A 54,233-nucleotide genomic window follows, 5' to 3' on the forward strand; every position below is an offset into this window, starting at 1 on the left:
AGTTGGGGGCTTCCCCCTGTGAGAGTAGGACGTCGCTAGGCAAATGAAACAGTCAGCTGTGTGCTGACTGTTTTTTTATATTAATGAAAAGAGTAATTACAGTCATTGTAATTACTCTTTAAAATGTCTATAAAATAATAAGTTCTCTAGGAGAGTGGGTAATGACTTCAACGCCTTCTTTTGTAACGATAATATCATCCTCGATACGAACACCACCTACATTCGGTATATAAATACCCGGTTCTACTGTTAGTACCATATTCTCTTCTAAAATGTCTTTACATATGGTAGACATAAATATATTTTCATGGATATCTAAGCCTATGCCATGTCCTGTACCATGTCCGTAATTTTGTCCATATCCCTTTGCAGTAATGTAGTCTCGTGTATAACGATCTGCCTCTTGTCCAGTAATACCAGGTTTGATATTGGAAAGGGCATGTTGTAAGGCATAATGGACTATTTGATATACTTCTTTTAATTGCTCTAATGGTTCTCCAACAGCAATCGTTCTTGTCATATCAGAACGATAGCCTTGATAGTAAGCACCAAAATCCATTGTCAGCATATCACCTTGCTCCACTATTTTAGACGATGCTACGCCATGTGGGAGTGCTGAGCGATGGCCAGAAGCAATAATCATATCGAAGGCTGCACCCGTTGCACCATTTTTGCGCATATGAGACTCTAATTCATAGGCTATCTCAAGTTCTGAAATACCAGGTTTGATGAATGTCAGAATATGATTAAATGCCTCATCAGAAATCCATGCTGCTTTTTTAATTATTTCAATTTCTTCTGGCGTTTTAATCATCCGTAAATCTTCTACAATAGTAGGCATTGGTTTTAATATGGCTGTCAATTTGCTTTTCATTAATTGATAGCTGTAATAAGTAACATGATGTTGCTCAAAACCAACTGTTTGAATTGATTCCTGTTCAAAAATTTCCTGAATGGTTTCATATAAACGGTTGCGATCAATCTCTAGTACTTCAAAGGTGTCACATTGATTTGTTGCTTGCTGTGTATAGCGGAAGTCTACTAATAAAAGTGCGCGCGTCTTCGTTACGATAACTGTACCTGCACTACCTGTAAAACCGGTTAGATAGCGACGATTTTGAGCATTTGTAATAATAATTGCATCGGTTTCGTGTAGCTGTAAGGCTGCTTGTAATTGCTCTAATTTTGGCATGTTATGTTTCCCCCTTTAAAGTTAAATATACTGCAAAATATGCATTATGTTTAGAGCTTATATAAAATTAAGAAGTTGATTGTATAGAAAATTCATTACAAGATAAGGTCTATTTTCTAGTTAAGAGAGTATTGGAAAATATATTAAGGGAAAATATAAAAATAGATATTGCATATCTATGTTTTCTATGATATATTTATAAATGTCTTAAAGAGGTCCCGTGGTGTAGCGGTTAACATGCCTGCCTGTCACGCAGGAGATCGCCGGTTCGATCCCGGTCGGGACCGCCATTTAAATTGATATTACAGTCCTTATGATTTTACATCATAAGGACTTTTTATATTTTATCGGAGTATGGATCCAATTCATCATTCAGGAGCTTATTAGGAAACCTAAGTAGAAATTTTATGACAAATGAATAACTCCTAAAGGATCAACCTCGCCTAGTAGAAACAAAGGGGCTAAAAGTATAACAATCTGTGAAGTATTTGAGACCAACCTCCCTTTATTATTTCATAAACAACATCTATTTCCCCAAAAGCATCTCAATCGTGTCTAAAAAACGGCTTAATCTTCGTGAAATAATTGATATTATTTACATAAATATAATTATTTGTATTTATTTAACATTATCTAAAAATAGTAAAAATTACCGATAAATGATAGCGTTTCTATAAGGTAAAATTAGATGTGTTTCTAATATAAAGATTAGGGGTAAAAAGTAGAAGTAATCGGATTGGCTACGGAGGTGTTTATATGAGCAAAGATTATTCTTTTAAAAGTATTTATTTACCTTTGCTTATTGGTTCCATGATAATGATGGTAGGCTGTGGAGATCCTATTATAGAGATTGAAGAATCAAATGCGTATCACTGGCAAAAAAATATGAACGAAGTAGAATTTGAGAAATTAAAAAATGATATGTCATATATTGAGGTAGTAAAAGCAGCAGGCGGCGCAGGTAAAAAGATCAAAAATAATGAATATCGTTGGAATGATGAAATCTTGATGACACAGGCCTATATAGTGAAATTTAAGGATGATAAACTAGTTGACAAAGAAATCATAGCAGTGAAAGGTCATTCAAAAAGATAAATCGTTGTCACGTCTTCGTAAATGAAGACGTGTTTTTTCATTTAAATAAGCAACCTATGTATTGAATTAGGCTTTTTAACGACGACATTCTAAGTAGGATATAAATGATATTGGATGCTTTGAACATTTTCGCTAGTTTAGGTAAACTAGAGGTAATGTAGTGATGAGAGGAAAAATGAGAATGTATGAAATAATCATGAATTCAGTTGATGATACAGAACGTTTTGCTATGGCACTTGCCAATTTACTAGAAGCTCAAGATACGATTACATTAGAAGGAGATTTGGGCGCAGGCAAGACAACGTTTACGAAGGCCTTAGCAAAGGGGCTTGGTGTGAAGAGAACAGTCAACAGTCCAACATTTACGATTGTTAAACAGTATGAAGGACGTTTACCCTTCAATCATTTAGATGTATATCGTCTGGCTGAAAGTGACGAGGACCTTGGTTGGGATGAATTATTTTATGGAGATGCAGTATCAGTGGTAGAGTGGGCGCATTTAATTGAACAGGATTTGCCACAGAATCGATTAGCGATAGAGATTTACCGAATCGGAGATAATGAACGACGTTTTGTGTTAATACCTACTGGGGAACGCTATAAGGCGCTATGTGAGGAGCTAATGAAATGATTTGGTTAGGAATAGAAACAGCGAATACACCACTTTCCGTTGCTATTGTGAGGGATGGAAAAGTGGTAGCCGAGATGGTGCAAAATATAAAATTAACGCATTCTGCTGGCGCAATGCCCGCTATCGAAGAAATATTAGCAAGAGCAGGCTTAAAGGCAGGCGACTTGGATGTGATTGCGGTGTCTGAAGGTCCAGGTTCGTATACAGGTGTCCGCATAGGTGTGACATTAGCGAAAACCCTAGCTTGGACATTACAGATACCTTTAGTTGGCGTCTCTAGCTTAAAAGCATTAGCTGCAAATGCTACCCTTTATAATGGATTCATTTGTCCAATTTTTGATGCAAGAAGAGACAATGTTTATACAGCTGTTTATCAAGGAATGACACTAGAGGCTCTTGTGGAAGATCATCATGCACATATCGCTGATTTATTAGAACGTTTAAGGGCATTAGATGCACCTATTTTATTTGTAGGAACAGATGTGGGCATTTTTTGGGATAACATCGTAGAAGAGCTTGGTGATAACGCTTTGCGTGCACCTTTTAGTCTTGACTTGCCACGTGCAACGGAAGTTATTCGTGTAGGAACTAAAGTGGAGTTACCGAGTGTTGAAGCTACTCATCACTTTGTACCACAATATAAACGAATTGCAGAGGCTGAAGCAAATTGGCTGAAAGAACAGAAGGAGAAAGAACATGAGTAGTGATGTAACTTATCGTAAAATGGTTTCTGATGATGTACCAGCAGTTTATGAAATTGAAGTAGCTTCATTTCCTGTACCTTGGACGTTGGATTCCTTTTACTATGAAGTGCATGAAAATCAGTATGCTCATTATGTGCTGGCTGTGGATGCAAATGGAAGTATTATTGGTTTTTGTGGGATGTGGATGGTTATAGATGCAGCCCAAATTACGAATGTAGCTGTTATTGAGGGTGCTCGTGGTCGAGGTATAGGCGAGGGATTAATGCGTGAGGCGATGCAAATAGCTCGTTTACATGGAATGGAGGTTATGACATTGGAGGTACGTGTAACGAACACCGTTGCACAAAATCTTTATCGCAAGCTTCAATTCCAAGATGGTGGTATACGGAAAGGCTATTATACTGATAACGGGGAGGATGCCCTTGTCATGTGGGTGAATTTACAATGAATAATGGAATGATATTAGCAATAGAATCAAGCTGTGATGAAACAGCTGCAGCGATTATTCGAAATGGTCATGAAATCGTGTCGAATGTTGTTGCTTCTCAAATAGAGAGTCATAAGCGTTTTGGTGGAGTTGTCCCAGAAATTGCATCACGCCATCATGTTGAACAAATTACGATGGTAATTGAAGAAGCTTTAGCTCAAGCAAATCTAAAGCCGTCAGATTTGGATGCGGTTGCTGTTACAGAGGGTCCAGGTCTTGTAGGGGCATTGTTGATTGGCATTAATGCGGCGAAGGCTTTTGCCTTTGCGAACAGCTTACCCATTGTGGGTGTACATCATATTGCAGGTCATATTTATGCCAATGCGCTTGTTCAGCCAATGGAGTTCCCTTTATTAGCACTAGTAGTTTCAGGCGGTCATACAGAGCTTGTCTATATGAAGGAGCATGGTTCTTTTGAGGTCATTGGTGAAACACGAGATGATGCAGCTGGTGAAGCATATGATAAAGTGGCACGTGTTTTAAATTTACCTTATCCTGGTGGGCCACATATTGATCGTCTTGCTCATGAGGAAGGAGAGGCTGTGCCTTTTCCAAGAGTATGGTTGGAAGAGGATTCGTATGATTTTAGCTTTAGCGGTTTAAAATCAGCTGTCATCAATTATAAACATAATATGGATCAACGAGGTGAAGCCATTTCACCAGCAGCTGTTGCCAAGGGCTTTCAGGAAAGTGTTGTTGAAGTACTGACAGCTAAAACATTGCGTGCTGCTCGTGAGTATCAGGTGAAACAGGTTATTGCAGCTGGAGGTGTAGCCGCAAATAAAGGTTTGCGAACTTCTTTGGAGGCTGTATTTGAAGAGGAAGGTATCCCGTTTTTTGTACCACCGCTTAAATTATGTACTGATAATGCGGCAATGATTGGCGCAGCTGCTATGCCGATGTATGAGGCTGGTATTCGAGGAAACTTAATGATGAATGGACGTCCAGGAATGGAGTTAAAATCCTGGATATAGTATGGAAAAGAGGTATCTATATTTTTAGATATCTCTTTTTAATTGTCGAATAATTGTTGATAAAAAGGAACGGTGCTAAGGGAATAATAAGTAAAAACAACTAAATTGACAAATTTTTCAGAAAATTATCCACAGGTAAAAGAGCGAAATAAATAGCGAACACGCGTACTTATACACAAATTGTTGATAACTTGTGTATAACTTGTGATTATTCAATATATAGTAGCTTGTTTTATACGTTACAATGTGGATAAAATAATTTTTTATTGTGGACAGTGTGGAAAACTCTGTTGATATGTTGGTATTACTAGATTTATAGTGTGTATAAAACTGTGGGCATTTTTTGTCGAAAAATAGCACTTGACCAATATATATGAAAAATGAAGACAAGTAAAGAAAATGCCATGTGAAAGGTCACATGGCTTACATCTTTACATATTAATATTTTCGAGTTCTTCATTTAACTCAAGCCATTCTAATACTAATAGCTCATGCTGTTCTTTAGCAGTTGCTAATTCGTCTTGAAGCATTGAAATTTTTTCATGGTCAGTGAAAATGGCAGAGTCACATAGAGCCTCTTCTAGGCTTGCAACAATAGCAGATGTTTCTTGCATCTTGCTTTCTAAATCTTCGATCGTACGTCTAATTTGACGTTCACGTTTTTTTGCCTCTTTATCTATTTTTGATGTAGACGTTTTATCAGGCAGATCTTGCTGTACTTGGGGTTGAGAGGCAGCATTCATTTGTGCTAGTTCCAATAGTTCCTGCTTTTTCTCTATATAATAATCGTAGTCACCTAAATATTCAAAAGAACCCGTTCCAGACAACTCCACCACTTTCGTCGCAATACGATTAATGAAGTAACGGTCATGTGAGACAAATAGAAGCGTACCAGGGTAATCAATTAAAGCATTTTCTAAAACCTCTTTGCTATCTAAGTCTAAATGGTTGGTAGGCTCATCGAGAATTAAGAAATTAGCCTTTTGCATCATTAGCTTTGCGAGCGCAAGGCGTGCTTTCTCGCCACCCGATAAAGAGGATACTGCTTTATCCACATCTTCACCACTAAAAAGAAAACGGCCTAATACAGTACGAATATCTTTTTCGTTCATGAGTGGCCATTCATCCCATAATTCTTTCAGGACACTCTTATTACTCGAGAGCTTTGCTTGCTCTTGATCATAATAGCCAATTTGTACATTCGTCCCATAACGAATACTGCCTGCAAGAGGGGCTAAATCCTTTACAATTGTTTTTAATAATGTCGATTTACCAACTCCATTTGGACCAACAAGGGCAATCCGATCCTCGCGAAAAGTGCGAAGGTTTATCCCACTAGAAATGGTACGATCATTATAACCAATCGTTAATTCGTCAACAGATAAAACATCATTTCCACTTTGACGTTCAATCGAGAAACCGAAACTAGCGGATTTCTCATCACCGTCCGGGGATTCCATCCACTCTGTACGTTCAAGCATTTTACGTCGACTTTGTGCCATTTTTGTTGTAGAAGCACGTGCAATATTTTTTTGGATAAAATCCTCTAGCTTGGCCTTTTCATCTTGCTGACGTTCATAGAGTTTGACATCACGTTCATAATTTTTAGCTTTTTCATCTAAATAAGCACTATAATTACCAGGATATTTGGTAACACGATGACGGGATACTTCGTAGACAATAGAAACGACTTGGTCTAAGAAGTAGCGGTCATGGGAAACAATTAATATTGCGCCTTCATAGCCCTTTAAATAGGATTCCAACCAAGATAATGTTTCGATATCTAAATGGTTAGTAGGCTCATCGAGAATTAAAAGATCTGGTTTACTAAGTAAGAGCTTAGCAAGTGCTAAACGTGTGCGTTGTCCACCAGATAAGGAACTGATGGGTTTGTCATAGTCTTCGGAATAAAATTGCATACCATGAAGGACTGATCGTATGTCTGATTCATATTGATAACCACCTGCATCCTTGAACGTATGCTGTAATTGATCGTATTCCGACATAACTTTCGCATACATAGTAGGATTTTCATAAACAGTAGGATCAGCCATTTGTTGTTCAAGTGAGCGTAGGAGCTGTTCTTGTGCTAAAAGTGATTCGAAAATAGTCATCATTTCATTCCAAATCGTTAGCGTAGAGTTTAATCCTGCATGTTGCTCTAAATAGCCTATTTGAATACCCTTTGGGATAATGATATCGCCTGAATCATAGGACATTTGACCAGCAATTATTTTTAATAAAGTAGATTTACCTGCACCGTTTCGTCCTACTAAGGCAACACGGTCACGGTGTTGAACTTCTAATTTAACACCACTTAAAATTTCATCTGCAAGAAAGGATTTAGTTAGTTGATTGACCTGTAAAACAATCATTCTTGACACCTCAATTCTACCTTAGTGTAATGGATGAACGATTTGCATGCAATGTCCGTGCTTTACTTATTCCTAGCAGTCATGTAAGATTGAAACGATTTCTTTTTAGTTAGCTGCGTATAAGGCGCCATTAACTAAAGAGAAATACAGCAGGGGATTGCAAAAATGTTGTATATTGTTAAGGATGAATGTATTAAAATTAGTAGTTAAAGACAGTAAAATTGATGGAGGTACATCATAAGGAGGAAAAAGTTTGAAACAAGAATTAAAAATTCCACAAGCCACTACAAAAAGACTTCCTCTTTACTATCGATTTATTCAAAACTTTGCACAAGAAGGTATGGAACGTATTTCGTCGAAGGAATTGAGTGAAGCGATGAAAATAGATTCTGCAACTATTCGCCGTGATTTTTCTTATTTTGGTGCACTTGGGAAAAAGGGTTATGGCTACGATGTGCAGCATCTATTACAATTTTTTAGCCAGACGCTTGATCAACATGAAACGACAAAAGTAGCGTTAATTGGTGTGGGGAATTTAGGCAGTGCATTATTAAAATATAATTTTCAAAAAAATCATAATACACATATTGTGGTAGCATTCGATTCAAAAGCACCGAAGGATGGCAAAATGATCAGTAACATTCCTGTTTTTCATCCAGATTTATTGGAAGAAAAATATGCAGAATACGGTGCAGAGCTTGCTATTTTAACCGTTTCACCACGCTCCGCTCAAAAAATGGCGGATCGCTTAGCAGCCATGAATGCAAAGGGAATTTTAAACTTTACGCCAGAGCGATTAACAGTACCTGAAAGAATGCAGCTTTTAACCATCGATTTATCGGTAGAGTTGCAAGCGCTTATTTATTTAATTCGTAATCAGGAAGAGTGAAAACCATACATATTTTTAAGTGTAATTCACCGTTTCTGTCAAGATAGATAATTTAAATAAAATGGGGTCAAATCAGTGAGAGTGACGAAAAACTTTCACATATAATTAGTTAGCAAAATGGCGAAATATGCGTTAAAATGATGGATATAAAGAGGAGGTGGCTGTAATGGGTGGTATTGGTCCTATGAGCCTCATTATTATCGGAGTTGTCGCGTTACTAATTTTTGGTCCTAAAAAGTTACCAGAGCTTGGTAAGGCATTTGGTTCAACACTACGTGAATTCAAAAATGCTACTAAAGGTTTAGCCGACGAAGATGATGATGATAAGAAAAAGAAAGAACTAGATAAGTAAGTTAGGATGTTGAGGAATGAATCCAAAAGATCTAACTGTCATTGAGCATATAGAAGAATTAAGAAAACGGCTGTTCATTGTTGCCGTTTTCTTTGTTCTAGCTATGGCCGGCGCCTTTTTTGTCGCAAAGCCAATTGTTAAATATCTTCAAATTACTGGAGAATCCTATAATATAGAACTCCATGCATTTGATGTAGTAACACCGCTTTCAATTTATATTCAAGTTATATTTTTAATCTCTTTTATTGTTTCTTCGCCAATTTTAATGTATCAATTGTGGGCATTTATAAGTCCAGGACTAAGGGACATAGAACGAAAAGCAACCTTAAAGTATATTCCGTATTCGTTTTTATTATTTTTAGCAGGGCTGTCCTTTTCTTTCTTTTACTTATTTCCTTATGTCATAAAATTTATGATGGGTTTATCGAATGAATTAGACATACAGCCAACAATTGGCATAAAAGAGTATTTTTCATTTTTATTTAGACTTACAATTCCATTTGGTTTCCTTTTCCAATTGCCGATTGTAGTACTATTCTTTTCACGTATTGGAATGTTAACTCCTGAAATACTAGTGCGTTTTCGAAAGTATTCCTATTTTGGTCTGTTTGTGTGTGCAGCTATAATTGCACCCCCGGAGTTGGCTTCGCATTTAATGGTATCAATACCATTGTTTATGCTATATGAAATAAGCATTATGATTTCACGTATTGGCTATAAAAAATACTTGCAATCAGAAGAAATGAGATTAAAAGAAGAGCAGGAAGCTGAACAAAAGCGCCAGATTGAAGAGGCACTTGAGTTACAACGGAAACAAATTGAAGAATTAAAAAAACAATAATCAATTTTAAAATTGAAGTACACCCAAAAGTTAGCATGAAAATCTAACTTTTGGGTGTTTGCTATGTCAAAGTATAGCAGTAAATTATAAGTAAGGAGAAAATATATTCAAGAAGTTCTTTCTTATTGATAAATTAGCCAAGAAGTATATTATTCCTAGTAATTAGTTAGAAGTATACAAAATAAAGTTTATTATGTTACATGCAAGCTTGATGTAAAACACTTTATAATTCAAACAGGCTTTTTACAAGATAATGTGGTTAATTTTCAAAAACTAACTATTATAAGTTAAGTATTTTAGTACACCTAATTTGAATTATGATGTGTAATTTAGAAATGTTATATTGTTTATCGCATTTGACAGTAAATTTTCGATTATGTTCCCATCAATTATTAAGCAATTAGTTGTTTCTAGTTTTTCTTTTATTCTAAATTTATCCGTAAAAAACTACACCTCCAATTGAGGTGTAGTTCAAATACTAAATAGATTTTCTTTAAATTAGTACTTATTTTATAATACTAGAAAAGAGTAGAAATTCTCGATTAAAAATATGTGTACTTTTAAACTATCTTGGATATAGCCACCCCTCATAAACGCCCACCTTAATGCGTTTTCCTGTGAAAATATCGTATGAATCTTCAATAGCTACTAAATTAAGTACACCACTCCAATCGCCGTTTATATGAAATACTTGTTTTTCGACTGTTGAGAAAAGTGAGTAAGGTTTTCTAATTCCTGAAACCCATCTTTCGTGTACAGCATAAGGAGTTATTTCTCCAGAGTTTTGTGAAATTTCACTATTATTTTCAGTACTTACATTATTAGTTTCATTATTCTCTATTTCTTCTGCTGAAGAAATTAGTGCTCCTGATAGAGTTACGGATAATCCTAGTAACACACCACTAATTATTTTTTTTGCTTGCATATTTAATACCTCCTATAATTAATCATTTAAAGCGCTATTAAAAGTAAGCTACACTCGAGTTAAATCAAGTGTAACATTCGCATTATGGCTAATCAATCATAATTTACAGAAAATTTGTATTTATGTTAATATTTTCTTTTTTTATCTCTCTATAAACTATAGAGTATTATCGGACTTTTACAAATTTTGTTTCCGAAATAAAAAATAGCAACAGATAACGAATAGTTTTCTGTTGCTATTTTTAAATTGGGAAAGCTATTGTCTTTTTGTAATGGAGGCTATTTATACTGAAATCTAACATGATGTAATTAAATTACATTACATTAAATTGGTACCTATACAATTTTGTCTATATTTTGTATTACCTTTTGGGCTTTACAAAAATTTATTGCATTTTTTCTAGTTCTTGAAGAAACTTTTGCAATGGTTCCGCATAGAATTGTACAAGTGTCACAAATCCATTAAGCATGACGTGTGCAATAATAGACGTCCAAATGCGCTTTGTTTTGTGATATAAAAAGGCGAAGATTAAACCACAAATGGTATAAAGCAAGATATGTGAGAAGTCGAAGTGGATAATCGCAAAGAAAATGGCACTCACAATTGCTGCCACCCAGAAATTTGTTGTTTGGACAAGCGAGCCAAAGATCACTCTGCGAAAGACGAATTCTTCTAAAATGGGTCCAAATACAACAATTGCTAATATGGCAATGGGAGCCCCTTTAGCTATCGCAACTATATCAGCAGTATTTTGAGAGCCTCCTTCAATACCGAAAACAGCCATCTCAATAGCTGCACCAATCATTTGCCCAAAGAAGACTAGGAAGAAGCCGATGATTCCCCACACAATTGTAAGTGGTATTGTTTCTTTTTTTCCTTGATAAATGTTCCAGAAGGCCTTATCTCGAGATGTAAGGATTAAGCTTAAAATGAGCGCTACAGCAAAACTTAAGGCAATATACCAACCTTGAGTAATGGGAGCTGCTTGTTCAGAAGCTAAACCCGTTACCTTCATGATGAGCTTATGGAACGGTAAGAGCAACCATCTGCTAGAGATTTGCATCAAGATATAAATCAGCAAAACATACAGGGCTGTTTTTTTATGTTTCGTTACTTTTTGAGAATTAGTCACAGTCAAAATCCTTTCCATTCATATGCTTCTTTTCTATTGTAGAGGAATATGGAAAGAAAACAAAATTTTTCGAAGTTCTGACTTGCAAAAAAAAGAGTGATTGATTATCATAATAATTGTGTTAGCACTCATTGATATAGAGTGCTGATAAATATCAACAATTATTTAATTATTAGGAGGTTGTTTCACTTGTTAAGACCACTAGGAGATCGTATTGTAATTGAACTAATCGAGGTAGAAGAAAAATCTGCATTCGGTATTGTACTACCTGACTCTGCAAAAGAAAAACCACAAGAAGGTAAAGTAGTAGCAGTTGGGACAGGTCGTGTATTAGAGAACGGGCAACGTGTAGAGCTTGACGTTAAAGTTGACGACCGCATTATTTTCTCTAAATACGCTGGCACAGAAGTTAAATTTGAAGGTAATGAATACCTAATTTTACGCGAAAGCGATATACTTGCAATTATTGAATAAGAACATTAAACGCACCTTACGTAAGGTGGATGCTTATTGTCTGCAAAACAAATGTGACAATAAGGTGAAATTGATATAAATATATTGAAGAAGCTTAACGAATATTCCATTTCAGGAGGGTAAATTCTCATGGCAAAAGATATTAAATTCTCAGAAGACGCTCGTTCATTAATGTTACAAGGTGTAGATAAATTAGCGAATGCAGTAAAAGTAACATTAGGACCAAAAGGACGTAATGTTGTTTTAGAAAAAAAATTCGGTTCACCACTTATTACAAATGATGGTGTGACAATTGCAAAAGAAATCGAATTAGAAAACCCATACGAAAACATGGGAGCAAAATTAGTAGCAGAAGTTGCTTCTAAGACAAACGAAATTGCTGGTGATGGTACAACTACAGCAACAGTATTAGCTCAAGCAATTATTCGTGAAGGCTTGAAAAACGTTACAGCTGGCGCAAATCCTGTAGGTATCCGCAAAGGTATTGATAAAGCAGTGGCTGCAGCACTTACGGAATTACACGCTATTTCTCGCCCAGTAAGCAATAAGGAAGAAATTGCACAAGTTGCTGCTATTTCTGCTGCTGATGATGAAGTTGGACAACTAATCGCTGAAGCAATGGAGCGCGTTGGTAACGATGGTGTTATTACAATTGAAGAATCAAAAGGCTTCACAACAGAGCTAGATGTAGTAGAGGGTATGCAGTTTGATCGTGGCTATGCGTCTCATTACATGGTAACTGATACAGATAAAATGGAAGCGGTTCTTGATAACCCATACATTTTAATTACTGATAAAAAAATTACAAACATTCAAGAAGTATTACCATTATTAGAACAAGTGGTACAACAAGGTCGTCCACTTTTAATGATTGCTGAAGATGTAGAAGGTGAAGCACTAGCAACACTTGTTGTGAACAAGCTTCGTGGTACATTCAATGCTGTAGCAGTAAAAGCACCAGGCTTCGGTGATCGCCGCAAAGCAATGCTTGAAGATATTGCTATCCTGACAGGTGGACAAGTGATTACAGAAGAATTAGGCTTAGACCTAAAATCAGCTGACATTTCTGCACTTGGTCGTGCAGCAAAAGTAGTGGTAACAAAAGATAACACAACAATCGTTGAAGGTGTAGGCGGAGCAGACGCGATTGAATCACGCATTGGTCAAATCCGTGCACAACTTGCTGAAACTACTTCAGAATTTGATAAAGAAAAATTACAAGAACGTCTTGCTAAATTAGCAGGTGGTGTAGCAGTTATCAAAGTTGGTGCTGCAACAGAAACAGAGCTTAAAGAGCGTAAACTTCGTATTGAGGATGCTTTAAACTCAACTCGTGCGGCTGTTGAAGAAGGTATCGTATCAGGTGGTGGTACAGCTCTTCTTAACGTCTATGCAGCAGTGGAAAAAGCGGCTGAAGCAGTAGAAGGCGACGTAGCTACAGGTGTGAAAATCGTTCTACGTGCTTTAGAAGAACCAGTTCGCCAAATTGCTAATAACGCTGGTCTTGAAGGCTCAATTATCGTAGATCGCTTAAAACGTGAAGAAGTTGGCATTGGTTTCAATGCAGCAACTGGTGAATGGGTAAACATGATGGAAGCAGGCGTAGTAGACCCAGCAAAAGTAACTCGCTCAGCTTTACAAAACGCAGCATCAGTTGCAGCGCTATTCTTAACAACAGAAGCGGTTGTAGCAGATATCCCTGAAGCAGCACCAGCAATGCCAGATATGAGTGGCATGGGCGGTATGCCAGGAATGATGTAATTAATATCTCTAAAACATTGATATATCAACGGTTCAAGAGGTTAAAAACATCACTTAAAGCGAAAAACTAACGAAAAACAAACATTTTTTCTAAAAAAGATTAGAATTAATGTTATGGAGGATGTTTCCGAAAGTGCTTGTCATTTTCTCGGAGGCATCCTTTTTCATTTTGTTAGTAACATGTGTATAAATTTTTAATGTTGTCTGCATGTCATCATGTCCCACTCGCTCCATAATCGTATTCAAATCTACACCAGCTTCGGTTAGCATACTAATATGAGTGTGACGGAAAATATGTGGAGTTGCATCTTTTTTAATGTTAGTGTGTTCTAACAATCTAGCCATTCGATTAATAATCGTTTTTTGGATATATGGATACCCATTAATGCGACAAAAAACAAAGTTTCCATCGTGATATTCATTCAATTCTTCCTGACGATACCTAGATGTGACTTTCAATTGCCGTTTGCGATGTGATTTTAATAAATCCATTATGCTTTTCTCCACTTCAATAGTTCTTATTGATCCATCCGTTTTTGGTGGAGTTAACTCATACTTTCGCATATTATTATCTTCGTTATATAGAGTTTTTGTAATTCGAATTGTATTATTTCTAAAATCTATATCTGACCATTTCAAAGCACATAATTCCCCAGATCTCATACCAGTAAAAGCTAATAAATAAAAACGTTCTATGTCTAGGTCCAAACCGTGATTAGTGACAGCATTTAAAAAAGATTCCACTTCATCACTAGTTAAATAACCTTCTTCGATTGTTTCTGTCTCGATTTCTTCAACTGTCCTGCGTTTTTTCGGAACAATGGCACCAGTAGCTGGATTATCTTTAATCAATCTATCTTTGACAGCGTATTTAAAAATCATGCTGGCACAGACATGCACACCTGAAACCGTGTTACGTGCATATTCTTGAGATATTTTATTTAATAATTTTTGATATTTTGAGTGAGTAATATCTATGATTGGCATTTTAGCAATGTGCTTATTTAAAATTTTTATTTCCTTTTCTCTAATTCTAACAGTGCCTCTCTTAACACCAGTTAATTCATAAGTTTCAATCCATTCTTCGGCAAGTTTGTCGAAAGTCATACTTTGGCCAACACGTTGATCTATCCCATCTTTTTGTAATGAGTAGATAGCATCGTTAACTCGATTCATCGCCTCTTTTTTTGATTTGCCTCTACGAGATATTTGATTTCGCTTACCAGTTGCTGGGTCAGGTGGTCCATCAGCAACACAGACCCAACGTTTTTGACCAGATTTTAATTTTATTTCCTCGCAAAACATTTTCATTCCTCCCATATTCAGTATTGCAATAAGAATATATGTTCTATTTAAGGTTATAAAAAAAACCTCATTAAAAAGTGGTTAGGTAATAAGTATTAAATTGTTATTAACCGTATCTTCTATATTTTGTGTAGATAACCAACTCTTCCGCATCAGGCAGTTGTAATCTGAAATCAATCATTTCAATTGTAACATCAAAATATTCTGCAAGTACCCAATTGGTCCAATGTTTTTCTTGTAAAATTGCTATTCGCAAGTACTCTATAGGAATTAGAGTTTCAGTTGCCCACCTCATGGCTTTGTATTCTACTTTACCGACACTAAGTCGTTCATGATAATTCATTCGGGAATTAGCAATATTATTTCCTACAGTTGTAAAGTGATGACCTAGTTCTTCTGCTAAAATACATCTATACAAAGGAGAATCATATCTAATTCTATTTGCAATACCGATAGTAGGGGGGAGACCTGGTTCGAAGAAATAAACAGCATCTAATGGTTTGGGGAAATCCCAATGTTCAATTACTATACCCTCACCTAAAGCAATATCACATAATTTATATGTATCAACAATTGGCATTAAACATTCCCCACTTTACTCTTTGTTTCCATATTTCGATCTTATAAATTCTTTAAAAGTTTCAAGCTCTTTTACAGCTTCTTCTGGTAAATCTTCTAAAAAATTGTCAGACCTATGTGCTGCTAGTTCTCCTTGATTTTTAATGTTTGTTCTTCCTAAAAGATAATCTGAGGAAACCCCGAAAAAGTCAGCAATTATAATTACCGTATCAAGTGGTGGAATCTTTGTTCCATTTTCATAAGCTGTGTAAGTAGTTCTTGCAACTCCTATTTTGTTGGCAACAAAAGCTTGAGTGTAATTAGGATTCGTTTTTTTTAAATCTTCCCTGCATTTTTTTAACCGTTGAGCAAATACATCCATTAAAATATCTCCTTTCTATAAGATAATAAATACGTTTCCTCTAATAATATATGTTCCTGTGGGTAACTTCTATATATGTTCCTAATAGTGTAATTATTTTTAAAAAACTAGTTGACATGTTCCTTTAGGTAACTTATTATAAGTTTATAAGATGTTCCTTAAAGGAACGAAAGGAGGTTTCAAATGAGATATTGGCTAAAAGAAATACGTGTCTCTAAAAGGAAAACTCAATTTGAAATAGCTGATTCTTCTGGTATATCTCGAAGTTACTATACAAAAATTGAGTTAGGAATCAAGACTCCTACTGTCGATGTAGCAAAGAAGATAGCTGCTACTCTAGGGTTTGATTGGACAATTTTTTTTGAAGATAAATGTTCTTTAAAGGAACATAAAAAGGCTATTTAACTTTTAAATCTAGCAAATCAATTAATAGGCTTTTACTCTACCAAATCAAGGAGGTTCTATTATGAATCAATTAGTTTTCATTCAAGACAATCAAGTAATAACAGACAGCTTAACAATCGCTGGCATGTTCGGGAAAGGTCATGACAATGTTTTGAGAGACATTCGCAAACAAATCGAATTTGCAGGTGAAGAATTTTCACTCCTCAATTTTGAGGAATCAAATTACGAAAGTAGAGGCAAACAATATCCGAAGTTCAATTTAACAGAAGAAGCCTTTGCACTCGTAGTTTTCAGCTACAACACGAAAGAAGCTGTGCAAACAAAAATTAAATTCATCCAAGAATTTAAAAGGATGAAAGAATTTATTCAAAAACAAGAACAACAAGGACAAGATCCAGTAGAACTAGCACTACAAGCTTCACTCAAAAACTATCAAGAGATTAAAACAATCAAAGGCGAAGTCATTGAAGTGAAAGAGACTGTGCAAACACTGGTTGATACTATGCGAATCGATGGTAACCAAGAAGCTCAAATCAGAAAACGAGCAAATGAAGCTGTAATGGAAGCAGTAGGCGGGAAAGATGCTAATGCTTATAAACAACTAAGTAAACAAGTATTTTCAGCCTTTTGGCGTGACTTTAAAAACCATTTCCAAATACCTCGTTATGGTGATTTACCAAGATCGCGATTTGCAGAAGGTATTAAATTTATTTCAATGTGGCAGCCAAATACGTCATTACGAATGGATATCACAACATGTAACGGTCAAGGACAATTAAAACTAGTTCAATAAAGGAGGTTTTCCTATTGAGTATAAAAGAGCAAGTTCAAAACATTGAATCCGCTGAATTTGATTTATTTGAACAAAAGTTATCACTTGCTATTGAAAAAGCGTATTTGAGAGGCGTAGCTGATGGACAAACAAAATTCGCATTAAAGCCTCTATTAACAAGAAAACAATTTATGGAATTAGTAGATATCGGTGAAACAAAATGTGCCGAATTATTCAATCGTAGGGACTTCCCAGTTAATAGAGAATTTGGTCACCCAAGAGTACCTACAAAATTATTATTTGAATGGATTTATGCAAATACCGATTGGGTGCGGGCAAATGCACCCAAGGCAATGCAACTGGTTAAAGCAATTTAATAGGAGAGGCCAGGGCAAATGGCCTCAATCAAACTACCAATCTAGTAGAAATCATAAGAGGTTGGGGCAAACAACCTCTTATCACTATATTAAGTTAACTTGATAGAAATTGGTAATCCAATATGGACTATAGTCCATTATAGACTGATGGAAGGAATGAAATTATGAGCGCTTTGAGCTTTGATTTTAAGAAAATACTAAAGAAATTTCGTGAAAATGCCAAGATCACTCAAGAAGAGATGGCAGATGAACTTAATATAACGCAATCACATGTAAGCAAATATGAACGTGGTCGCAAGGTGATCGATTTAGAAACATTTATTAGGTGGGCTCAAGTAACGAATAGCGAGGTACAAGCTGCTGCTATCTTATTTGGAACAGATGTATGTGCTCAAGCAGCACAATTAATGACACTGGTGCCAGCTTTCACAGGAGGCTTATTCAATTGGATGCTTTAGAAAAACTGAATCAACAGATTAATAGAGAACTAACTTGTATCGAAGATCTAACAGATGTAATCAAACTACACGTAAAAGCAGGTCGTATCAACATAGCAAAACAACTAGAACGAGACCTACATAATTCGTTGAAACAACTAGAAAAACTACATGAGCGCAAACGGTTATGGGCAACTGTTGAACAGCTTAATAAGAATGGAGTACTAGCGAAGGTGGTGGATAAGGTTGTGGAAATGGCTTGATAACTATTTTTACTTACCAGAAGAAGATGTACCAGAATCACATAGAAAGTTTTGCATTAGTGCTGTTATTACGATGTTTATTATCGGAGTGCCAATCATCATCACATGTTGGCAATAAAAAAGCTGCTTAATCTTTGCGGGATTAAACAGCGAGACAACTTATACAAATCTATTATATCACAAATAAAACTAGATTGTTCAAATATATAAGTGCCAGAGGCACAAAGGGAGCCTAATTATGACATTAGAAAATGCAATCAAGAGTGTTTTGGAACAAAAATTAGCAGACGGTTCAGTGGAAAAAATAGTTGGAGAAAAGGTAGAGCAAGGGATTCAAGCTGCTTTAAACGATTTATTCGGATCGTACGGTGACATCACAAAAGTAATAGAAAAGAAATTAAAAGAGGTCATGGTGCCGCAAATTGAAAACCATGATTTTAGTAGATATTTAGTTAAATTGGATGCAGTTCTTACGGAGCTTTCCAATGTTACTGCTAAACAAAATAAAAAACTGCTAGATAACTTCACAATTTTAATGAATGAAACACCAGATAAAATCAAAGCTTCTGAGATTTTTGAAAGGTGGATGAAGTTTTCCGCTGATGATATTGAAATAGAAGGTTTAGAAGTGGATTACGATGACCGTCCTACCTATGAAAGTGTAGAAGTATCACTTTCTTTCGAACAAGTTGAGGGACGTTCGTGGTCGTCGTTTGAAAATGGACAACTGATTTTTGAATGTGAACATGATGAACAATTGAATTTCATTGTGCCATTACAACGTTGGAAAAAACTTGATGATTATTGGACAATCACCGACCTACAAAACGTTGATATAACATCCATTAAAAACATTAGTGAGTTTGAAGCATTTATTCGTTCATTAAAACAAAACTACACAAAAATCTATGTAGATACTGAATACGAAACGGATTATCTAGAACCTACAGCAGAACCAGAAGCTAGTTGGTCCTAACAATTCAGACGTTTGCGAGAGTTATCTCGCTCTCGTCAAGCAGCCAGCAATTTGCCGTCTCCCTACGGCTCGCTTTGTCAACATTGCTGGTTGCTTGATGGGACTAGCAATCTATTTATAAAACCTAGCACAGTACGCCATGACCATTTGCGAGCGACAGCTAATAAGCCCCAGTTGCGACGACAGTTTTGTAAGTAGATTGGTGGTTAGCCATCAAAAATATACGAAAGGATTGATCTATATGAAATTAGTTAATGCGGTATCTAAGATTGCTGAATTGCCACGGATTTTAGAACGACATGGTATAGAGCTAGAAAATGTTCTTAATGTTGAGTACAACGCTAATGCCATGGAACAGATCAACGTTCAAGTTTTATTACATGACAAGGAAGCCATTCAAAAACTAGGTGTCTGTGATAACGAAAGTATAATTGGTCATGATGATACTCACTGGACACAATTCAGAATTATTAAAGATGGAATTTCATTTGTCTGTTGGAAGCGTCAAGGCGAGGCGATAGCATGAGGTCTCTATTAGAAGTGGAAAATCCAATGGTGCTAGGGCGTATTGAGTATCCAACGCAACCTTATGAGCCTGTTGTAACCTTTGAAATGCACGATGATTTTGGTAGTTTCATAGCCTGCGGTGATGTGTACTTCGAGATTGGGGATGCATACATTCACATCGATAATATCAGTGATTATTTGGCTGTTGGATATAGGGATGATTCAACTTACAACATGAGTGATTCGGAGGTTATTGCTTATGTGGAGAAGCATTATGGGTTTGCTCATACAAAAAAATAAACCACTTGGCAGAGTGGCTTAAACAAATCAAATATTTAGCGCAATTATAGCGCATTACAGGAGGAATTACAATGAGTAACTTAGCAGAACAATTTATTAATCCTCAAATGGGACAACCTCAATTTCAAGGCGGAGCTCTAGCGCAAGCTAGTGCTTCTCGCGAAATGGAAGAAGTAAAAGGTCAAATTTTTATGGCGAAACAGTTTCCACGAAACGTGTTCCAAGCTGAGCAACGTGTATTGGATACATGTAAACGTCCAGCATTAGCTCAAACTGCAATGTACAGTTATCCGAAAGGTGGCACGAAGGTAACAGGACCCTCTATCCGTTTGGCAGAGGCAATCGCTCAGAACTGGGGTAACTTGTCATACGGCATTCAAGAGCTCGAGCAGCGCAATGGTGAATCAGTAGCTAAAGCTTTCTGCTGGGACCTCGAAACAAATGTACGCCAAGAAAAAGTATTTACAGTAAAGCATGCAATCGGCACTAAAAAAGGTTTGAAGCAATTAACAGATCCACGTGACATTTATGAAAAGGTAGCAAACGATGGAGCACGTCGATTACGTTCATGCATCCTTGGTGTTATCCCTGGAGATATCGTAGACAAAGCAGTTTTACAATGCACCGAAACACTTGCTGGTAATAGCAAAGGGCCACTAAAAGATCGAATTGCTTCTATGTTAAAAGGTTTCAAAGATCATTATCGAGTTACACAAGAAATGGTCGAAACAAAGTTCGGCTACAATGCTGATTCTTTCAGTGAGTACGACTATGTAGAGCTTCTAAACATTGCTAATAGCCTAAAAGATGGTATGTCAAAAGTTGAGGACTGGTTCCCAAAAGATGATGCGAAAAATCAATCTAGCGGATTAGGTGAAGCGTTTAAAGACGAGCGAAAAACAGAGGTGAAACCAGATGCACCAAACGACATTCCAGTTGAACAGCCAGAATTACCACTCGAATGAAGCCAATCAGCATTACATGTCGGTATCTCAGTTTAAAAGCGCTATGGAGTGTGAAGCTAGAACATTTGCGGAGGTAAGGGGCGAGTTTTCTCGTCCTCCCTCTACAGCGCTAATGGTTGGCTCTTATCTACATTCAGCCTTTGAAAGTGATTCGGCATTTACTGAATTTCTAGAACAGAACCACGACAGCATTTACGGCAGCCGCGGTGTGAAATACAAGGATTATGAAAAAGCAGATGACATGATTGAGACCATCAAAAATGACGAGTTTTGCATGTTCGCTTTACAAGGCGAAAAAGAAGTCATCTATACAGGTGAACTATTCGGAGTAGAGTGGAAAATTAAAGTTGATAACATCAATCATGATCGTGGATTTTTCAGCGATTTAAAAAGTACACAGGAGCTTCGAAAGCGTTACTGGAGCGAGAAATATAATACATGGGTTTCATTTGTACAAGCCTTTGATTATGTGCTGCAGATGTGGGTGTATAGAGAAATCATATTTCAAAATACAGGTCGTTATTATGATCCATATATTGTGGCTGTTACAAAAGAATCGCCACCAGATAAAGCAGTTTTACACTTCGATTCAGGGCGTTTCGATTTCGAAAAGGAATATGTTCAATCGATGCTACCAAGCATCATAGATGCAAAGCTAGGGCGTAAAAATGCACATCGTTGTGACAAGTGCGAATTTTGCCGAGGGACTAAGAAACTTAGTGGCACATTTGAAATTGAATATCTACTAGATTAGGAGGGACCTAATGGATATTAAGATGATGGATGAAGTAACAATTATTGATTCTGATGGTCAAGAAATTGCAAGAGGTACAGTTGCAAATATTAATAAATACCGAGAACCAGACACGAAATATGCCATATATGTTGATGGATATAGTGATCTTGTCTTTGTCGGAAAAGATCAATTACAAAAGAAAGAAACTGAGGGTGACGAATGAACAACGTACCCCACAAAGTCCTTCTGCCTGCTTGGATATTTGAGCAGGCGAAGGATAACGATGAAATCAGGCGCTTGGTGCTGGATTATATGAAACGTTACCCCAACTATAGGGTGCTCAAAGTGAGTGGTAGTTTTGCGGTTTGTGAGAGAGAACAACGACTTTTATAGAAGATTAATAACTGGGGGGTGACAAGTTGAAGCTTAATAAAATCTATCAGGGGCATTGTCTAGAAGTACTTAAAACACTACCCAGCGAAACTATAAATACAGTAGTCACAAGCCCTCCATATTGGGGCCTACGTGACTATGGTGTGGAGGGCCAAATAGGTCTTGAAAATTCAGTAGAAGAATATGTATCAGTTCTTGTAGATGTGTTTCGAGAAATAAAACGGATCCTGAAAGACGATGGTACGGTTTGGTTAAATCTTGGAGATGCATATGCAGGTAGTGGAAAAGGTGCATGGGCTGAAAAGGACAAGCAAAAACATGTCTATGTTCCAGATACTAAAAGCCATTTAACGAATATTAATAATGTTCCTACTGGACTAAAACCAAAAGATTTAATTGGTTTGCCTTGGCGAGTAGCTTTTGCGCTACAGGCTGATGGATGGTATCTGCGTCAAGACATCATCTGGGATAAGCCGAATTGTATGCCTGAATCTGTAAAAGACAGACCAACAAGGTGTCATGAATATGTCTTTCTGTTAGCAAAAAACAAAGATTATTACTATGATTACAAATCTATATTAGAGCCAATTGCAATCAGTACTTCCAATGATAAAAGAACCTTAGAATCCCGTTTTACAAACAAACGACCAGAAAGAAACTTTCCTGGACAAAGCTCTAAAGGTGGTGGCATGTTAGAGCCTTTAGAAATAGGGAAACGGAATAAACGATCAGTGTGGTCAGTTACAACCAAACCATTTAAGGAAGCGCATTTTGCAACGTTTCCAGAGGAATTGATTGAACCTTGTATACTAGCAGGGTGTCCATTGGACGGAGTTGTAATGGATCCGTTCTTTGAATCAGGAACAACAGGATTGGTTTCATTAAAACATGGCCGTAATTTCATCGGAATCGAATTGAATAAAGAGTATATAAAAATTGCTGAAAAACGATTAAGTAAAGTGCAGCTGGAACTAATCCATGAATTAGGTTGCTGAACAACATATGGATTGAGAATAAACTCGTGATTAAAAGTTTGAATATTGAAAATATGGAGGGCGAAACATGTTAGAAATTATTGAACAACAATACAAGTTAAATGAACCAGCACCATCACAATGTTCTTACTGTGGTGAAGAAAAGGAATTTTTGATGGTAAAGCCTGTAGCAATGGCGTTTAACGGTGAGGTACATGCAAATGTAAATATGACAAAAAGCACTAAATGGCTTTGCTTGGATTGTTTGTCTATGGAAATAGGTATTATGGGGCATAGCGTAGACATTCACGAATACGAGTAAGGAGAGGCGAGGGCAAATGGGCATCATCCGAGTAGCTAAGAACAGCAACTATGTAGTGATGAATCGAACGGCATTGAACGATAACCGGCTATCTTGGAAAGCTAAAGGCATAATGGCATACATGCTTTCAATGCCAGATGATTGGGTGTTTCACATGAAGGAGTTAGTAACACACTCAACTGATGGCGAGCGAGCTTTTAGGGCCGGATTTAAGGAGCTACAAGATCATGGATATGTTACACGTCAACCTGTACGCGAAGGGCAACGCATTGCAAGTTGGGAAACGATAGTTCATGAAGTTCCACAAGAGGATTCTCTACTTTGCGGTTTTGTACATGTAGAGAATGAAGAAGTACAAAACGTACATGTACAAAATGAAGATGTACAAAACAGCAGACTACTAAGTACTGATAATAACCAAGTATTGAATAAACCAAATACTGATAATAACCAAGTACTGACTACAGACACGCAACATGCTCAAAAGCTATATGAGTTCTTTGTCAGTCGTCTGCAAAAGTTTCCTAGTGATAAGTTACGAGAAGATATCGAGTACTATCTAGCAACCTATCATGATGCAGATCTTATTATCGAAGCATTTGAACGAGCACTAATAAATAGCCGAGTTACTAACAAAGAAAAATACGCAACTGGCACATTACGCAACTGGAAACATGAAGGCGTAACATCTATCCAACTATTAGCTAAAAAGGAGGCGCAACAACTTGCAGGCAATCAACACAGCACTACAAAAGGACAGCGTACTACACAAAGTGAACTCGGGGTTGATGTGGGCTTCTAACAAATGTGAGAAACACGATATTCAACTAATGATTGTAAATGGCAAAGAGTCTTGTCCTAGATGTTTTTGCGAGAAAGAAAATGCTGCATTCGAAGCTGAATTTAAGGCTGAACTCCAGCAACAGCAAGCAAAGGTTAAGTTTAATACACTCGCAAATAAAAGCTTGATACAGGACAAAACGTTACTAGATGCAACATTTGATAGCTATATTGCACAGACAGCCGAAGAACAGGCAAATAAACAAAAAGCAATGCAATTTTTAGAACGCTACCAACAAGGCCGCCGTTTCAATTTATGGTTTAACGGCAAGCCAGGTGTAGGAAAGAGCCACTTGTCTATGAGTATCTTAAAAGCTCTGAATAGCTTGCATGTATCGTGCTTGTATATCGACATCGATGATATGTTGAGAAAGATAAGAGCCAGTTTTAACGACAAAGAATCACCGTATACAGAACAGTATTTCATCGATTTACTAACGAACGTTGATTACTTGGTGCTGGACGATTTAGGAGCAGAAACTGGAAACATTGATACGAACAAACAAGCAACAGATTTCACCAGTAAAGTACTACGAGCTGTTGTTAACGGACGACAGGATAAGTCAACAATCGTTACAACGAATCTATCAAGTAAAGCGCTAATGAATATGTATGATCCAAAGTTAATTAGCCGCATGATGAAGAATCTAGAAACGATTATTTTTACAGAAACAACGGACAAGCGTATTAAAAATATTGGATTTTGAGGGGCAACAGCCCCTTGATGGAGGGTGAAGGGATGTTAGAGAAAGGAAACAAAGTAGCAATGCACACATGTATTGAGGCTAAACATTACGAAGGTATCGTTTGGACATGTAGTACTGGAGAACAAGATTTATGTGGGAGTCCGGTAGTTTGGTTAGAAGATTACAGTGGAGCCTTTGCTGTTAAATATTTACGTAAGGTGGATTCGGCGGAAGAAACAGTTGAATGTATTTTTTGCGAAAGTAAGGTGTTAGTTGAATCGAATGGATATGTACCTGATGAAACGTTAGGAACCTATTGGTGTAAACAATGTGCGGCTGAGGAAGCAAAACGCCAAAAGGTGCTTAAAGAAGTTGAACAAATGCAGATTACACATACAGTTTTTAAAAACAGTGACATTGAGAAAGCTTCCAAAGAGTTTAGCAGCCAAGTAAAAAAAGATTTAGAAGGAATTGCTGTAGTCGTTAATCATGTTAGAAAAGACGAAGGTCGTTCACAAAATCCACGATACATCGTAATCAATACAGACGAGAATCCAGACATGATTGATGAAATTATTAAAGTCATGAAAAGATTTAGGAAATGGGGTTGATGAGTGATGAATCAAGAACAGTTGAATGCCATTAAAGAACGTGTGGCGAAGGCTACGTTGGGACCGTGGAAAGTTGTAAAAAGTGAAGAAACAGGGGTGCAAATCGGTACAACATGGGAAAGTGGACAGTTAAAAAATTGTGTGCCAGTAGTCACAACTGCGCATGGGGTAGAATTTGTAACGATTTATATTAACGACAATAATTCTAATTTTATTGCTCATGCTCGCGAAGATGTGCCAGCGCTTGTTGCAGAGGTTGAGAGGTTACATCAAGCATTAGCAAAAATCATGGAAGTTGAAGCACCTATTGCTGAAGTTTGGGAAACACGTTCTTACAAAATTGCTCGTCAGGCACTAGGTGGTGAAGCTCATGACTGAACGTAATTTCAATGGCTTAATCGTTCGGCATAGAAAATCAGCAGTGTTTTTCGAAAGAGAAACAGATTTAAATATCGAAGGTTATGTATCGCCTCGTTGGAGTGATCAAACACCTGTAATTCAATTAAGTGAGTTGAGACGCAAATACCATTTTTCTAAAGATGATTTTAATGAATTTTTAGCTTACATGGAGCAAATAGCTAATGAAGCATGGAAAAACTTCACACCAAAAGAGGCTGATAGCATGGGCGCTGATTATGACAGCTACTACGACAAAGAGTTTGACAACGAAGGTTCTTTAAGTATCGGTAAATATTACATCGACTTAGATGGACCATTCTGTCAGCCAAAAACAAACAATCCAGTTATTCGATTATTTAAATTCAACAAGCGTAAATTTGAGTCATTTATTTATGATTTGCGCAAAGCATTGGAGGATAGAGCTCATGAATGAACAGTTTCTAATAGATCAAATCATCCTGTATTTAGGGCAACATCAACGCTTCGGAGGCAAGCATAACGAAACTATGGCATATAAACGTTTGGAGCAATTGAGAGTCTTGGTCGGGCTGAAAGATGCTGAGGAGGCAACGGATTATCTCATTATGAAAATGGAAGGGGCGATGGCTGCGTGAGTAGAGAGATTAAGTTTCGTAAAGGTGACATCATACACAATCGATATGCAGGTCATCCCTCAATCAAGTATTTCATCTACTTAGGTGTTTCGGGTAGATACGTAAACGGTCTTGAACTACGAGAAGGTAAAGGCCTTAAAAAGTGTCAGTATTACAAAAGCTCCATGAACGAAATGTTAGATGGCGAGCCGGCCTTTCAAGTTGTTGGACACACAAATGCTTTCGATGTGATGAAACAAGACCTATCTAAATTTATTCAGGAGGCAACAGCATGATCAACCGTACTGTCATAGTTGGAAGATTGGTTGCTGATCCAGAGTTACGGTACACACCGAATGGAATTGCCTCATGTAAGTTTCGGGTGGCAGTCAATCGACCATTTAAAAATGAGGGTGAGCAGCAGGCCGACTTTATCTCGTGCGTTGCCTGGAGAAAACAAGCTGAGAACCTAGCTAACTTCATGAAGAAAGGTAACTTAATAGGTTTGGAAGGGCGAATCCAAACAGGCAGCTATGAAGGGCAAGATGGGAAGAAAATTTATACGACTGACGTTGTAGCAGACAGTATCCAATTCTTAGAGCCGAGAAACAGCACAGGAAGCACACAGAACACGCCAAACTATCAATCTAGTACAAATACAGGTGGAATGTATCAAGGCAGTTCACAGGGGCAATATGGCGGTAATACTCAGCCGAATTATTCAAGGGTCGATGAAGATCCGTTTGCTAATAGTAAGGGGCCGATTGAGGTTAGTGAGGATGATCTCCCTTTTGATTAATAGAACAGGAAGGATGTGAGGAAAAGTGGAGTATTCGAAACAGGAATGTCCAAAGTGTGGGAAATTAGTGAAAACGTTATATAGACCTAGCATGGCACACGAAGGGCCTAACTTTTGCTACTGGTGCAATAAAAAACGAATGAAGGAGGAAAGTAAGAAATGAACTTAACTAAATTGTTTAAAACACAAGCAGCATTGGACGAGCACATCATGCAGGAGCATCCAGAACTACGAGGGCAGAACAATCTTGATTGGAAACTACTAGCGCTACAGGTTGAGCTAGGTGAGTGTGCTAACGAATGGCGAGGGTTTAAGAAATGGAGTAAGGACCAGAAGCCAAGAACTGTTAAGAGAATTGAGACAGAATGGGATGATGACGGAACGCCAACAGAATGGGATGTTTATCAGGACGTGAATCCTCTACTCGAAGAATACGTTGACTGCTTACATTTTATTTTGAGTATTGGGTTGGAAATAGACACTAAAACAACGGTTGATTGGGATGATATAGAGTTCTTTGAAACTGATATTACAGAACAATTCATCGAAATTACTTCTAGAATTTTAGAATTACGTAGCTGGGAAAGTAGCGATACATGGGCAGGATTATTTAGTGAATTCTATATTTTAGGTAAGATGCTTGGCTTCACATGGGATGAAGTAGAGACGGCTTACTTCACCAAGAATGCAGAGAATCATCGAAGACAAACAAACGGATATTAATTAAATACACGCTACTGGTAGAACTGAATTATGTTGTTTTATCAGCAGACTTCTAAGAGTGCTGACAGGGGGGCAAACATGAGCAAAGCAAAATACGGAAACAAGAAAGTTGTACATGACGGAATTACATTCGATTCAGCAATGGAAGCTAAATATTATGATCACTTGAAACTACTACAAGCGCAAGGCATTGTGACCTCCTTTGAATTACAGCCAAGGTTTGTATTGCTGCCGAAGTTCGAAAAGAACGGCAAGAAATATCGTGAGATTGGTTACACTGCTGATTTCACAGTTCATTATGCAGATGGACATTCAGAAGTGGTAGATATCAAAGGAATGGTTACACAGCAATTCGAATTGAGGAAGAAGTTATTCGACTACCGTTTTCCACACGAATTAAAGCTTCTGACGTATTCAAAGATTGATGGTGGTTGGATACTCATGATGAGCTTAAAAAGGCTAGGAAAGCACGTAAAGTGGCTAAAGTTGGGTGATGGAAATGAACACAGTACGTAAGGAAGTTAAACAGCGCAGAGCCAAGCTAGTCAATCAGCAGGACCACATAGCTTTTCTAAAGTGTAAAGGGTGCCCGAAAAAGAGAGCCTATGATCCTACTAAGAAATGTAGAGGGTGTAAGGTTTATAGGGAACTACGAAGCATTGGGAAAGAGCTAGAGCAGATTAGTAATTTGCGTAGGTGGAAGAAGTGAATATTTGAAACAAAATGTACAGGAGGGAGAATGAAAATGAATAACAGTTTTCCAAGAGTAAATGAGGATGTAGCAGCTATTTTAAAACAAACAAAAGCAGAACCAGCATTTGCAGGAACAATCAAAGAAGGTTGTGAATGCAAATATACAATCATCAACTTAAAGGATTTAGAAAAATACATTGGTATCGGAGCAAAACAAGATTTAGCCGTAATTCTTGACCATGTTCAAGGTAACATCGAGCATGGACGTGAAGAAGATGGCAAAAAGCCATTTAACAACTATATCGTTATCAATATCGACGAGCCTTACATCAACGACATTGTAGCAGTTTTAGAAACTAACGGACATTGGGACGGTCAAAAGCCAAATGTAAAAAACATTGTAGATGATGTTCGTGAGGCATCAGAGCTTCATTTACAAACGATTTTAGAACTACAACGCATTCAGAGTATGGTGCATCCAATAGATGATCCAGTAAATCGTTCAATTGGTGTAGCGCTGAATGAACTAGAAGTTAAATTTCAAAAAATTCATGACAAATGGAGCGAGTGAAATTGTTATGTTCAAGTTTTCTGATATAGCAGTTTGGCAATGGAAGTTAGGGCAAAGAAGAAATAAGCATCTGTATAACCATTTATACGATAATCATAACTTTTGGTTTAGATTAGTGAGTCGAAATCATATGTGAAACATATTGTGCAGGAGGATAAATGAATGGCTGAAATCACATTAGAAGAAATTAAAAGTCGCATATTCAAAGACCATGAAGGGGTTAGTAACTACATCCACGTAAGCATTGAAGAAATGGATTGGTTAGTTGAACAAGCCGAAAAAGTTCAACGCTTAGAAAAAGAGAAAGAAGAAGCATATCAAACAGGTTATAAACAAGGGAAATTTGATGAATTGATGGATAATTTTTAATTGAAAGCAAAGTAGGTGGCACATTGAAAAAAGATACATTTTACTATGGTTTTGCGGTAATGTTACTATCAATTATTCGAAAAGAAAAAGTGAATAAAACAGAATTAAAAAAAGAAATCAATCGAATTATAGATGCCATGTACAAAGAATTTACTTGAAAGTATTGTTCAGCAGGAGGTGATATTGTGGCAAAAACAGAGGAAACGATTAAATTAGAAAATGCTATATGGAAAGCAACAGCAAAACAGGGAGTTTTCGGTTGTTTTGAAGTTACTATTGGTTGGTTTGGTGATGAACGAGTAGACTATATGACTTATGACACAAAAGGAATTTGGCGGTGTTTTGAAATAAAAGTTTCAAAATCGGACTTTTACAGCAAAGCAAAGAAAACATTTATAGGTCATTTCAATTACTTTGTATTACCAAGTAAAGAACTATATGAAGATGTTAAAGATGACATTCCGAAACATATAGGAGTTTATATTTGTGGGGTTATAGTAAAAAGACCAAAAAAACAAGTGTTACAGGTAGATGAACAAGTTTTAAAGAACTCATTAATTCGTTCTCTATCACGTGAAACTACTAAATTATATAAATCTGAGAATCCTAGAGTCATGGAACAACATAACCGTAGAGTCAAGAGATTAGAAGACGATGCTCGAAGGTATAGAGAGGAGTTGCAAAAAATGCATTCACTTTTATATTTAAAATTTGGTCGTAATTGGCAAGATGTGATTGGTATGTAACTAAAGATTGAACAGGGAGCTTTTTAATATGAAAGAAACATTGGTTTAGACGCACAACGATTGTTGAATATTGTAGGGATGGAGATTGGTTTGAGCTAGACAAGAGTCAACCTATTCGACTGCTATGGCAGTATGAAATTAGAATTGTGAATCTTAGACCTAATAATCAACATAGCTGAAAGAAAATGTGCAGTACCAGGAGGTGGTATTTTGAAGCGAGTTTTGAACTATCCAGGGTCGAAATGGACCATGGCAAATTGGATTATAGACCACATGCCAGCTCATGAAGTTTATCTAGAGCCTTACTTTGGTAGTGGGGCAGTGTTCTTCAATAAATCAAAAAAAGTAGTCGAAACAATCAATGATATTGACTGCAGACTTATAAATTTATTTACTCAAATGCGCGATAATCCATCTGAATTAGCTCGCCTTACACACTACACCTTGTATTCGCGAAAAGAGTATGAATTATCACAAGAAAAGTCATCAGATCCTTTAGAAGATGCTCGCAGGATGTTAGTACGTTGTTGGATGGCTATTGGAGGTAAAACAAATTCTAATGTAGGATGGCGCAGAAATGTGAGTGAAAACGGCCCATATAACACTTATGAATGGCATGACATGCAAAATCGTATCTTCGATGCTGCAGTAAGATTGAAAGATGTTCAAATAGAGTGCAAAGATGCTGTACAGCTAATAAGTGAGTACAACCGACCAAACGTTTTAATTTATGCTGATCCACCATATGTACATTCTTCTAGAGTATCTAAGCATTATGAAAATGAATATTCAGATGCAAATCACATCCAATTGCTGCAGGTTCTAAGTGAACATAAAGGTCCAGTATTACTTTCTGGTTACGATAGCGAGCTTTATAAAGAACACCTACAGGGATGGAATCATAAAACTTTTGAAATTAAAACAGGATTTACAGGTAGTAAACGAAAGACTGCAGTTGAAGTATTGTGGATGAATGAGCAGGCTTATGAAGCCACAAACCAGTTGACGTTATTTGAGGTAAGTAACTGAACAATATGAGGAAAAGAAAAAGCCGCAGCGTCGTCACACGCTACAGCTCGAATTGGTTTATGCCCTTTGATGGTGTTCACAACTCTAGTATATCACACCGTAGGAGGGCAAACCTATGACAAACTATCAATCTACAGCAAGTAAGGCAACTGAACATAATGATATGTTCTACATCATCACTCAAATGATTAAGGACTTCAAATGGATGCGTAACGAGGTCCAAAGGCTTCAAAAGCTGCTATATGGACACAGCTTACCTATCCAAAATTGGGGAGTAGCGCAGTACGGAGTAGAGGCAGCAATGCCCAAGGGTTCCAAGGGCAAAAGTATAACGGAGCTCAAGCGTATTGAATCACTAGAAGAAAAGCGAAATAACCGATTAAGACGTTATGAGACAGAGGTATATTTGTTAGAAACATTAGGCGATACACTTCAAAATGAAACGCAAAAGGTTATTTACGATTGCTTACTGGAAGGTATGTCGTACAGAGAGATAGCTTTACACCTCATGATCTCCAAAGACAATGTGCAAAGACAGAAGAAAGATATCATTCAACAGCTTTTAGAAAATGAACAGATGGAGACGTTTTTGTTATATGGTGTTTTAGATTAATGCCAAGACAAACGAGACAAATGCGACAAATGAGACAAAATCATGCATATTTGTTTTCATTAAAATTTGCAGTGTAAAATGGAGGGGAGGTCGGACAGGTAAATCTTTCTTCACTTGGTATTTATAAAAACCTAAATATTAGGGAAAGACAGACCGACGACCGACCTGCGCTGAACAAACTAGTTCGGAGCAAGACATACATGGCCGGCCCATATTTTTTAAGAGATATAGGGAAAGGCAAATAAAACTGAAGGAGTGGTTACTATGTGAACTTCGTCCACTTTCCATAATTTCAGTCAAACTTACTACATTAACAAGTGCACGGAAATGCACTATAAATCTAAAACACAATTCGTTACAAAATAGCGTGGTGTCGCTCTACCACGAGTCGGAAAAGAGCTCTCGACAAATAGGATTCCACAATAGAAAAAAGCCTTCATCAATGCGATGGGGCTTTTTATTATGTATTTGAAAGGAGAAAATAAATGAAATTCGGTCAAGCAATTGAAGCGTTAAAAGAGGGCAAGAAAGCAGCTCGTAAAGGATGGAACGGTAAAGGTATTTTCCTTGAATTACAAGTACCTGATACACATTCTAAAATGACTCACCCATACATCTACATCGATACGACAGGGCTGCAAACAGACAACGAGAATGCACCAAAAAGTCGAGTTCCTTGGTTAGCTTCGCAAACAGACATGTTATCAGAGGATTGGGAGGTAGTTGAATAATGTTGAAACCAGGTGACTATATTAATCCACAAATTGAAAATAACTTTATGTACCACGCTCCTAAAGAGGGACAACCAGAAAAGTATGAGGCTATTCGTGAAAAAGCGAAAGAGCTAGCACACATGATTGACGAACTATGTCCTAATAGCCGTGAAAAATCAGTTGCTATGACTAACCTAGAAACTGCTGTAATGTGGGCTAACGCTTCAATTGCACGTAATTAAGAGCCCTTTACAGGGCTTTTTCTTTTGCTTTGAAAACTGCATCAAACAGCCAAAACACTTTGTGATTAGAGGGCGGAGTTTGGTGTGGTTTTGAGAGCAAAAAGTTATTACATATATTTCATCTTCTGGTTTATCATTGGGTAGAAAGGAGGTGGGGTTATGAATTTTGATACAAAATACTTAATAAGATGGGGTATTCCTGGCTGGGTTTTTATGATATTTGTTTGTCTTATGTATGTTGTGAGGGAATTTAAAGCATTGTCTGAAGCAGATCTTAACATAGGGAACGTAGTTAGCTTTGTAGTATTAATAGGTTTTGTTGGGGTTACAATCGGTTATTTAATGCATCAAGTTTACTTTTCTATCAATTGGAATGGTACAAACAATAAACAAAGAAGAGTAATTGATGATGCACTACTCCTTGTGAAGGATAAAGAAAGAATCCGAAAATATAAAAACCATACATGGGGAAAGAATTATCACGAAGACTACTATTTGTTTGAATTTCATTGGCATAGCTTCCTATTGAGTTTATGCATAGAAAAAAGAACGTATCTAGAAGACCGGTACAGACATCTTTTATCTACAATACATGCTCTAGGAGCATTAAGAGCTGCTTTATTGTCATCGTTAATAGTAAACTTTGTGATTGTATTACTGACTTTCAGCAAAACAGAACCAGCACTAAGTTTTGTGCTTCCAGGATTAATAATTTTATTAAATGTATATTTATTAATTGTATCAGATAAAGGATTTAAATATTACAGTTCAAATTTAAATCATTTCCAAGGGTACTTTTTGGATAATCATTTTAGTGAAGTTGAAGTATCTACTAATGCGGAGATGGAGCAACCAGAAATAGATCAACAGGAAAATGAAGAATCAATCGAAGTTTAAAGGTCACGATATGTTTTCGTGCCTTTTTTATTTTACTAAGCAACTAGCATAATGGGGTGATGCCATTGGGAAAGTAAAGAAATTGACACCAAAACAACAAGCTTTTGCTGACTACTACATCGAGTTAGGAAATGCTACTGAAGCTTATATTAAAGCAGGATATAACGAAAAGGGTTCTAGAGCCAATTCTGCAAGATTGATAGCAAATGATAGCGTTAAAGCTTATATAGATGAACGCATGGAAGAATTGAAGTCCAAGAAGGTAGCAGATCAGCAAGAAATATTAGAGCTTTTAACTGCTATTGCAAGGGGAGAAACAACTTCAGCAACTTTACGTGGCATCGGGGAAGGTGCCCAAACTATTGATGAAGATATGCCACCAACTACTGCCGAGCGTATCAAGGCTGCCGAATTACTAGGCAAACGTTACCGTATGTGGGTTGATAAGGTGGAAACGGACGGCAAAACTAAAGTGGTTATTGTGGATGATGTGTAATGGCAGAGCAACGTATTAGCTTAGCTAGTATCATTACAGAGCAATTCAAACCATTTTGGCGCGCCTCCAGAGCAAAGGAACATCTTCGATATGTGCTAAAAGGTGGCCGTGGTTCTGGGAAGTCATTTCATATTCCAATGCGTATCCTGTTAGACATCATGGAGTATCCAGTGTCGGCACTTGGTATTAGGAAAGTACAAAACACCATTTTAAAGTCCGTGTACGCAAACTTTAAAGCTGCCGCAAACATAATGGGAGTACGTGATCAATTCCGTTTTGTTGATTCCAAGCTTGAAATCACATACTTAGGCAGAGGAAATAAGATATACTTTGCTGGTGCTGATGATCCAGAGAAGATTAAATCTATCAAAGATGCTGATTTTCCGTTAGCTATCGTATGGTTCGAGGAATTAGCAGAATTTAAGTCTGAAGATGAAGTAACGACAATTGAAAACTCAATCCTACGTGAGGAGTTGGAAGGGAAAATATTTTCGCAAGCTGATAGACAGCAAGCGTACCCTTTTGACTACTCTTTTTATTATTCTTACAATCCTCCGAAACGTAAGCAATCGTGGGTGAATAAGAAGTATGAAAGTTCGATGATAGATGCCAATACTTACGTACATCATTCAACATATTTAGGTAATCCGCATTTATCGAAAAAGTTTATCGAAGAAGCAGAAAACGTTAAGAAAAATAAGCCTTTAAAATACCGTTGGGAATACCTTGGAGAAGCAATAGGCAGTGGTGTTGTACCGTTTGATAACTTGCAAATTGAAAAAGGCTCAATCACCGATGAAATGGTTGCCTCCTTTGACAATATTCGAAATGGTATCGACTACGGTTATGCTACTGATCCATTGGCATTTGTTCGTTGGCATTATGATAAAAAGAAAAATTGCATTTATGCCATTGATGAAATATACGGTGTCAAAATTAGTAACCGTAAATTGGCTAAAGGTTTAAAAGAAAGAGGTTATCAAAACGACCGAATAGCAGCAGAAAGTGCTGAGCCTAAATCGAATGCCGAATTAAGAGATGAGTTAGGTATACCACGTATTTATACAGTTAAGAAAGGTCCAGATAGCGTCGAATACGGTGAAGAATGGCTCGATGATTTAGATGCTATTTATATTGATCCATTACGTACACCAAATATTGCTAGAGAATTTGAAAACATTGATTACCAGACAGATAAGGACGGTAATCCTCTTGCTCGTTTAGAGGATAAAGATAACCACACTATCGATGCCACACGCTATGCGTTCGAAGAAGATATGCGTGGCAGCACATACAGTTTTGATTAGAAAGAGGTGAGAACATGAGTTTTTTTCCGTACCAGGGTGCTGTTACAGACACAGACGTCATCAATGAAAACATAACAGCTGGTGCAAACAATGTCATAACAGATATCAAATTTCTTGAAAACGAAATCAATAAGTTTAAAAAGTCGGAGAAACGTAAGTGGATACTGATAGGCGAGGCTTATTATGAAGGTGAACAAGACATATTAAAACGTGAACGATGGGTCATTGGTAAAGGTGGAAGGTTAGAGGTAAATAGAAACCTCCCAAATAACAAGATACTAGATAACCAGTATGCCAAGCTTGTAGATCAAAAGGTTAACTATCAACTAGGTAAACCAATAACAATTGAAACTAAAAGCGAAGAGTATCTAAAGAAATTACAAGACATTTTCAATAAACGTTTCCACCGCACATTAAAAAGTGTTGGACAAGATGCATTGAATGGCGGTCTTGGCTGGCTTTATCCGTATTATGACGAAAATGGTGAGTTTGCCATCAAACGTTTTCCTCCATATGAAATCATACCGTTCTGGAAGGATTCTGAACAAACAATTCTAGACTTCGCGATTCGCTTATATGCTGTAAAAGAGTACGAGGGCGATAGAGAGGTTGTAGTGGAGAAAGCAGAGGTTTATAGTGCGCACGGAGTGGAACATTATCAGTGGTTCGCAGGGCATCTTGTAAAGGATGTAACAAGATCCCAAACCTCTTATATAACTATACGTGATGGTGAAAATGAGTTAGGTATGAACTGGCAGCGAACGCCTTTAATTCCGTTTAAATTCAATAACAAGGAAATCCCTCTAATCAAGCGTGTGAAATCACTACAAGACGGCATTAACGTCATGTTAAGTGACTTTGAAAACAACATGCAGGAGGACGCCAGAAATACAATTCTCGTTCTCCATAACTATGATGGGCAGGACTTAGGTGAGTTTAGACGTAATTTATCTATATACGGCACCGTTAAAGTAAGATCAGCGGATGGGGCAAAAGGTGGCGTTGAAACACTAACAATTGAAGTCAACGCAGACAACTACAAATCTATCTTATCGCTATTTAAAAAGGCTCTTATTGAAAATGGGCGAGGTTATGACGCTAAAGACGAACGTATGGCAAATAACCCAAATCAATTAAATATTAGAGCCATGTACAGCGAGATTGATCTTGACGCAGATGGTATTGAAACAGAGTTCCAGGCTTCATTTGAGGAATTGCTATGGTTTATCAATGTTCATTTAGCCAATACAGGCCAAGGTGATTATGAAGGTGAAAGTGTAAATATCATTTTTAACCGTGACATTCTTATTAATGAGATGGAAGTTGTTGATGTATTAAATAAATCACCTTACTTATCTGAAGAAACAAAGATTGCACAACATCCATATGTGAAAGATGTTCAACAAGAGATGCAGCGAAATAAGAAGGAGCGTCAGGAACGTGTGAATGAGTACGATGGCTATGATGATCATTTTAAGGCGATAAATTCAAAGTCTGGTGATGATAATGGCCAAGAGTAGAGAATACTGGCGTAGACGGTTCGAGATGTTGGAGCAAGCGCAGCATGAGAAGAGCGAGAACTACTACAGGGACCTTGAAAGAGCCTATATCCGAACTATGCAAGAAATTGAGAAGGATATAGCTAAGTGGTATCAACGCTTTGCTGATAACAATGAAATCAGTCTTGATGAAGCTAAACAGTTACTTAAAAGTGATGAACTACGAGAGTTCAGGTGGACAGTAGAGGAATACATCGAATACGGCAAAAAGAATGCTGTCAATCAAAATTGGATGAAACAACTTGAAAATGCCTCTTCTCGTGTTCATATAAGCCGTTTAGAGAGTTTGCAGTTACAATTACAGCAACATGTAGAAAAACTGTATGGTGAGCAAATTGAGGGCTTTGAGCGATTGATGAAAGATGCATATCAGACGCAATACTATCACACAGCATTTGAGGTACAAAAAGCTTTTGAAATTGGTTTCACACTTCAAGCGCTAGACGAAACGAAGCTAACTAAAATAATCAGTAAACCATGGACTGCTGATGGTCAAACATTTAGTCAAAAGATATGGCGTGATCGTAACCTCTTGCTAGATACATTGCATACTGAACTAATACAATCAATGGCTCGCGGTGAAGCTCCTGACCGAATGATTAGTACGATAGCTAGAAAAATGAATACCTCACGTTCTAACGCTGCTCGGCTTGTTTTAACCGAATCAGCGTTTTTTAGTGCTTCTGCTCAAAAGGATGCATTCGGCGAACTAGATGTAGAGCGATATGAAATCATTGCAACATTGGATAGCAAGACAAGCGATATTTGTCAGTCGATGGATGGAAAAGTATTTAAGTTATCGGACTTCGAACCTGGTGTTACAGCCAACCCCTTTCATCCAAGGTGTAGAACCACGACAGCTCCTTATTTCGAGGATGATTACAGTCAGCGTATTGCACGTAAACAGAATGGCGAGGTGTATTACATTTCTAGCAATATTAAGTATCCGGAATGGGAAGAGAGGTTTGTTGTATGATTGATTTCAACGAAATTAAAGCTGAAAAAGAAGGTCGAACTACACCAAAATCTTTGCTTACAAATGCTTTGGGCAGAGCGAATGAATTTAAGAATGTTTTAATTGTAACGATTGACCAGGACGATGAAATCCAAGTTGGTACGTCGGAAAGTGATAGCATTTTAAAATTACTTGGTATGACCGAGGTAGCACGAAATGAATTACTTTCTAAGCTGTTTGAGGAGTATTAGATCTTTCTAAATTTTTTGCCATACGAACGCCTAATAGTAAAGGAGCAATTCTATGACTTTCGATGAGTATAAAGCAGATTTTCTGCAAATTGCTAGTTTAGAAGGTATTAAAGTTACTGAAGATGAGCTTATTAAATTATTTATTTCACAGTTGGTTATTAATTCCTTTGAGCATAAGCAATTAAAAAACACAGGTAAAAAGAAAGGATGATTTTATGAGTCCATTAATATTTTTCTTGTTTGTAGTTACAGTTGCAGCGGTCTGTTATGTGTTAGGCCATCAAATTGGCTATCTTAACGGAAAGCGGGAAGTTTCACATATTATGCGTGGTGAGCCTCCCTAAAGCGACTTTCGAAGATGATTTGGGCAGTGAATTGCAGCATGTTCTTGATTATGTCGAATCAGGAAAGGTTTAGGTGGTCCGAAATGAATAAGCCAGAAGAAGTAGTTATTAGCGGTGGTGTAAGTAGAGATGCACTTGTTATGTCGGCATCTGATTATGCAGATTGGGAACAATCCCGTTCAGGCATTACAAAACCACAGTTAAATCGTGCTCAAAGGCGAGCATTAGCAAAGGAGCGACGACATGCCAAATAAATGTTTTAATTATCCCCAATGTCTTAATGAATCTATGACAGAGTATTGTTCGGATTGTTTAGATAATGGTGGCATTAAACCAAAGGACTATATTAGTCCTGAATTAGAAAATCGCTATATGTACCATGCGCCGAAAGGGGATCAAACAGAACGTTATGAGACATTACGAAGTAAAGCGAAAGAGCTTGCACATATGGTTGATGAATTATGCCCAAATAGTCGTGAAAAATCTCTTGCTCATACAAATTTAGAGCAGGCGATTATGTGGGCAAACGCTTCAATTGCAAGGAATGAATAATAACTCGTCTTTTGCTAGTAGACGTTAAAGAACTAGTCTAAAACCTATCGAGTCGTTACTCGTAAAACACGTATTAGGAGGATGCAGTAATGAAAAAAGAAGATCTGATTGCAATGGGCTTTAGTGAGGAACAAGCTGACGCTCTAATTAATAAATACGGAGCGATGATTCCGAAGGAACGCTTTGACGAAGTGAACAATGCCAAAAAATCACTTGAAGAACAAGTAAAAACACATGAAACGCAATTAAAAGAATTACAGGGCAAAGCAAAAGGTAATGAGGAATTACAAGCGGAAATCACTAAGTTGCAGGAGTCGCAAAAGCAAGCAAAAGAACAGTATGAGCAGCAATTGAAAGACGAGCGACTAAATACTGCATTAAAATTGGCTATTGCCAACAAAGTACATGACGTTGATCTAGTTACGGGATTGGTCGACAAATCCAAAATTGAATTAGACGACAACGGTAATGTCAAAACAGGACTTGATGAGCAACTTAAAACGTTGCAGGAATCAAAGTCCTTTTTATTTGTGCCAGAAAAGCAACAACCGACATTTAAAGGATGGGTTCCTGCTGGAGGATTAGGCGAAGGAGAAGGAACGAGTGATATGGGTTCTAACTTCGCGAAAATGGCGAATGAAAAAGGTACAAGTGATACAAATAACAACCCTTGGGACTAAACAATAAGGAGGGCTATATATGCCATATGTAAAACCAATTGAAAGATTTCAACGTGTAAATTTCTTAGCATCATCAAAGGTACAGGCATTTACTTATGTAGTGAGTGATGTAGGTGTAACGGCTGATGCGAACGGAAAGAAAATCGTTAAGGCAGGTACTATTTTGCCTAAAAATGATGCTACTGCAGAAGGTATCTTATATACCGATGTCGATGTAACAAATGGACCACAACCTGGTTCATTGATTGTGGAAGCTTACATTTTTGAAGATCGTCTACCTACTGCACCAGATGCAGCAGCGAAAACAGCACTAAAAGAAATTAAATTCCGATAATTGGAGGGAAATCAATATGCCAGATGTTTTAGAGTTATTTAATCAAAAAACTGTATTAGATTATATGAAAGAGCGAAAGTACCAATCTTACGGTATTGGTGAAGCGCTTTTCCCAGAAACGAAGCATAACACGCTTGAATTTGAGTATCTTGTTGGGGCTAACGAATTGCCTGTCATCGCAAAGGTGCATTCATTTGATACAGAGGCAGAAATTGGCTCGTTAGATGCTGCTAAACAGGTGTTAGAGGCAGCTTATATCAAGAAAAAATATCAGATTACCGAAAAGGATCTAATTGCATTACAATTCCCACGAACAGCACAGGAGCAACAATACTTGATGCAACGAGTATTTAATTTAATCGACAAAGCAGCAAATGATGTTCGTGCTAGCGTTGAATTAATGCGTATGCAAGCACTTAGTACAGGTGAATTGAAATTAGCTTTGAATACAGCAGATGGTACACCTAAGACTCTTACGGTTGGATATGGAGTACCAGCAGATCATAAAGAGGCACTTGCTGGTGCTGACCAATGGGGAACAGGTACAGAGGATATTCTTGGAGATTTAGAACGATGGTCTGATGCGTTAGATATTACGCCAACACGTGCGTTAACGTCCAAAAAAATTGCAGCTCTTATTTTACGCAATCCGAAGATTATTGGTTACCTATACGGCGCTGGTTCTGCTCGTGTGGCGAATTTAACGGATTTAAACGCCTTCTTTGCACAACAGGGATTACCTACTATTGCTGTATATGAATCAACTTCAAATACTAAATATCGTGAGCAAAATGCTGATGGAACATATACAACGAAGAGTTACTTCCCAGACAATAAATTCGTTATGTTTGGTGATGGACCACTCGGTGAATCGTTATACGGACCAACACCAGAAGAGTCACGCCTTATTCGTAGTGGTTCTGATGTTGAAATGACTTCCATCGGCAAGGTAATTGGTATGGTATATGAAGAAGGAAAAGATCCTGTTTCAACATGGGCAAAAGCAGCAGCTACCGCAATTCCGTCATTCCCAGAAGCGCAAAATGTATTCCAAGCGCAACCGATTGCATAAGGAGGTTATTTGAAATGGCAAACATTAAAGTAAAAGTGAAAAACGGCGCTTTCCCTATACGTTATAAGGGAGAGCGTTATTTAGTTGGTGAAGAATTAACAATTGACGAAAAACATTTCAACGAATCAATGATGGAACGATTAGAGGAACAGAAGAAGGCTGCTCAATCAAGTAAAACGTCTGAAAGTGAGTGATGCGTATGTATTTAGATGTAGTAGTGCGTCTATCTGCTCTTGGAGTTGCGTTATCTAGCGCTCCAAGTAGTTCAGACGATATGCTATTGAAATTCGCTATCGATAAAGTAACTAATCACATTAATAACCAAACTAATTTAACGGCGATTCCAGCAGGCTTAAATGAAATTGCTATTGATATGGTAGTAGGAGAGTTCTTGCTTACTAAAAAAGCTATGGGCTTACTGGATATCGAAACACTTAATTTTGAAGCTGTTGCAAAGCAAATACAGGATGGTGACACGAATGTAGTATTTGCTGTAGAAGCAAACAGAACACCAGAGGCTCAATTTGAAGCATTTATTTCGTATCTGCAGCATAGTAATACAGACTTTTTAAAGTACAGGGTACTCACATGGTAAGTGCTCGTAGGAAAGCTGTAGAGTTGTTGTACAAAGGATTGTGTACAGTGAAAGTTTGGCAAGAGGTTGAAGATCCTATTACTCATGCTACAGGCCACAAAGAAGTAACATTGTTTACTGATCAAAAGTGCAAACTGTCATACGAAAAGCAAACATCAACTACTCCGACAGGTGGTCCAGTAGTGATTGCTCAGACTACTAAACTATTTATCGCTCCAGAATTGGATATACCAGCAGGTTCAAAAATCATTGTGACTCAGCATGGCAAAACTGTTGAATACACAAGAAGTGGTGAACCTGCTATTTATACTGATCATCAAGAGATAATGCTTGAAGCATTTGAGAGGTACGCATAAATGGGTAGGGGTGGCCGTGTTGATCTAAGACAGTTAAAGGCGTTTGAAAGAAAGCTAGCTAAGCTTGCAAGAGGTGACTTTGAGAAGTTCTGTGAGGCAGCAGCTAAGGAATTAGCTGCACGTATGTTACGTGAAGTTAAGAATAATACTAATGTGATAACAGGGTATTTACGTAACAATTGGACAATTGATGCAAATATACGAAAAGTTGGTGGGGTATTTGAAATTGATGTCTACAACCCAACTGGATACAGTAGCTATTATGAATACGGACATCGCACTCGAAATCATAAAGGATGGGTAAAAGGTCGATTCACAATGACAATAGCTGCTGACAAAATTGAAGGACAAGCACCAGCTATACTTGAGCGAAAATTATTCAACATGTTAAAGGAGACTTTCAATGGAGATTAATGATATTCAAGACGCTATATCTGTTAAGCTCCATGATGCTTTTGGAGTAGATTATAAAAAATATATTGACGAAGTACCGCAGGGGTTTGTGACTCCTGCTTTTTTCATTCAGTTTTTAAACCTAGAGCAGTTCAGACAAATCGGTAAACGATGGAAAGTAACAACATTATTTAATGTTCAATATTTCCCTAAAAACAGCTTATCAGAGGCTTCAAATATGACTCTGAAAATACAACAAGCAATTAAAGAAATAACGCTGTTAAACGGCTCGCTGATGCTTGGTACAGGTGCTAATAGCGAAGTTGTTGATGGCATTGGTCATAACTTCATTCGTTTTAATTTCTTCTTACAAGAGATTGAGGCAAAAGTGCTCATGGGTTCATTAGATCATTACACAAATCGAGAAAGGGTGAGTTCAGTTGGCGAAAGAGATTGAAGCAAAGGTCGAGCCAGTGGACGTTGAAAAGGTAGCAGAAGTCGTTACTTCAAAGCTACCGAAATTTACAAAATCACAGCTGGTCACAAGTCGTAAATATATTCATCGTCGGGATGCCCTTAATGCATTGCTAACAGATGATGAGCAATATACGTTCACTCAAGTGGACAAAATTTTAAAGCAATTCGATGAAGGGGTGAAGAAGTAATGGCATTAGGCGGAGGTTTTTGGTTAACGCAAAACAAAGTATTACCAGGTACGTATCATAATTTCATTTCAAAAGCTCGCGCATTCGTTAACCTTTCTGATCGTGGGTATGCTGCACTACCAATAGCGCTTGATTGGGGTGCTGATGATGCAGTCATGACTGTCACTAAGGAAGACATGCAGAAAGACTCTTTAAAAATCTTTGGTTACGATTACACTCATCCAAAGCTAAAAGGTATTAGAGATCTATTTAAAGGAGCCCTTACAGTATTTTTCTGCAAACTAAACCTTGGAGGAGCAAAGGCAACTAATGAATTTGCTACAGCGAAATACAAAGGTGAACGTGGAAACGATATTATAATCGTTATTCAAGCAAATGTTGACGAACCGTTAAAGTGGGACGTGAAAACTCTTATTGCTGGAACATTAATTGATGAACAAATTGCTGTTTCAACAGCTGCTGATTTAAAAAATAATGATTTCGTTGATTTTAAAAAGAACGCTACTTTAGCTGCAACAGCAGGGACAAAACTAACAGGCGGAAATAACGGAGCAACTGCTTTAACAGCAGGGACACCTCACCAAATGGCCCTAGATGAATTAGAGGCATACGGCTTTAACACCTTGGGTTGTCTATCAGAGGATACAATTATTAAATCGCTATATATGGAGTATACAAAGCGTATTCGAGATGAGGCAGGAGGCAAGTTCCAATTAATCGGCCATAAACTTGGAAAAGCAGATCATGAAGGTATTATAGATATTCAAAATGATGCAATTGGTGACGGTGAGGAAGTTTTTGGTGCTGTTTATTGGGTTACAGGTGTACAAGCTGGAGTGGCTGTTAATCAATCCAACACTAACCGCACATATGATGGTGAACATGTGCTTGATATGTCTGAAACCAAGACTCAACCACAATTAACACTATTACTTAACGAAGGAAAATACGTTTTCCATCGAGTGGGTGATGACTTTAATGTGTTAGAAGATGTAAATACATTTACATCATTCAGAACAGATAAAAATGAGGACTTCTCTTATAACCAAACGATTCGGGTTCTAGATCAGCTTGCAATCGATACAGCCCATCTATTTAATACACGCTATCTTGGTAAAGTTCCGAACGATCAAGATGGTCGTATTTCATTGTGGAATGATATTGGTAAACATCGCGGAGAAATGCAGCGTATTCGAGCTATCCAAAATTACGATAAAGAAAAGCTGTTAGTTGGACAAGGTGAATCTAAACGAGCTGTAGTTGTACAAGAGGAAGTAATAAACACACTAACGATGTCACAACTTTACGTGACAACGATGGTAGCATAAAGGAGGGAATGCAATTGAAAGTAAACAAGATTTCAGAACAGGGAATGGCCGCTGATTTATTACAAGACTTTTTACAAACAAAAAAGCAACCTAAAAGTATCTTACATTTAGATCTCCAATACTTCGCAGAAGCTACCATGCATGCACGTGATGCTATTCATGGTGCGCAAGGTGTGGCATGGGTCACAATTGATGGGAATCGTTATAAATTTGCACAGTTAATTAACTTAGAAGCACGATCCGAAAAAACAAAAACGAAAATACCAATTATGGGACAAGTAGCGAAGGGAAATAAAGCTACTGGACTAGAGTACAGTGGTAGTGCAACATTCCATTTTAATACGTCTATTTTCCGAAAAATGTTGTTGCACTACCAAGAGACTGGCGAGGATATTTATTTCGATATTCAAGTGACGAATGAAGATGGTTCTTCTCAAGTTGGACGACAAACAACAATTTTAGTTGATTGTAATATTGATGGCGGTATTGTTGCGTTATTAGATGCAGATGCAGAGTATTTAGAGGATTCATTTGATTTCACATTCGAAAAATTTGAAATGCCAGAAGAATTCACTGTTTTACCAGAAATGCAATAAAAAAGAGTTCACAATATGTGAGCTCTTTTAATTTTAATTAAAAAGGATAAGGTGATTATAAATGACAAACTTACAAGCATTTTTCGCACATAATAAAAAGCAAAACGGAAATATTAAGCGCGCTATTTCAAAAAGTTTCATCGATGAACAAGGGAAACCTATTGAATGGGAGTTTGCGCCAGTTTCGCCAGAGCGTGATGCTGAATTAAAGTCTGAATGTACAAAACGTTCTATGATTACACAAGGAAAACGTAAAGGACAATTTAACACGGACTTTGACCATTTTAAATACCAACGTTTATTAACAGTTGAATCTATTATATTTCCAAATCTAAACGACAAAGAGTTACAAGATTCTTATAAAGTAATGGGTGCAGATGCACTACTTGGTAAGATGCTGACAATTGGTGAAATTGCAGATGCATCAGTTGCGGCACAAGAAGCCAACGGTTATGAAGCCGATTTGGAGGAGATGGTCGAAGAAGTAAAAAACTAATTGAGGACGGTGATGGTGACGCTAATATCATGCATTGGTGGGTCCATAAAATGCGTCGCCTACCGTCTGAATATATGTCTCTATCTTTAGCAGATAAGGCTTGTATTATTGCTTCGCTACAGATCAAGATTGAAGAGGATAAAAAGCAAGAACGAGAGGCAAAAAGGAGTTCCAAAAAAGGAAAGAAGCGATAGGAACGAGCTATTTATGCTAATTAGCTATAGTGAAATCCCTTCATTTTATGTATATTTGTGTATGAGGAGGGATTCTATGAGAAAAATAAATATAATATTGACACTAGTTATCTTAGTTTTACTTAGTGCGTGTTCTTCAGGGAGTACAAATTCAAGTTCAAATAAGTCCTTTGAACCTATCATTGATGCTACCCAGTTTAGCAAAATCAATAGCACTCAATTGGTCGGAATTATGGGAGATCCTGAAAAGATTGAGGACTTTGAATGGATAGTGCCAAAAACTAATCAAAGTATTGTAGGTAAATTGTATATCTACGAGAAAAATAAGTTTGAATTTATATTATTCGATGATGTTGTTACACGACTTAATGTTTATTCGGGGCAATACTGGGGATATGATGACTCAATAATGAAATTTGAAGAGAAAGACGATATCTTCCCTTTATTCGGTATTGAATATAATAATCAAATAAAGAAAGTCGCGGATACAAATTTTGCTTTAAGATACAGTCCTGTCTCCGATAAGATTGAAGATGTGTGGATTCAAGAAATAGAGGATAAAACTTTCGGAATCGCTAAATTCACATATGATCCTTCTTACTTCTAATTGCATACTCTCCATATTATGTACATTTAAAATGAGGAGGAATATTGATGTTAATGCTCATCATTATCTTAATAGTAATAATTATGTTTATTCTGATTTTGCCAATTACATTTGTGCAAGTAATTAAAACAAGACCATCTGAATGTTTAAAATGCGAAAGAAAATTTAGGATGATTGGAAATACAATAAAATGTCCTTACTGTAAGACTAAATACTTCAAACACGCAGATGGAACATACAGAATAAAAAATCAGCACTCATGACGAGTGCTTTTTATTATGTCAAAAACGGGGTGAGAACATGGCAACAATTCGTACTGCGATACAAATTGAAGATCGCTTGAGCCAGCCTATCAGAGCTATGCATAATGCAGTATCTATGATGGTCAACCAAATGGAACAAATGAATGTAGCTTCTGGCAATATGTTCGATAGTTCCTCTATTGAGTTGATGCGAAGAAATTTAGCTACTGCAGCCAATTCGATGAATCAGATTGAACAAGAAATTCATGCTGCTGATAATGCCCAATTAGGATTAAACAACCGAATACGGGATGGCACGGATGAAATGGACGGTTTACTTGGGAAAGTAGGAGCTTTGATCGGTGCTTATTTATCTTTACAGGGTTTGGGTAAAGTAATTGAGATTTCTGACGAGTTAACAAATACCAAAGCACGTGTACAACTATTGGTAGAGGAAATGCCTGTTATTCCTGATCAGTTAGCTAAAGTTGATTTTGGACTAGGTGATATGAGCGATATAGAACTCGCACAACAGATGATTCATGACGCTGCTCAACGCTCTTATTCATCATTTAAAGATACTGCTGACATGGTTTCGAGAATCGGTACCAATGCTCGTGATTCATTCAGTAACTTGGGCGAGGTGGTAGCATTTACTGAACTTGTACAAAAACAATTCGGTATTGCAGGGGCAAGTGCTGTAGAAGCGAGTAATGCAACTATTCAGTTATCACAAGCTTTAGCCAGTGGTGTGCTACGTGGTGATGAATTGAACTCGATCTTTGAACAAGCGCCAAACTTAATATCTACAATCGCAGACTACATGGGTGAACCTTTAGGGGCTATTCGTGATTTGGCGGCTGACGGAATGATTACAGCTGACATCGTAAAAAATGCAATGTTTGCAGCTACAGATGAAATTAATAAAAAGTTTGATAGTATGCCAGTAACATGGTCACAAATGTGGACTTATTTTCAAAATGAAGCCTTGCGTGCATTTGGTCCAGTGCTAAAACAAATAAATGATGTTGCAAATAGTGAGAGATTTAAAGAATTTGTTTCTAGCGCAACGCAAGCTTTGTATTTAATAGCTGGAGTTATAGGCATTGTAATGAATGCAATTGCTTCAACAGGTTCCTTTATTTATGATAATTGGTCTTTAATTGGCCCAATTGTACTAGGAGTTGCAAGTGTTATTGGTATACTCATAACGTATCTAACCCTTGCAAGAACAGCTATATTATTAAAAACTGCTGCCATTTGGATGTGGACTGCTGCGCTTGCTGCTAATCCAGTTGTGTGGGTAGTGATGGCTATCGTAGCTTTGATTGCAGTGATATACTTAGCGGTTGCCGCAATAAATCATTTTGCAGGAACATCTATCAGTGCAACAGGCATTATCGCTGGAGCATTCATGGTATTAGGTTCAGCCATTTTTAATGTAATTGCCTATCTATGGAATATGTGGGCTTCCTATGTGGAGTTCTTTGTGAATGTATGGAAACATCCGATGTATTCTGTAAAGAAATTGTTTTACAATCTAGCATCAAATGTTCTAGATTCGATTATTTCGATGACAAACGGTTGGGACAGTTTTGCAACGAACTTTGTAAATGTAATGGTTGATGCTGTTAACGGTGCTATTCGAGCGTGGAACTGGCTTGTTGATTTATTACCATCCGATATTGCTGCAAAAATTGGAATTGGAAAAGGTAGCGAAATAGCTCATACAACGTCTATTACAAGTGATTTAAAAGGCCTCAAAGGCGCATTAGGAGATTGGGTTGGTGAAGCCCCTGATGATTATTGGGAAGCTCCTAAAATGGAGATGAAATCGTTAGGCGCCGCATGGGATACAGGTTACAACTGGGGTGCTGATTTATTCAACTTTGACAAAGGTAATACAGGTGGTAACACCGATGCACTTATGAAGTCGATTAACGATGCTTTAGGGTTAGGTGAAAAACTTGATAAAGGCAACGAGGCAGGCAAGAAAACAGCTGATAATACAAAGAAAGCTGCTGATGGCATTAAGATGATGAATGAAGATTTAAAATATCTTCGTGATATTGCCGAGCGTGAAGCCATTAACCGATACACAACAGCTGAGATTAAAGTGGATATGAAGAATGAAAACCATATCAATAGTGAATTAGACATCGATGGCGTTATCGATAAATTCGGAGAACGAGTAGAAGAAGTTGCCGAAATGCTAGCTGAAGGAGGTTCAACAGATGTATAACTTTTTTGTAGATGGTGTACAGTTTCCTGTTGCCCCTGCTGAATTGTCTACGAAGATTAATGGTAGAAACGAAACCACCGTATTGATGAACGAAGGCGAAGTTAACATAATAAAGAAAACTGGACTAACGGATATTGAGTTTGAGGTATTACTCCCAAACGTAAAATATCCGTTTTCTGTTTATCCGAATGGTTTTCAGCCAGCTACCTACTACCTCGAAAAACTAGAAAAGCTGAAAGTTGATGACAAGCCCTTTCAGTTTATTGTCAATCGCATGATGCCGAATAGAAACCTACTTTTTGACACCAATATGACCGTATCACTTGAAGAGTACGAAATATTAGAATCCGCTGAAAACGGCTTTGATGTCAATGTACGAATCAAATTAAAGCAGTATAAAGCTTATGGAAATAAAAAAATCAATTTGAAAGCTGCCACAAAAGCCAGTAATTCAACGAGTACTGCTAAGACAGCAACTAAAGCTGTAGTAGAGCAAAAACGGCCAACAACAGGTAAGACGACACCAAAAACTCATACCGTAAAAGATGGAGAAACACTATGGGCCATTGCTAAGAAATATTTAGGTGATGGCTCGAAGTATACCGAGTTAGCAAAAATCAATAACATCAGTAATCCAAGCGTTATTAAAGCAGGGCAGGTGATCAAACTTGGCTAAATCAAAACTATATATCATGAGTAGAGGGCAACTTTACGAATGTGCTGTAGAGGAAGGGATTGAGTGGGAAACACATCGAAAAGGCACACCAGGTAAATTGACATTCAAAGTGATCAAAGATGATGTACTTAATTTTCATGAGGGTGATGCAGTTCGTTTTGAATATGACGGTAAAAAGATATTTTACGGTTTTGTCTTTACCAAGAAGCGTACGAATAACAGGGTTATTACTGTCACTTGCTATGATCAGCTGCGCTACTTTAAAAATAAGGACACATATGTATATTCCAAAAAGACGGCTGCTCAAGTACTTCAAATGATTGCGAAGGACTTTAGATTAAAGACAGGCACTGTAGATAATACAAAGCATGTCATCCCTTCGATGGTCGAAGATAATCAAGAGTTGTTTACTATCATGGCTAATGCTCTAGCTGAAACAACTCTTCACACAAAAAGTTTATATGTACTCTATGATGACTTTGGGTCACTCAATTTACGAGAAGCCAAGACGTTAAAAACTGATTTGCTGATTGATGAGAGCACAGGGGAGTCATTTGAGTACACGACATCCATAGACGAAAATACGTACAATAAAATTAAGCTGATACGTGAAGATAAGAAGAAAGGTAAACGTGAAATTTACATCGCTCAAGACAGCAGCAAAATCAACGAGTGGGGCGTTTTGCAACTCACAGAGAAGTTAGGTGAAAAGGATAACGCTAAAGCAAAGGCAGATGGTATGTTACAACTTTATAACCGCAAATCACGTAAGCTCCACATTAATAAAGTGTTTGGTGATCCAATTGTCCGTGGAGGCAGTCAGGTAGCTGTTCAAATGTACGTTGGCGATCTTACGGTTGCCAATTTTATGATGGTTGAGACAGTGAAGCATATTTTCAAAGAATCTGATCATCGAATGGATTTGAAGTTAATAGGCGGTGATTTCATTGCGTAGCATGGAAGATATTTTAAAAGAAATTCAGAAGCTAGTCCTTGGTGTCATCAATGCTCAAAAGCTATCTACGGCTGTGTATGGCACTGTTTTAAGTGTAAGTCCGTTGGAGGTTCAAATTGACCAAAAACTTACACTAAAAGAAGAACAGTTAAAGCTCACTCGTGCTGTAATGGATTATGAAGTTGAAATAACAGTTGACCATGAAACGGAAGAAACGGACGGCCATATACACGAATATAAAGGCCGTAAGAAGATTAAAATCCATAATGGTCTTGTTGAAGGTGACAAGGTGACTATGATTCGTGCTCATGGCGGTCAACAGTACTTAATTATCGATAAAGAGGTGGTTTGATGATTCCACAAAATAAATTGGATGAAGAGTTAACAGCAGATTTCGAAGAAGTGGTCCAACCTTCTCGCACCTACAAATTAGATTTAGAACGAAAGCGCATTGTCGGATATTGTGATGGACGAGAAGCCATTGAACAGGCTATCTATAAAGCATTGAGTACAGAGCGCTATGATCATTTAATTTATACTTGGAACTATGGTGCTGAAATCGGAAAGCTATTTGGACAACCTATCCCTTTTGTATACAGTGAACTAAAAAGACTTATAACCGAAGCGTTAACACAGGATGATCGAATCGACAGTGTTGATGCTTTTTCTTTTAGTCACGTAAAGAATAAAGTACATGTGCAATTTACAGCTCATACAACAGCAGGAGAAATTGAAATAACAAAAGAGGTGGTGGTTTCTTAATGTTTGAACATATTACGCAGGAGCAATTACTAGATGATGCACTAGAAATGGTAAAATCAAACGTAGACAAGCGAGAAGGTTCAATTATCTGGGATGCACTTTCACCTCACACAATACAGTTATACGAGCTGTATCTTTCAATGGAAGGTATGCTACAAGAAATGTTTGGTGATACGGCTTCTAGAGAATTCTTAATTCGTTTATGTAAAGATAGAGGAATATCACCTTATTCTGCTGAAAAGGCAATCTTAAAAGGAATATTTAATTTAGATGTACCTATCGGAAGCCGTTTTTCTTTAGATATTCATAATTACACCGTTACTGAAAAAATCAGTTTCGGTGTTTTTAAATTGGAATGTGAAACACCAGGAATGATTGGCAACAATTACTTCGGTCCATTAATTCCAATTGAATATATAGACGGATTAACAAATGCTGAACTAATTGAATTATTAATACCAGGTGAAGATGAGGAAGATACAGAAAGCTTGCGTAAACGATATTTAGATAGTTTTGAAGCATTAGCTTATGGCGGAAACCGAAAAGATTATTTGGATAAAGTTCACGAACTTCAAGGCATTGGTGGTGTAAAGGCCTACCGCATTAGAGAAGGAATTTACAATGTGAAATTGGTTGTGTTAGATGCAACTTACAATGTACCTTCATCAACATTGCTGGAATCATTGCAGACAGCTATAGACCCAGTAACCAATCAAGGGGAGGGGTTAGGAATTGCCCCAATCGGACATACAGTATTAGTTAAAGGTGTCAGTAATACTGTAATTAATATTAACTTCCCTAACATCACTTTTGATGAGGGGTTTGAATGGGCAGATGTTGAAATAGATGTACAACAAATGGTAGATGATTATTTGCTTGAACTTAAAAAAACGTGGGAAAATTCTTCACCACTTGTTTTGCGAATAGTGCATTTAGAATCTCGAATGCTTGAAATCAACGGGATAATTGATGTGCAAAATACAACCATTAACGGAACTGCAAGTAATTTCACTTTAGACAACGATTCTATTCCAAAAAGAGGTGAGGTTACTAATGTATGAACCGTTAACAAATGAGATAGATATTTCAAAACTTTACCCAACGACTATTAGTGATTTTGAGGAATTTATTGAAATAGCCAAAGTTGAAAACACTAATTTTAATCGGGTTAAAGTTGAGTTATTGCAAATGTTTTCTATGCGATTTGTAAACGAAATTGATGAGATAGGTATTGCTCGTTGGGAGAAAATGATGAAGTTAAAACGTCGCCCATCAGATACGTTAGAAACCAGACGAATGAAAGTTCTTGCAAAAATTAATAACAAACTTCCATATACTTGGCGTTCGTTACAACAATTACTGAATTCTATTTTTGGTGAGGGTAATTATCAAATCAACTTAGACCCACAAGAGTACATTTTAGAATTGTTGTTACCGAGTGAACAGAATTATTATCGTGAAGTATCGGAAATTTTAGAGCCTATGATTCCTTTAAATATTTATATGATCATCGCAGAAGGAATTTTAAAAGAGGTAATTCAATTGGTTGGTGGCTCTTATTCATGGACGTTACCAACAAAAATATGTGGCCGATTTAAAACAGCTAAAACCCATGGTGCATTAGGGAATGAAATATTAAGCGTTTCAAACGATGCTTATGGTTTCGATATGAACAATCGTATTTGTGGCCGATTTAGAGCAGGAGGTGTGAGGAATTGAATGAAATACAACCGTTGATGATAGATTTAACGCAGCAATTTTTAAGTAATCTTGTAGCAGGAGCCAAGGTGACTATTGATGGAGTCGTACATGACAAAGAAATCTATCATACTAGCACAAAGTATGGACTAAGAAAGTATGTGAAATTATCTCTAGAACAAGGCCTAGTTACACGTGCTGCTTTAGTCGATAATTATGGGCGTGAATTGTACGTTAAAACAATGAATTATCAAAAGGGTTCACAGGGGTATGTTATCGCATTTCCTCTACAACTGGAAACGAAGGAAGTGAAAATAAGTGAATAATCTAATGAATGGCGAAATACCTTTAAACTTCAAAAAAAATCCTTATGAACGTACTCAATGGCATGATGATGTCACGGACCCTGCGACAGGAGAAATTATCAATGATGGCACACCATTCATGTCTGAATTCGCAAATAATTTTGAGTGGGGAATCTACAACGCTTATCGGGTTTTGATAGAACATGCTCGTCAAATTCAACGTATACAAGTTCAACAAGAGTTGGATGGTCGTGTTCCTGAAAATAGTGGTACTTTTTCAGACACGCTTGATGGCAGCTCTAACAAAATTAAATTAGATACAGCATTAACAGATATTCTCGAAGCTGTTACAGATGGCACAACTACTTTAAAAGTGGCTAGTGTTGATGGTTTTACACCATTTACGCAAGTCACTATTTTTGATGATACAAAAACTGAGGATGTATTAATTACAGCGATCGATGCAAGTGCTAAGACTATCACTGTACAGGCTCTTGCATTTTCGTACAAAAAGGGCGCTAAAGTGGCTCGTAGTAACGTTTCAA

The 54,233-nt window shown here is 37.2% G+C and carries 82 protein-coding genes and 1 tRNA gene; 76 read left to right on the top strand and 7 right to left on the bottom strand.

Annotation, left to right across the window (positions count from 1 at the left end):
- Window positions 1-127: 127 nt before the first annotated feature.
- Window positions 128-1,192, bottom strand: coding sequence for a M24 family metallopeptidase (locus CD31_RS02105; protein ID WP_016993008.1), 1,065 nt, complete (start codon window positions 1,190-1,192; stop codon window positions 128-130).
- Between the two features lie 214 nt (window positions 1,193-1,406).
- On the opposite strand from CD31_RS02105, the gene CD31_RS02110 reads away from it, so the two are divergent.
- The 6 genes from CD31_RS02110 to tsaD all read left to right on the top strand — a co-directional run bounded on the left by CD31_RS02110 (window position 1,407) and on the right by tsaD (window position 5,083).
- Window positions 1,407-1,482 (top strand) — tRNA-Asp (locus tag CD31_RS02110).
- Between the two features lie 466 nt (window positions 1,483-1,948).
- Window positions 1,949-2,287, top strand: a complete 339-nt coding sequence (locus CD31_RS02115; protein ID WP_036075454.1) for a hypothetical protein — start codon at window positions 1,949-1,951, stop codon at window positions 2,285-2,287.
- A 181-nt stretch (window positions 2,288-2,468) separates the two neighbouring features.
- Complete coding sequence (tsaE, locus tag CD31_RS02120; protein WP_016993010.1) at window positions 2,469-2,918, top strand: tRNA (adenosine(37)-N6)-threonylcarbamoyltransferase complex ATPase subunit type 1 TsaE; 450 nt, start codon at window positions 2,469-2,471, stop codon at window positions 2,916-2,918.
- Window positions 2,915-3,622 carry a tRNA (adenosine(37)-N6)-threonylcarbamoyltransferase complex dimerization subunit type 1 TsaB gene (gene tsaB / locus CD31_RS02125; protein ID WP_036075456.1) on the top strand — a complete coding sequence of 236 codons (708 nt, stop codon included), beginning with the start codon at window positions 2,915-2,917 and terminating at the stop codon, window positions 3,620-3,622. Before tsaE ends, tsaB begins: the two co-directional genes overlap by 4 nt.
- Window positions 3,615-4,070 (top strand): ribosomal protein S18-alanine N-acetyltransferase, encoded by a 456-nt coding sequence (gene rimI / locus CD31_RS02130; protein ID WP_016993016.1) that lies wholly within the window; start codon window positions 3,615-3,617, stop codon window positions 4,068-4,070. The genes tsaB and rimI overlap by 8 nt, the downstream gene beginning before the upstream one ends.
- Entirely contained in the window at window positions 4,067-5,083 is a 1,017-nt protein-coding gene (gene tsaD / locus CD31_RS02135; protein ID WP_016993018.1) for a tRNA (adenosine(37)-N6)-threonylcarbamoyltransferase complex transferase subunit TsaD, read from the top strand. Before rimI ends, tsaD begins: the two co-directional genes overlap by 4 nt.
- Before the next feature lie 431 nt (window positions 5,084-5,514).
- Here tsaD and CD31_RS02140 read toward each other — a convergent pair whose 3' ends face one another.
- Window positions 5,515-7,458, bottom strand: coding sequence for an ABC-F family ATP-binding cassette domain-containing protein (locus CD31_RS02140; RefSeq protein ID WP_036075459.1), 1,944 nt, complete (start codon window positions 7,456-7,458; stop codon window positions 5,515-5,517).
- Between the two features lie 253 nt (window positions 7,459-7,711).
- Between CD31_RS02140 and CD31_RS02145 the strand changes: the two genes are divergently transcribed.
- The 3 genes from CD31_RS02145 to tatC all read left to right on the top strand — a co-directional run bounded on the left by CD31_RS02145 (window position 7,712) and on the right by tatC (window position 9,540).
- Window positions 7,712-8,347 (top strand): redox-sensing transcriptional repressor Rex, encoded by a 636-nt coding sequence (locus CD31_RS02145; protein ID WP_036075461.1) that lies wholly within the window; start codon window positions 7,712-7,714, stop codon window positions 8,345-8,347.
- A gap of 166 nt (window positions 8,348-8,513) precedes the next feature.
- Entirely contained in the window at window positions 8,514-8,699 is a 186-nt protein-coding gene (locus CD31_RS02150; RefSeq protein WP_008176991.1) for a twin-arginine translocase TatA/TatE family subunit, read from the top strand.
- Window positions 8,700-8,715: 16 nt separating this feature from the next.
- Entirely contained in the window at window positions 8,716-9,540 is an 825-nt protein-coding gene (tatC, locus tag CD31_RS02155) for a twin-arginine translocase subunit TatC (protein ID WP_036075463.1), read from the top strand.
- A 565-nt stretch (window positions 9,541-10,105) separates the two neighbouring features.
- Here the strand turns inward: tatC and CD31_RS02160 are convergent.
- On the bottom strand, window positions 10,106-10,465 hold the full coding sequence (locus CD31_RS02160; protein ID WP_036075464.1) for a hypothetical protein: 360 nt from the start codon (window positions 10,463-10,465) through the stop codon (window positions 10,106-10,108).
- Between the two features lie 385 nt (window positions 10,466-10,850).
- Complete coding sequence (locus CD31_RS02165) at window positions 10,851-11,597, bottom strand: CPBP family intramembrane glutamic endopeptidase (protein WP_319839681.1); 747 nt, start codon at window positions 11,595-11,597, stop codon at window positions 10,851-10,853.
- Window positions 11,598-11,786: 189 nt separating this feature from the next.
- Here CD31_RS02165 and groES point away from each other — a divergent pair, with 189 nt between their 5' ends.
- Both groES and groL read left to right on the top strand, forming a co-directional pair.
- Window positions 11,787-12,071, top strand: a complete 285-nt coding sequence (gene groES, locus CD31_RS02170; RefSeq protein ID WP_004224358.1) for a co-chaperone GroES — start codon at window positions 11,787-11,789, stop codon at window positions 12,069-12,071.
- A gap of 129 nt (window positions 12,072-12,200) precedes the next feature.
- Window positions 12,201-13,832, top strand: a complete 1,632-nt coding sequence (groL, locus tag CD31_RS02175; protein ID WP_036075467.1) for a chaperonin GroEL — start codon at window positions 12,201-12,203, stop codon at window positions 13,830-13,832.
- A 90-nt stretch (window positions 13,833-13,922) separates the two neighbouring features.
- Here the strand turns inward: groL and CD31_RS02180 are convergent, their stop codons facing one another.
- The 3 genes from CD31_RS02180 to CD31_RS02190 all read right to left on the bottom strand — a co-directional run bounded on the left by CD31_RS02180 (window position 13,923) and on the right by CD31_RS02190 (window position 16,077).
- Complete coding sequence (locus tag CD31_RS02180) at window positions 13,923-15,137, bottom strand: tyrosine-type recombinase/integrase (protein WP_036075469.1); 1,215 nt, start codon at window positions 15,135-15,137, stop codon at window positions 13,923-13,925.
- A 106-nt stretch (window positions 15,138-15,243) separates the two neighbouring features.
- Window positions 15,244-15,717, bottom strand: coding sequence for an ImmA/IrrE family metallo-endopeptidase (locus CD31_RS22655; RefSeq protein ID WP_052125301.1), 474 nt, complete (start codon window positions 15,715-15,717; stop codon window positions 15,244-15,246).
- A gap of 15 nt (window positions 15,718-15,732) precedes the next feature.
- Window positions 15,733-16,077 (bottom strand): helix-turn-helix domain-containing protein, encoded by a 345-nt coding sequence (locus CD31_RS02190; RefSeq protein ID WP_036075472.1) that lies wholly within the window; start codon window positions 16,075-16,077, stop codon window positions 15,733-15,735.
- 183 nt (window positions 16,078-16,260) lie between these two features.
- Between CD31_RS02190 and CD31_RS02195 the strand changes: the two genes are divergently transcribed.
- From CD31_RS02195 to CD31_RS02495, 65 genes are all read left to right on the top strand, one after another.
- Window positions 16,261-16,482 carry a helix-turn-helix transcriptional regulator gene (locus CD31_RS02195; RefSeq protein ID WP_036075474.1) on the top strand — a complete coding sequence of 74 codons (222 nt, stop codon included), beginning with the start codon at window positions 16,261-16,263 and terminating at the stop codon, window positions 16,480-16,482.
- A 61-nt stretch (window positions 16,483-16,543) separates the two neighbouring features.
- The gene (locus CD31_RS02200) at window positions 16,544-17,275 is read left to right on the top strand and encodes an ORF6C domain-containing protein (protein WP_036075476.1); all 732 of its coding nucleotides are present in this window, start codon (window positions 16,544-16,546) and stop codon (window positions 17,273-17,275) included.
- Between the two features lie 14 nt (window positions 17,276-17,289).
- Complete coding sequence (locus tag CD31_RS02205) at window positions 17,290-17,631, top strand: hypothetical protein (RefSeq protein WP_052125302.1); 342 nt, start codon at window positions 17,290-17,292, stop codon at window positions 17,629-17,631.
- A 164-nt stretch (window positions 17,632-17,795) separates the two neighbouring features.
- Window positions 17,796-18,089 (top strand): helix-turn-helix domain-containing protein, encoded by a 294-nt coding sequence (locus CD31_RS02210; RefSeq protein ID WP_036075479.1) that lies wholly within the window; start codon window positions 17,796-17,798, stop codon window positions 18,087-18,089.
- Entirely contained in the window at window positions 18,077-18,331 is a 255-nt protein-coding gene (locus CD31_RS02215) for a hypothetical protein (protein WP_036075482.1), read from the top strand. Before CD31_RS02210 ends, CD31_RS02215 begins: the two co-directional genes overlap by 13 nt.
- The gene (locus CD31_RS23930) at window positions 18,315-18,449 is read left to right on the top strand and encodes a hypothetical protein (RefSeq protein ID WP_280522785.1); all 135 of its coding nucleotides are present in this window, start codon (window positions 18,315-18,317) and stop codon (window positions 18,447-18,449) included. The genes CD31_RS02215 and CD31_RS23930 overlap by 17 nt, the downstream gene beginning before the upstream one ends.
- Before the next feature lie 120 nt (window positions 18,450-18,569).
- Window positions 18,570-19,307, top strand: coding sequence for a hypothetical protein (locus CD31_RS02220; protein ID WP_036075484.1), 738 nt, complete (start codon window positions 18,570-18,572; stop codon window positions 19,305-19,307).
- A gap of 241 nt (window positions 19,308-19,548) precedes the next feature.
- Complete coding sequence (locus CD31_RS02225) at window positions 19,549-19,833, top strand: hypothetical protein (RefSeq protein WP_036075486.1); 285 nt, start codon at window positions 19,549-19,551, stop codon at window positions 19,831-19,833.
- Entirely contained in the window at window positions 19,830-20,114 is a 285-nt protein-coding gene (locus CD31_RS02230; RefSeq protein ID WP_036075487.1) for a hypothetical protein, read from the top strand. The genes CD31_RS02225 and CD31_RS02230 overlap by 4 nt, the downstream gene beginning before the upstream one ends.
- Before the next feature lie 71 nt (window positions 20,115-20,185).
- Window positions 20,186-21,079, top strand: a complete 894-nt coding sequence (locus CD31_RS02235; RefSeq protein ID WP_036075489.1) for a hypothetical protein — start codon at window positions 20,186-20,188, stop codon at window positions 21,077-21,079.
- Window positions 21,030-21,833 carry a PD-(D/E)XK nuclease-like domain-containing protein gene (locus tag CD31_RS02240; RefSeq protein WP_244905100.1) on the top strand — a complete coding sequence of 268 codons (804 nt, stop codon included), beginning with the start codon at window positions 21,030-21,032 and terminating at the stop codon, window positions 21,831-21,833. The genes CD31_RS02235 and CD31_RS02240 overlap by 50 nt, the downstream gene beginning before the upstream one ends.
- Window positions 21,834-21,843: 10 nt before the next feature.
- Complete coding sequence (locus tag CD31_RS02245) at window positions 21,844-22,038, top strand: hypothetical protein (protein ID WP_036075491.1); 195 nt, start codon at window positions 21,844-21,846, stop codon at window positions 22,036-22,038.
- A 196-nt stretch (window positions 22,039-22,234) separates the two neighbouring features.
- Window positions 22,235-23,203 (top strand): DNA-methyltransferase, encoded by a 969-nt coding sequence (locus CD31_RS22660; protein ID WP_052125304.1) that lies wholly within the window; start codon window positions 22,235-22,237, stop codon window positions 23,201-23,203.
- A gap of 67 nt (window positions 23,204-23,270) precedes the next feature.
- Complete coding sequence (locus CD31_RS02255) at window positions 23,271-23,504, top strand: hypothetical protein (RefSeq protein WP_036075493.1); 234 nt, start codon at window positions 23,271-23,273, stop codon at window positions 23,502-23,504.
- 16 nt (window positions 23,505-23,520) lie between these two features.
- Entirely contained in the window at window positions 23,521-24,306 is a 786-nt protein-coding gene (locus tag CD31_RS22665; RefSeq protein WP_052125305.1) for a DnaD domain protein, read from the top strand.
- On the top strand, window positions 24,230-25,051 hold the full coding sequence (locus CD31_RS02265; protein WP_140423011.1) for an ATP-binding protein: 822 nt from the start codon (window positions 24,230-24,232) through the stop codon (window positions 25,049-25,051). Before CD31_RS22665 ends, CD31_RS02265 begins: the two co-directional genes overlap by 77 nt.
- Before the next feature lie 32 nt (window positions 25,052-25,083).
- Window positions 25,084-25,641, top strand: coding sequence for a hypothetical protein (locus CD31_RS23210; protein ID WP_036075495.1), 558 nt, complete (start codon window positions 25,084-25,086; stop codon window positions 25,639-25,641).
- A 3-nt stretch (window positions 25,642-25,644) separates the two neighbouring features.
- Window positions 25,645-26,019, top strand: a complete 375-nt coding sequence (locus tag CD31_RS02275; RefSeq protein ID WP_140423012.1) for a hypothetical protein — start codon at window positions 25,645-25,647, stop codon at window positions 26,017-26,019.
- Window positions 26,012-26,473 carry a hypothetical protein gene (locus tag CD31_RS02280; RefSeq protein WP_036075500.1) on the top strand — a complete coding sequence of 154 codons (462 nt, stop codon included), beginning with the start codon at window positions 26,012-26,014 and terminating at the stop codon, window positions 26,471-26,473. Before CD31_RS02275 ends, CD31_RS02280 begins: the two co-directional genes overlap by 8 nt.
- Window positions 26,466-26,654, top strand: a complete 189-nt coding sequence (locus CD31_RS02285) for a cytidine/deoxycytidylate deaminase family protein (protein WP_036075502.1) — start codon at window positions 26,466-26,468, stop codon at window positions 26,652-26,654. The genes CD31_RS02280 and CD31_RS02285 overlap by 8 nt, the downstream gene beginning before the upstream one ends.
- A complete protein-coding gene (locus tag CD31_RS02290; protein WP_036075504.1) occupies window positions 26,651-26,929 on the top strand; it encodes a hypothetical protein in 279 nt (92 codons plus the stop codon). Before CD31_RS02285 ends, CD31_RS02290 begins: the two co-directional genes overlap by 4 nt.
- A complete protein-coding gene (gene ssb / locus CD31_RS02295; protein ID WP_036075506.1) occupies window positions 26,926-27,432 on the top strand; it encodes a single-stranded DNA-binding protein in 507 nt (168 codons plus the stop codon). Before CD31_RS02290 ends, ssb begins: the two co-directional genes overlap by 4 nt.
- Before the next feature lie 159 nt (window positions 27,433-27,591).
- The gene (locus tag CD31_RS02300) at window positions 27,592-28,155 is read left to right on the top strand and encodes a dUTP diphosphatase (RefSeq protein ID WP_036075508.1); all 564 of its coding nucleotides are present in this window, start codon (window positions 27,592-27,594) and stop codon (window positions 28,153-28,155) included.
- A gap of 78 nt (window positions 28,156-28,233) precedes the next feature.
- Window positions 28,234-28,671 carry a DUF1064 domain-containing protein gene (locus CD31_RS02305; protein ID WP_036075509.1) on the top strand — a complete coding sequence of 146 codons (438 nt, stop codon included), beginning with the start codon at window positions 28,234-28,236 and terminating at the stop codon, window positions 28,669-28,671.
- A 229-nt stretch (window positions 28,672-28,900) separates the two neighbouring features.
- Window positions 28,901-29,419, top strand: coding sequence for a hypothetical protein (locus CD31_RS23685; protein WP_176408536.1), 519 nt, complete (start codon window positions 28,901-28,903; stop codon window positions 29,417-29,419).
- Between the two features lie 162 nt (window positions 29,420-29,581).
- Complete coding sequence (locus CD31_RS02320) at window positions 29,582-29,788, top strand: hypothetical protein (protein WP_036075514.1); 207 nt, start codon at window positions 29,582-29,584, stop codon at window positions 29,786-29,788.
- 23 nt (window positions 29,789-29,811) lie between these two features.
- Window positions 29,812-29,946, top strand: a complete 135-nt coding sequence (locus CD31_RS23935) for a hypothetical protein (RefSeq protein WP_280522786.1) — start codon at window positions 29,812-29,814, stop codon at window positions 29,944-29,946.
- 27 nt (window positions 29,947-29,973) lie between these two features.
- A complete protein-coding gene (locus CD31_RS02325; protein ID WP_036075517.1) occupies window positions 29,974-30,534 on the top strand; it encodes a hypothetical protein in 561 nt (186 codons plus the stop codon).
- 210 nt (window positions 30,535-30,744) lie between these two features.
- Window positions 30,745-31,563 carry a DNA adenine methylase gene (locus CD31_RS02330; protein ID WP_036075519.1) on the top strand — a complete coding sequence of 273 codons (819 nt, stop codon included), beginning with the start codon at window positions 30,745-30,747 and terminating at the stop codon, window positions 31,561-31,563.
- A 115-nt stretch (window positions 31,564-31,678) separates the two neighbouring features.
- Window positions 31,679-32,176 carry a sigma-70 family RNA polymerase sigma factor gene (locus tag CD31_RS02335; RefSeq protein ID WP_244905101.1) on the top strand — a complete coding sequence of 166 codons (498 nt, stop codon included), beginning with the start codon at window positions 31,679-31,681 and terminating at the stop codon, window positions 32,174-32,176.
- Window positions 32,177-32,661: 485 nt separating this feature from the next.
- Window positions 32,662-32,907 (top strand): DUF2829 domain-containing protein, encoded by a 246-nt coding sequence (locus tag CD31_RS02340; RefSeq protein WP_036075520.1) that lies wholly within the window; start codon window positions 32,662-32,664, stop codon window positions 32,905-32,907.
- A gap of 20 nt (window positions 32,908-32,927) precedes the next feature.
- Window positions 32,928-33,131, top strand: coding sequence for an Acb2/Tad1 domain-containing protein (locus CD31_RS02345; protein ID WP_036075577.1), 204 nt, complete (start codon window positions 32,928-32,930; stop codon window positions 33,129-33,131).
- A 159-nt stretch (window positions 33,132-33,290) separates the two neighbouring features.
- A complete protein-coding gene (locus CD31_RS02350; RefSeq protein ID WP_052125307.1) occupies window positions 33,291-34,028 on the top strand; it encodes a BA5345 family protein in 738 nt (245 codons plus the stop codon).
- 82 nt (window positions 34,029-34,110) lie between these two features.
- On the top strand, window positions 34,111-34,524 hold the full coding sequence (locus CD31_RS02355) for a terminase small subunit (RefSeq protein WP_036075521.1): 414 nt from the start codon (window positions 34,111-34,113) through the stop codon (window positions 34,522-34,524).
- Window positions 34,524-35,831: a PBSX family phage terminase large subunit gene (locus CD31_RS02360; RefSeq protein ID WP_036075523.1), complete on the top strand. Its 1,308-nt coding sequence runs from the start codon at window positions 34,524-34,526 to the stop codon at window positions 35,829-35,831. Before CD31_RS02355 ends, CD31_RS02360 begins: the two co-directional genes overlap by 1 nt.
- A gap of 14 nt (window positions 35,832-35,845) precedes the next feature.
- On the top strand, window positions 35,846-37,351 hold the full coding sequence (locus CD31_RS02365; protein ID WP_081977444.1) for a phage portal protein: 1,506 nt from the start codon (window positions 35,846-35,848) through the stop codon (window positions 37,349-37,351).
- Window positions 37,338-38,366: a minor capsid protein gene (locus tag CD31_RS02370; RefSeq protein WP_036075525.1), complete on the top strand. Its 1,029-nt coding sequence runs from the start codon at window positions 37,338-37,340 to the stop codon at window positions 38,364-38,366. Before CD31_RS02365 ends, CD31_RS02370 begins: the two co-directional genes overlap by 14 nt.
- Window positions 38,363-38,596 (top strand): hypothetical protein, encoded by a 234-nt coding sequence (locus CD31_RS02375; RefSeq protein ID WP_036075526.1) that lies wholly within the window; start codon window positions 38,363-38,365, stop codon window positions 38,594-38,596. The genes CD31_RS02370 and CD31_RS02375 overlap by 4 nt, the downstream gene beginning before the upstream one ends.
- Before the next feature lie 52 nt (window positions 38,597-38,648).
- Window positions 38,649-38,807 carry a hypothetical protein gene (locus tag CD31_RS23215; protein WP_156113256.1) on the top strand — a complete coding sequence of 53 codons (159 nt, stop codon included), beginning with the start codon at window positions 38,649-38,651 and terminating at the stop codon, window positions 38,805-38,807.
- 4 nt (window positions 38,808-38,811) lie between these two features.
- Window positions 38,812-38,940, top strand: coding sequence for a hypothetical protein (locus CD31_RS23940; RefSeq protein ID WP_280522787.1), 129 nt, complete (start codon window positions 38,812-38,814; stop codon window positions 38,938-38,940).
- Window positions 38,941-39,023: 83 nt separating this feature from the next.
- On the top strand, window positions 39,024-39,194 hold the full coding sequence (locus tag CD31_RS23220; protein ID WP_156113257.1) for a hypothetical protein: 171 nt from the start codon (window positions 39,024-39,026) through the stop codon (window positions 39,192-39,194).
- Complete coding sequence (locus CD31_RS02380) at window positions 39,184-39,492, top strand: Acb2/Tad1 domain-containing protein (RefSeq protein WP_244905102.1); 309 nt, start codon at window positions 39,184-39,186, stop codon at window positions 39,490-39,492. Before CD31_RS23220 ends, CD31_RS02380 begins: the two co-directional genes overlap by 11 nt.
- 89 nt (window positions 39,493-39,581) lie before the next feature.
- Complete coding sequence (locus CD31_RS02385) at window positions 39,582-40,172, top strand: phage scaffolding protein (protein ID WP_036075527.1); 591 nt, start codon at window positions 39,582-39,584, stop codon at window positions 40,170-40,172.
- Window positions 40,173-40,191: 19 nt separating this feature from the next.
- The gene (locus tag CD31_RS02390; RefSeq protein ID WP_036075530.1) at window positions 40,192-40,506 is read left to right on the top strand and encodes a hypothetical protein; all 315 of its coding nucleotides are present in this window, start codon (window positions 40,192-40,194) and stop codon (window positions 40,504-40,506) included.
- Window positions 40,507-40,522: 16 nt separating this feature from the next.
- On the top strand, window positions 40,523-41,578 hold the full coding sequence (locus tag CD31_RS02395; protein WP_036075533.1) for a major capsid protein: 1,056 nt from the start codon (window positions 40,523-40,525) through the stop codon (window positions 41,576-41,578).
- Window positions 41,579-41,592: 14 nt separating this feature from the next.
- Entirely contained in the window at window positions 41,593-41,772 is a 180-nt protein-coding gene (locus CD31_RS02400) for a hypothetical protein (RefSeq protein ID WP_036075535.1), read from the top strand.
- Window positions 41,773-41,777: 5 nt separating this feature from the next.
- Window positions 41,778-42,173, top strand: a complete 396-nt coding sequence (locus CD31_RS02405) for a hypothetical protein (RefSeq protein WP_036075582.1) — start codon at window positions 41,778-41,780, stop codon at window positions 42,171-42,173.
- Between the two features lie 47 nt (window positions 42,174-42,220).
- Window positions 42,221-42,529 (top strand): hypothetical protein, encoded by a 309-nt coding sequence (locus CD31_RS02410; protein WP_209420819.1) that lies wholly within the window; start codon window positions 42,221-42,223, stop codon window positions 42,527-42,529.
- A complete protein-coding gene (locus CD31_RS02415) occupies window positions 42,530-42,943 on the top strand; it encodes an HK97 gp10 family phage protein (RefSeq protein ID WP_036075538.1) in 414 nt (137 codons plus the stop codon).
- Window positions 42,933-43,379, top strand: coding sequence for a phage tail terminator family protein (locus CD31_RS02420; RefSeq protein WP_036075541.1), 447 nt, complete (start codon window positions 42,933-42,935; stop codon window positions 43,377-43,379). Before CD31_RS02415 ends, CD31_RS02420 begins: the two co-directional genes overlap by 11 nt.
- Window positions 43,363-43,587 (top strand): hypothetical protein, encoded by a 225-nt coding sequence (locus CD31_RS02425; RefSeq protein WP_036075543.1) that lies wholly within the window; start codon window positions 43,363-43,365, stop codon window positions 43,585-43,587. The genes CD31_RS02420 and CD31_RS02425 overlap by 17 nt, the downstream gene beginning before the upstream one ends.
- Window positions 43,587-44,915: a phage tail sheath subtilisin-like domain-containing protein gene (locus tag CD31_RS02430; protein WP_036075545.1), complete on the top strand. Its 1,329-nt coding sequence runs from the start codon at window positions 43,587-43,589 to the stop codon at window positions 44,913-44,915. The genes CD31_RS02425 and CD31_RS02430 overlap by 1 nt, the downstream gene beginning before the upstream one ends.
- A 14-nt stretch (window positions 44,916-44,929) precedes the next feature.
- The gene (locus CD31_RS02435; RefSeq protein WP_244905103.1) at window positions 44,930-45,511 is read left to right on the top strand and encodes a phage tail tube protein; all 582 of its coding nucleotides are present in this window, start codon (window positions 44,930-44,932) and stop codon (window positions 45,509-45,511) included.
- A 61-nt stretch (window positions 45,512-45,572) separates the two neighbouring features.
- Window positions 45,573-46,007: a phage tail assembly chaperone gene (locus tag CD31_RS02440; RefSeq protein WP_036075547.1), complete on the top strand. Its 435-nt coding sequence runs from the start codon at window positions 45,573-45,575 to the stop codon at window positions 46,005-46,007.
- Window positions 46,008-46,036: 29 nt separating this feature from the next.
- The gene (locus tag CD31_RS23225) at window positions 46,037-46,201 is read left to right on the top strand and encodes a hypothetical protein (RefSeq protein WP_156113258.1); all 165 of its coding nucleotides are present in this window, start codon (window positions 46,037-46,039) and stop codon (window positions 46,199-46,201) included.
- Window positions 46,202-46,277: 76 nt separating this feature from the next.
- Window positions 46,278-46,808, top strand: coding sequence for a lipoprotein (locus CD31_RS02445; RefSeq protein WP_036075549.1), 531 nt, complete (start codon window positions 46,278-46,280; stop codon window positions 46,806-46,808).
- 300 nt (window positions 46,809-47,108) lie between these two features.
- Window positions 47,109-49,292, top strand: a complete 2,184-nt coding sequence (locus CD31_RS02455) for a tape measure protein (protein WP_036075553.1) — start codon at window positions 47,109-47,111, stop codon at window positions 49,290-49,292.
- Entirely contained in the window at window positions 49,285-49,968 is a 684-nt protein-coding gene (locus CD31_RS02460) for a LysM peptidoglycan-binding domain-containing protein (RefSeq protein WP_036075555.1), read from the top strand. Before CD31_RS02455 ends, CD31_RS02460 begins: the two co-directional genes overlap by 8 nt.
- Window positions 49,961-50,923 (top strand): XkdQ/YqbQ family protein, encoded by a 963-nt coding sequence (locus CD31_RS02465; RefSeq protein WP_244905104.1) that lies wholly within the window; start codon window positions 49,961-49,963, stop codon window positions 50,921-50,923. The genes CD31_RS02460 and CD31_RS02465 overlap by 8 nt, the downstream gene beginning before the upstream one ends.
- A gap of 1 nt (window position 50,924) precedes the next feature.
- The gene (locus CD31_RS02470; RefSeq protein ID WP_036075587.1) at window positions 50,925-51,275 is read left to right on the top strand and encodes a DUF2577 domain-containing protein; all 351 of its coding nucleotides are present in this window, start codon (window positions 50,925-50,927) and stop codon (window positions 51,273-51,275) included.
- Window positions 51,275-51,685 carry a DUF2634 domain-containing protein gene (locus CD31_RS02475; protein ID WP_036075556.1) on the top strand — a complete coding sequence of 137 codons (411 nt, stop codon included), beginning with the start codon at window positions 51,275-51,277 and terminating at the stop codon, window positions 51,683-51,685. The genes CD31_RS02470 and CD31_RS02475 overlap by 1 nt, the downstream gene beginning before the upstream one ends.
- Window positions 51,685-52,746, top strand: a complete 1,062-nt coding sequence (locus tag CD31_RS02480; RefSeq protein ID WP_036075557.1) for a baseplate J/gp47 family protein — start codon at window positions 51,685-51,687, stop codon at window positions 52,744-52,746. Before CD31_RS02475 ends, CD31_RS02480 begins: the two co-directional genes overlap by 1 nt.
- Complete coding sequence (locus CD31_RS02485; RefSeq protein WP_036075558.1) at window positions 52,739-53,404, top strand: putative phage tail protein; 666 nt, start codon at window positions 52,739-52,741, stop codon at window positions 53,402-53,404. The genes CD31_RS02480 and CD31_RS02485 overlap by 8 nt, the downstream gene beginning before the upstream one ends.
- Window positions 53,401-53,709 (top strand): hypothetical protein, encoded by a 309-nt coding sequence (locus CD31_RS02490; RefSeq protein ID WP_036075559.1) that lies wholly within the window; start codon window positions 53,401-53,403, stop codon window positions 53,707-53,709. Before CD31_RS02485 ends, CD31_RS02490 begins: the two co-directional genes overlap by 4 nt.
- Window positions 53,702-54,233: hypothetical protein (locus CD31_RS02495; RefSeq protein WP_036075560.1), on the top strand; the 532-nt coding region annotated here is incomplete at its 3' end. The genes CD31_RS02490 and CD31_RS02495, both read left to right, overlap by 8 nt.

The sequence above is a fragment of the Lysinibacillus boronitolerans JCM 21713 = 10a = NBRC 103108 genome, from assembly GCF_000772935.1.
Taxonomy (GTDB): domain Bacteria; phylum Bacillota; class Bacilli; order Bacillales_A; family Planococcaceae; genus Lysinibacillus; species Lysinibacillus boronitolerans.

Coding starts and splice junctions, on each gene's coding strand:
- CD31_RS02105 (WP_016993008.1), bottom strand. CDS start 1,192: ATGCCAAAATTAGAGCAATTACAAGCAGCCTTACAGCTACACGAAACC.
- CD31_RS02115 (WP_036075454.1), top strand. CDS start 1,949: ATGAGCAAAGATTATTCTTTTAAAAGTATTTATTTACCTTTGCTTATT.
- tsaE (WP_016993010.1), top strand. CDS start 2,469: ATGTATGAAATAATCATGAATTCAGTTGATGATACAGAACGTTTTGCT.
- tsaB (WP_036075456.1), top strand. CDS start 2,915: ATGATTTGGTTAGGAATAGAAACAGCGAATACACCACTTTCCGTTGCT.
- rimI (WP_016993016.1), top strand. CDS start 3,615: ATGAGTAGTGATGTAACTTATCGTAAAATGGTTTCTGATGATGTACCA.
- tsaD (WP_016993018.1), top strand. CDS start 4,067: ATGAATAATGGAATGATATTAGCAATAGAATCAAGCTGTGATGAAACA.
- CD31_RS02140 (WP_036075459.1), bottom strand. CDS start 7,458: ATGATTGTTTTACAGGTCAATCAACTAACTAAATCCTTTCTTGCAGAT.
- CD31_RS02150 (WP_008176991.1), top strand. CDS start 8,514: ATGGGTGGTATTGGTCCTATGAGCCTCATTATTATCGGAGTTGTCGCG.
- tatC (WP_036075463.1), top strand. CDS start 8,716: ATGAATCCAAAAGATCTAACTGTCATTGAGCATATAGAAGAATTAAGA.
- CD31_RS02160 (WP_036075464.1), bottom strand. CDS start 10,465: ATGCAAGCAAAAAAAATAATTAGTGGTGTGTTACTAGGATTATCCGTA.
- groL (WP_036075467.1), top strand. CDS start 12,201: ATGGCAAAAGATATTAAATTCTCAGAAGACGCTCGTTCATTAATGTTA.
- CD31_RS02180 (WP_036075469.1), bottom strand. CDS start 15,137: ATGTTTTGCGAGGAAATAAAATTAAAATCTGGTCAAAAACGTTGGGTC.
- CD31_RS22655 (WP_052125301.1), bottom strand. CDS start 15,717: ATGCCAATTGTTGATACATATAAATTATGTGATATTGCTTTAGGTGAG.
- CD31_RS02190 (WP_036075472.1), bottom strand. CDS start 16,077: ATGGATGTATTTGCTCAACGGTTAAAAAAATGCAGGGAAGATTTAAAA.
- CD31_RS02195 (WP_036075474.1), top strand. CDS start 16,261: ATGAGATATTGGCTAAAAGAAATACGTGTCTCTAAAAGGAAAACTCAA.
- CD31_RS02200 (WP_036075476.1), top strand. CDS start 16,544: ATGAATCAATTAGTTTTCATTCAAGACAATCAAGTAATAACAGACAGC.
- CD31_RS02210 (WP_036075479.1), top strand. CDS start 17,796: ATGAGCGCTTTGAGCTTTGATTTTAAGAAAATACTAAAGAAATTTCGT.
- CD31_RS02220 (WP_036075484.1), top strand. CDS start 18,570: ATGACATTAGAAAATGCAATCAAGAGTGTTTTGGAACAAAAATTAGCA.
- CD31_RS02225 (WP_036075486.1), top strand. CDS start 19,549: ATGAAATTAGTTAATGCGGTATCTAAGATTGCTGAATTGCCACGGATT.
- CD31_RS02230 (WP_036075487.1), top strand. CDS start 19,830: ATGAGGTCTCTATTAGAAGTGGAAAATCCAATGGTGCTAGGGCGTATT.
- CD31_RS02235 (WP_036075489.1), top strand. CDS start 20,186: ATGAGTAACTTAGCAGAACAATTTATTAATCCTCAAATGGGACAACCT.
- CD31_RS02240 (WP_244905100.1), top strand. CDS start 21,030: ATGCACCAAACGACATTCCAGTTGAACAGCCAGAATTACCACTCGAAT.
- CD31_RS02245 (WP_036075491.1), top strand. CDS start 21,844: ATGGATATTAAGATGATGGATGAAGTAACAATTATTGATTCTGATGGT.
- CD31_RS02255 (WP_036075493.1), top strand. CDS start 23,271: ATGTTAGAAATTATTGAACAACAATACAAGTTAAATGAACCAGCACCA.
- CD31_RS22665 (WP_052125305.1), top strand. CDS start 23,521: ATGGGCATCATCCGAGTAGCTAAGAACAGCAACTATGTAGTGATGAAT.
- CD31_RS23210 (WP_036075495.1), top strand. CDS start 25,084: ATGTTAGAGAAAGGAAACAAAGTAGCAATGCACACATGTATTGAGGCT.
- CD31_RS02280 (WP_036075500.1), top strand. CDS start 26,012: ATGACTGAACGTAATTTCAATGGCTTAATCGTTCGGCATAGAAAATCA.
- CD31_RS02285 (WP_036075502.1), top strand. CDS start 26,466: ATGAATGAACAGTTTCTAATAGATCAAATCATCCTGTATTTAGGGCAA.
- ssb (WP_036075506.1), top strand. CDS start 26,926: ATGATCAACCGTACTGTCATAGTTGGAAGATTGGTTGCTGATCCAGAG.
- CD31_RS02300 (WP_036075508.1), top strand. CDS start 27,592: ATGAACTTAACTAAATTGTTTAAAACACAAGCAGCATTGGACGAGCAC.
- CD31_RS02305 (WP_036075509.1), top strand. CDS start 28,234: ATGAGCAAAGCAAAATACGGAAACAAGAAAGTTGTACATGACGGAATT.
- CD31_RS23685 (WP_176408536.1), top strand. CDS start 28,901: ATGAATAACAGTTTTCCAAGAGTAAATGAGGATGTAGCAGCTATTTTA.
- CD31_RS02320 (WP_036075514.1), top strand. CDS start 29,582: ATGGCTGAAATCACATTAGAAGAAATTAAAAGTCGCATATTCAAAGAC.
- CD31_RS02335 (WP_244905101.1), top strand. CDS start 31,679: ATGACAAACTATCAATCTACAGCAAGTAAGGCAACTGAACATAATGAT.
- CD31_RS02340 (WP_036075520.1), top strand. CDS start 32,662: ATGAAATTCGGTCAAGCAATTGAAGCGTTAAAAGAGGGCAAGAAAGCA.
- CD31_RS02350 (WP_052125307.1), top strand. CDS start 33,291: ATGAATTTTGATACAAAATACTTAATAAGATGGGGTATTCCTGGCTGG.
- CD31_RS02360 (WP_036075523.1), top strand. CDS start 34,524: ATGGCAGAGCAACGTATTAGCTTAGCTAGTATCATTACAGAGCAATTC.
- CD31_RS02365 (WP_081977444.1), top strand. CDS start 35,846: ATGAGTTTTTTTCCGTACCAGGGTGCTGTTACAGACACAGACGTCATC.
- CD31_RS02370 (WP_036075525.1), top strand. CDS start 37,338: ATGGCCAAGAGTAGAGAATACTGGCGTAGACGGTTCGAGATGTTGGAG.
- CD31_RS02375 (WP_036075526.1), top strand. CDS start 38,363: ATGATTGATTTCAACGAAATTAAAGCTGAAAAAGAAGGTCGAACTACA.
- CD31_RS23215 (WP_156113256.1), top strand. CDS start 38,649: ATGACTTTCGATGAGTATAAAGCAGATTTTCTGCAAATTGCTAGTTTA.
- CD31_RS23940 (WP_280522787.1), top strand. CDS start 38,812: ATGAGTCCATTAATATTTTTCTTGTTTGTAGTTACAGTTGCAGCGGTC.
- CD31_RS23220 (WP_156113257.1), top strand. CDS start 39,024: ATGAATAAGCCAGAAGAAGTAGTTATTAGCGGTGGTGTAAGTAGAGAT.
- CD31_RS02380 (WP_244905102.1), top strand. CDS start 39,184: ATGCCAAATAAATGTTTTAATTATCCCCAATGTCTTAATGAATCTATG.
- CD31_RS02385 (WP_036075527.1), top strand. CDS start 39,582: ATGAAAAAAGAAGATCTGATTGCAATGGGCTTTAGTGAGGAACAAGCT.
- CD31_RS02390 (WP_036075530.1), top strand. CDS start 40,192: ATGCCATATGTAAAACCAATTGAAAGATTTCAACGTGTAAATTTCTTA.
- CD31_RS02395 (WP_036075533.1), top strand. CDS start 40,523: ATGCCAGATGTTTTAGAGTTATTTAATCAAAAAACTGTATTAGATTAT.
- CD31_RS02400 (WP_036075535.1), top strand. CDS start 41,593: ATGGCAAACATTAAAGTAAAAGTGAAAAACGGCGCTTTCCCTATACGT.
- CD31_RS02405 (WP_036075582.1), top strand. CDS start 41,778: ATGTATTTAGATGTAGTAGTGCGTCTATCTGCTCTTGGAGTTGCGTTA.
- CD31_RS02415 (WP_036075538.1), top strand. CDS start 42,530: ATGGGTAGGGGTGGCCGTGTTGATCTAAGACAGTTAAAGGCGTTTGAA.
- CD31_RS02420 (WP_036075541.1), top strand. CDS start 42,933: ATGGAGATTAATGATATTCAAGACGCTATATCTGTTAAGCTCCATGAT.
- CD31_RS02430 (WP_036075545.1), top strand. CDS start 43,587: ATGGCATTAGGCGGAGGTTTTTGGTTAACGCAAAACAAAGTATTACCA.
- CD31_RS02440 (WP_036075547.1), top strand. CDS start 45,573: ATGACAAACTTACAAGCATTTTTCGCACATAATAAAAAGCAAAACGGA.
- CD31_RS23225 (WP_156113258.1), top strand. CDS start 46,037: ATGCATTGGTGGGTCCATAAAATGCGTCGCCTACCGTCTGAATATATG.
- CD31_RS02445 (WP_036075549.1), top strand. CDS start 46,278: ATGAGAAAAATAAATATAATATTGACACTAGTTATCTTAGTTTTACTT.
- CD31_RS02455 (WP_036075553.1), top strand. CDS start 47,109: ATGGCAACAATTCGTACTGCGATACAAATTGAAGATCGCTTGAGCCAG.
- CD31_RS02460 (WP_036075555.1), top strand. CDS start 49,285: ATGTATAACTTTTTTGTAGATGGTGTACAGTTTCCTGTTGCCCCTGCT.
- CD31_RS02470 (WP_036075587.1), top strand. CDS start 50,925: ATGGAAGATATTTTAAAAGAAATTCAGAAGCTAGTCCTTGGTGTCATC.
- CD31_RS02475 (WP_036075556.1), top strand. CDS start 51,275: ATGATTCCACAAAATAAATTGGATGAAGAGTTAACAGCAGATTTCGAA.
- CD31_RS02480 (WP_036075557.1), top strand. CDS start 51,685: ATGTTTGAACATATTACGCAGGAGCAATTACTAGATGATGCACTAGAA.
- CD31_RS02485 (WP_036075558.1), top strand. CDS start 52,739: ATGTATGAACCGTTAACAAATGAGATAGATATTTCAAAACTTTACCCA.